46 protein-coding genes and 3 pseudogenes (2 of these 49 running past the window's edge) are annotated in these 57671 nt (G+C 60.3%); 20 read left to right on the top strand and 29 right to left on the bottom strand.

All coding sequences use genetic code 11. From position 1 onward, the window contains the following. From NCT32_RS19105 to NCT32_RS19120, 4 genes are all read right to left on the bottom strand, one after another. Nucleotides 1-1481, bottom strand: the 5' portion of a protein-coding gene (locus NCT32_RS19105; protein WP_061117978.1) for an ATP-dependent DNA helicase RecQ. 325 nt of this gene lie to the left of the window's left edge; 1481 of the gene's 1806 nt are visible here — the first part of the coding sequence; it begins with the start codon at nt 1479-1481; its stop codon lies beyond the left edge, outside the window. Between the two features lie 101 nt (nt 1482-1582). Beyond that, nucleotides 1583-2443 (bottom strand): ammonia-dependent NAD(+) synthetase, encoded by an 861-nt coding sequence (nadE, locus tag NCT32_RS19110; RefSeq protein ID WP_061117977.1) that lies wholly within the window; start codon nt 2441-2443, stop codon nt 1583-1585. 22 nt (nt 2444-2465) lie between these two features. Then, entirely contained in the window at nt 2466-2969 is a 504-nt protein-coding gene (locus tag NCT32_RS19115; protein ID WP_061117976.1) for a CinA family protein, read from the bottom strand. Nucleotides 2970-3135: 166 nt separating this feature from the next. Next, nucleotides 3136-3348, bottom strand: a complete 213-nt coding sequence (locus NCT32_RS19120; protein ID WP_086961023.1) for a DUF2934 domain-containing protein — start codon at nt 3346-3348, stop codon at nt 3136-3138. On the opposite strand from NCT32_RS19120, the gene NCT32_RS19125 reads away from it, so the two are divergent. Together NCT32_RS19125 and NCT32_RS19130 are read left to right on the top strand one after the other, a co-directional pair. Then, the gene (locus tag NCT32_RS19125) at nt 3347-3565 is read left to right on the top strand and encodes a hypothetical protein (protein ID WP_143756325.1); all 219 of its coding nucleotides are present in this window, start codon (nt 3347-3349) and stop codon (nt 3563-3565) included. The genes NCT32_RS19120 and NCT32_RS19125 overlap by 2 nt on opposite strands. Nucleotides 3566-3641: 76 nt before the next feature. Next, the gene (locus NCT32_RS19130; protein ID WP_250477468.1) at nt 3642-6014 is read left to right on the top strand and encodes a bifunctional diguanylate cyclase/phosphodiesterase; all 2373 of its coding nucleotides are present in this window, start codon (nt 3642-3644) and stop codon (nt 6012-6014) included. Nucleotides 6015-6019: 5 nt separating this feature from the next. Here NCT32_RS19130 and NCT32_RS19135 read toward each other — a convergent pair whose 3' ends face one another. From NCT32_RS19135 to NCT32_RS19155, 5 genes are all read right to left on the bottom strand, one after another. Continuing rightward, nucleotides 6020-6529, bottom strand: a complete 510-nt coding sequence (locus NCT32_RS19135) for a low affinity iron permease family protein (protein WP_250477469.1) — start codon at nt 6527-6529, stop codon at nt 6020-6022. A 239-nt stretch (nt 6530-6768) separates the two neighbouring features. Next, a complete protein-coding gene (locus NCT32_RS19140; protein WP_061117973.1) occupies nt 6769-7299 on the bottom strand; it encodes a flavin reductase family protein in 531 nt (176 codons plus the stop codon). Between the two features lie 89 nt (nt 7300-7388). Continuing rightward, nucleotides 7389-7904, bottom strand: coding sequence for a GNAT family N-acetyltransferase (locus tag NCT32_RS19145; RefSeq protein ID WP_061117972.1), 516 nt, complete (start codon nt 7902-7904; stop codon nt 7389-7391). Nucleotides 7905-8073: 169 nt separating this feature from the next. Further along, a complete protein-coding gene (locus NCT32_RS19150) occupies nt 8074-8364 on the bottom strand; it encodes a DUF3253 domain-containing protein (RefSeq protein WP_250477470.1) in 291 nt (96 codons plus the stop codon). Nucleotides 8365-8394: 30 nt separating this feature from the next. Then, nucleotides 8395-8871, bottom strand: a complete 477-nt coding sequence (locus tag NCT32_RS19155; protein WP_061117970.1) for an NUDIX domain-containing protein — start codon at nt 8869-8871, stop codon at nt 8395-8397. Nucleotides 8872-9551: 680 nt separating this feature from the next. Here NCT32_RS19155 and NCT32_RS19160 point away from each other — a divergent pair. Further along, nucleotides 9552-9812, top strand: coding sequence for a hypothetical protein (locus NCT32_RS19160; protein ID WP_250477471.1), 261 nt, complete (start codon nt 9552-9554; stop codon nt 9810-9812). A 134-nt stretch (nt 9813-9946) separates the two neighbouring features. On the opposite strand, the gene NCT32_RS19165 is transcribed toward NCT32_RS19160, so the two are convergent. Next, nucleotides 9947-10228, bottom strand: a complete 282-nt coding sequence (locus NCT32_RS19165) for a hypothetical protein (RefSeq protein WP_086960990.1) — start codon at nt 10226-10228, stop codon at nt 9947-9949. Nucleotides 10229-10618: 390 nt separating this feature from the next. Here NCT32_RS19165 and NCT32_RS19170 point away from each other — a divergent pair, with 390 nt between their 5' ends. The 5 genes from NCT32_RS19170 (at nt 10619) to NCT32_RS19190 (ending at nt 18836) form a co-directional block, all read left to right on the top strand. Beyond that, nucleotides 10619-12283 carry an alpha-amylase family protein gene (locus tag NCT32_RS19170; protein ID WP_061117968.1) on the top strand — a complete coding sequence of 555 codons (1665 nt, stop codon included), beginning with the start codon at nt 10619-10621 and terminating at the stop codon, nt 12281-12283. A gap of 421 nt (nt 12284-12704) precedes the next feature. Beyond that, nucleotides 12705-13700 carry a UDP-glucuronic acid decarboxylase family protein gene (locus NCT32_RS19175; protein WP_061117967.1) on the top strand — a complete coding sequence of 332 codons (996 nt, stop codon included), beginning with the start codon at nt 12705-12707 and terminating at the stop codon, nt 13698-13700. A gap of 2 nt (nt 13701-13702) precedes the next feature. Further along, nucleotides 13703-14689 carry a UDP-glucose 4-epimerase GalE gene (gene galE, locus NCT32_RS19180; RefSeq protein WP_061118132.1) on the top strand — a complete coding sequence of 329 codons (987 nt, stop codon included), beginning with the start codon at nt 13703-13705 and terminating at the stop codon, nt 14687-14689. A gap of 77 nt (nt 14690-14766) precedes the next feature. Next, a complete protein-coding gene (locus tag NCT32_RS19185; RefSeq protein WP_086960988.1) occupies nt 14767-16221 on the top strand; it encodes a UDP-glucose/GDP-mannose dehydrogenase family protein in 1455 nt (484 codons plus the stop codon). Further along, the gene (locus tag NCT32_RS19190) at nt 16218-18836 is read left to right on the top strand and encodes a glycosyltransferase family 2 protein (RefSeq protein WP_250490479.1); all 2619 of its coding nucleotides are present in this window, start codon (nt 16218-16220) and stop codon (nt 18834-18836) included. The genes NCT32_RS19185 and NCT32_RS19190 overlap by 4 nt, the downstream gene beginning before the upstream one ends. Before the next feature lie 285 nt (nt 18837-19121). Here NCT32_RS19190 and NCT32_RS19195 read toward each other — a convergent pair whose 3' ends face one another. Next, nucleotides 19122-19664: a carbonic anhydrase gene (locus NCT32_RS19195; RefSeq protein WP_061117965.1), complete on the bottom strand. Its 543-nt coding sequence runs from the start codon at nt 19662-19664 to the stop codon at nt 19122-19124. Between the two features lie 115 nt (nt 19665-19779). Then, a complete protein-coding gene (locus NCT32_RS19200) occupies nt 19780-20766 on the bottom strand; it encodes a nitrilase-related carbon-nitrogen hydrolase (protein WP_061117964.1) in 987 nt (328 codons plus the stop codon). Between the two features lie 217 nt (nt 20767-20983). Here NCT32_RS19200 and NCT32_RS19205 point away from each other — a divergent pair, with 217 nt between their 5' ends. The 3 genes and pseudogenes from NCT32_RS19205 to NCT32_RS19215 all read left to right on the top strand — a co-directional run bounded on the left by NCT32_RS19205 (nt 20984) and on the right by NCT32_RS19215 (nt 26324). Further along, nucleotides 20984-21940: a GlxA family transcriptional regulator gene (locus tag NCT32_RS19205; RefSeq protein WP_061117963.1), complete on the top strand. Its 957-nt coding sequence runs from the start codon at nt 20984-20986 to the stop codon at nt 21938-21940. 631 nt (nt 21941-22571) lie between these two features. Next, nucleotides 22572-24953 (top strand): PAS domain S-box protein, encoded by a 2382-nt coding sequence (locus tag NCT32_RS19210; protein ID WP_250490480.1) that lies wholly within the window; start codon nt 22572-22574, stop codon nt 24951-24953. A 501-nt stretch (nt 24954-25454) separates the two neighbouring features. Continuing rightward, nucleotides 25455-26324: pseudogene (locus NCT32_RS19215) on the top strand (manganese catalase family protein). A 463-nt stretch (nt 26325-26787) separates the two neighbouring features. On the opposite strand, the gene NCT32_RS19220 reads toward NCT32_RS19215, so the two are convergent. The 5 genes and pseudogenes from NCT32_RS19220 to NCT32_RS19240 form a co-directional block, all read right to left on the bottom strand. Further along, nucleotides 26788-27288 (bottom strand): ferritin-like domain-containing protein, encoded by a 501-nt coding sequence (locus tag NCT32_RS19220; protein WP_250490481.1) that lies wholly within the window; start codon nt 27286-27288, stop codon nt 26788-26790. Nucleotides 27289-27510: 222 nt separating this feature from the next. Further along, complete coding sequence (locus tag NCT32_RS19225; protein ID WP_061117962.1) at nt 27511-28041, bottom strand: DUF4142 domain-containing protein; 531 nt, start codon at nt 28039-28041, stop codon at nt 27511-27513. 716 nt (nt 28042-28757) lie between these two features. Further along, nucleotides 28758-29042 (bottom strand): annotated as a pseudogene (locus tag NCT32_RS19230) (NAD(+) synthase); the annotation flags it as partial. Between the two features lie 402 nt (nt 29043-29444). Then, nucleotides 29445-29780 carry a DUF6723 family protein gene (locus tag NCT32_RS19235; RefSeq protein ID WP_311768193.1) on the bottom strand — a complete coding sequence of 112 codons (336 nt, stop codon included), beginning with the start codon at nt 29778-29780 and terminating at the stop codon, nt 29445-29447. 154 nt (nt 29781-29934) lie between these two features. Beyond that, the gene (locus NCT32_RS19240) at nt 29935-30195 is read right to left on the bottom strand and encodes a hypothetical protein (RefSeq protein ID WP_061117960.1); all 261 of its coding nucleotides are present in this window, start codon (nt 30193-30195) and stop codon (nt 29935-29937) included. Nucleotides 30196-30388: 193 nt separating this feature from the next. On the opposite strand from NCT32_RS19240, the gene NCT32_RS19245 reads away from it, so the two are divergent. After that, nucleotides 30389-31105, top strand: coding sequence for a YrzE family protein (locus NCT32_RS19245; RefSeq protein ID WP_250490482.1), 717 nt, complete (start codon nt 30389-30391; stop codon nt 31103-31105). Nucleotides 31106-31441: 336 nt separating this feature from the next. Here the strand turns inward: NCT32_RS19245 and NCT32_RS19250 are convergent, their stop codons facing one another. From NCT32_RS19250 to NCT32_RS19280, 7 genes are all read right to left on the bottom strand, one after another. Continuing rightward, the gene (locus tag NCT32_RS19250; RefSeq protein ID WP_061117958.1) at nt 31442-32560 is read right to left on the bottom strand and encodes a sensor histidine kinase; all 1119 of its coding nucleotides are present in this window, start codon (nt 32558-32560) and stop codon (nt 31442-31444) included. A 336-nt stretch (nt 32561-32896) separates the two neighbouring features. Continuing rightward, nucleotides 32897-33661 (bottom strand): hypothetical protein, encoded by a 765-nt coding sequence (locus NCT32_RS19255; protein WP_061117957.1) that lies wholly within the window; start codon nt 33659-33661, stop codon nt 32897-32899. Next, nucleotides 33658-34086, bottom strand: a complete 429-nt coding sequence (locus NCT32_RS19260) for a hypothetical protein (RefSeq protein ID WP_061117956.1) — start codon at nt 34084-34086, stop codon at nt 33658-33660. The genes NCT32_RS19255 and NCT32_RS19260 overlap by 4 nt, the downstream gene beginning before the upstream one ends. A 306-nt stretch (nt 34087-34392) precedes the next feature. Then, a complete protein-coding gene (locus NCT32_RS19265) occupies nt 34393-35181 on the bottom strand; it encodes a hypothetical protein (RefSeq protein WP_143756324.1) in 789 nt (262 codons plus the stop codon). A gap of 165 nt (nt 35182-35346) precedes the next feature. Beyond that, complete coding sequence (locus tag NCT32_RS19270; protein WP_284508535.1) at nt 35347-38130, bottom strand: MGH1-like glycoside hydrolase domain-containing protein; 2784 nt, start codon at nt 38128-38130, stop codon at nt 35347-35349. Between the two features lie 58 nt (nt 38131-38188). Next, a complete protein-coding gene (locus NCT32_RS19275) occupies nt 38189-39679 on the bottom strand; it encodes an arylsulfatase (RefSeq protein ID WP_061117953.1) in 1491 nt (496 codons plus the stop codon). Nucleotides 39680-39834: 155 nt separating this feature from the next. Then, nucleotides 39835-41271 carry an anaerobic sulfatase maturase gene (locus NCT32_RS19280; protein WP_061117952.1) on the bottom strand — a complete coding sequence of 479 codons (1437 nt, stop codon included), beginning with the start codon at nt 41269-41271 and terminating at the stop codon, nt 39835-39837. Between the two features lie 410 nt (nt 41272-41681). On the opposite strand from NCT32_RS19280, the gene NCT32_RS19285 reads away from it, so the two are divergent. Together NCT32_RS19285 and NCT32_RS19290 are read left to right on the top strand one after the other, a co-directional pair. Next, nucleotides 41682-42128: a YidH family protein gene (locus NCT32_RS19285; protein WP_086960984.1), complete on the top strand. Its 447-nt coding sequence runs from the start codon at nt 41682-41684 to the stop codon at nt 42126-42128. 89 nt (nt 42129-42217) lie between these two features. Beyond that, nucleotides 42218-43075: a bile acid:sodium symporter family protein gene (locus tag NCT32_RS19290; protein ID WP_061117951.1), complete on the top strand. Its 858-nt coding sequence runs from the start codon at nt 42218-42220 to the stop codon at nt 43073-43075. A gap of 284 nt (nt 43076-43359) precedes the next feature. Here the strand turns inward: NCT32_RS19290 and NCT32_RS19295 are convergent, their stop codons facing one another. From NCT32_RS19295 to NCT32_RS19305, 3 genes are all read right to left on the bottom strand, one after another. Then, complete coding sequence (locus NCT32_RS19295) at nt 43360-43602, bottom strand: hypothetical protein (protein ID WP_061117950.1); 243 nt, start codon at nt 43600-43602, stop codon at nt 43360-43362. A gap of 147 nt (nt 43603-43749) precedes the next feature. Next, nucleotides 43750-45153 carry an alpha,alpha-trehalose-phosphate synthase (UDP-forming) gene (otsA, locus tag NCT32_RS19300; protein WP_061117949.1) on the bottom strand — a complete coding sequence of 468 codons (1404 nt, stop codon included), beginning with the start codon at nt 45151-45153 and terminating at the stop codon, nt 43750-43752. 117 nt (nt 45154-45270) lie between these two features. Next, a complete protein-coding gene (locus NCT32_RS19305) occupies nt 45271-45861 on the bottom strand; it encodes a hypothetical protein (protein WP_061117948.1) in 591 nt (196 codons plus the stop codon). 328 nt (nt 45862-46189) lie between these two features. Here NCT32_RS19305 and NCT32_RS19310 point away from each other — a divergent pair, with 328 nt between their 5' ends. Next, complete coding sequence (locus NCT32_RS19310) at nt 46190-46819, top strand: class I SAM-dependent methyltransferase (RefSeq protein WP_086960980.1); 630 nt, start codon at nt 46190-46192, stop codon at nt 46817-46819. 112 nt (nt 46820-46931) lie between these two features. Here NCT32_RS19310 and NCT32_RS19315 read toward each other — a convergent pair whose 3' ends face one another. After that, the gene (locus tag NCT32_RS19315) at nt 46932-47780 is read right to left on the bottom strand and encodes a formate/nitrite transporter family protein (RefSeq protein ID WP_250477478.1); all 849 of its coding nucleotides are present in this window, start codon (nt 47778-47780) and stop codon (nt 46932-46934) included. Nucleotides 47781-48067: 287 nt separating this feature from the next. After that, nucleotides 48068-49116: pseudogene (locus NCT32_RS19320) on the bottom strand (chemotaxis protein CheB). 474 nt (nt 49117-49590) lie between these two features. On the opposite strand from NCT32_RS19320, the gene NCT32_RS19325 reads away from it, so the two are divergent. From NCT32_RS19325 to NCT32_RS19345, 5 genes are all read left to right on the top strand, one after another. Beyond that, on the top strand, nt 49591-53394 hold the full coding sequence (locus NCT32_RS19325; protein WP_250477480.1) for a chemotaxis protein CheB: 3804 nt from the start codon (nt 49591-49593) through the stop codon (nt 53392-53394). Between the two features lie 368 nt (nt 53395-53762). Then, nucleotides 53763-54833 carry an SDR family oxidoreductase gene (locus NCT32_RS19330; RefSeq protein ID WP_061117943.1) on the top strand — a complete coding sequence of 357 codons (1071 nt, stop codon included), beginning with the start codon at nt 53763-53765 and terminating at the stop codon, nt 54831-54833. Nucleotides 54834-56063: 1230 nt separating this feature from the next. Continuing rightward, nucleotides 56064-56354: a 2Fe-2S iron-sulfur cluster-binding protein gene (locus tag NCT32_RS19335; RefSeq protein WP_086960972.1), complete on the top strand. Its 291-nt coding sequence runs from the start codon at nt 56064-56066 to the stop codon at nt 56352-56354. 37 nt (nt 56355-56391) lie between these two features. Beyond that, on the top strand, nt 56392-57147 hold the full coding sequence (locus NCT32_RS19340) for an iron-containing redox enzyme family protein (protein ID WP_061117942.1): 756 nt from the start codon (nt 56392-56394) through the stop codon (nt 57145-57147). A 78-nt stretch (nt 57148-57225) separates the two neighbouring features. Then, a protein-coding gene (locus NCT32_RS19345) for an acetyl-CoA carboxylase biotin carboxylase subunit family protein (protein WP_250477481.1) crosses the window boundary here: on the top strand, nt 57226-57671 show its 5' portion. It continues 832 nt past the right edge of the window; only the first 446 of its 1278 coding nucleotides appear in the window; its start codon is at nt 57226-57228; its stop codon lies beyond the right edge, outside the window.

Consider the following 57671-nt stretch of genomic DNA (forward strand, 5'->3'; position numbering starts at 1 on the left):
GTTTCGCACGCGCGTGCTTCATCCGTGTCGTGCGCGAAATAATCGAGCAGGATGCGCCATCGACACCGGGCGCTTTGCGCATAGCCGATCATGCTTTCCAGCACCGCGCGGTCGCGCTCCGCTCGCGCCACATAAGCATTCGATGCTTCGTCGAGTCTCGCGGCGGCCTTGCTGCCGTCCTCATCGATCAGCTTCATGCCGCCGTGACGCGTGCGTCGCGTCATGCCGATGTCGTTGAGCAACGTCGCCGCGACGCGGAGCTTGTTCGCGCCCACGTCGGGCAACGCTTCACGCAGGCGCGCAAGCGGCTTCTCGAGCGTCTTGCCGCTGTTCTCGTTGGCGAGCTCACGCACCGTGCGCGCGACGCGTTCGATCGTCTGCGCGCTCGGATAGCGGCCGCTCAGGAAGAACTGCTGCACCTGCTTGTCCTTCAGTTCGAACAGCAGCGTGCAGTTTGCCGGTTTGCCGTCGCGTCCCGCACGGCCTGCTTCCTGATAGTACGCATCGAGACTGCCCGGCATCTGCGCATGGATGACGAAGCGGATATCGGACTTGTCGATGCCCATGCCGAATGCGTTGGTGGCGACCATCACACGCGCCCGGTCTTCCATGAACGCGTCCTGTGACGCGGACCGCGCGTTCGCCGCGAGCTTGCCGTGATACCGCTGCGCCATCACGCCCGCTTCGACCAAAGCCGCATGAAGCGCGTCGCATTCCGCGACTGTCGCGCAATAGATGATGCCGCTGCCCTTCTCGCTGCACGCAAGTTCGACGACGCGCTTGCGCTTGTCCTCGGAGTTCGTCATCTGCTCGACGGCGAAGCGCAGGTTGTCGCGATAGACACCCGTATGAATGATATTGGCCTTGCGCATCGCGAGCTCGCGCACGATATCGACGATGACAGCGGGCGTCGCCGTCGCCGTGAGTGCGAGTACCGGCGGGCGGCCCAGCAGCGCGAGCGCCTGCGTGAGCTCGACATACGCGGGACGAAAGTCGTGTCCCCACTGCGAAATGCAGTGCGCCTCGTCGATCACGACGAGCGCGATCCCGGGGAAGCCCGGCGTCTTGAGTTCGTCGAGGAACTCCGTGCTGACCAGACGCTCCGGCGTGACGAACAGCATGCGCAACGCGTTTTTGGAGAGGGCATCCATTGCGTCGCGCGCTTCGCTCGCGGAGAGTGCGCTGTTCAGGACGGCGGTCGCAATGCCGGCTTGCGTCAACTTCGTCGCCTGATCGCGCATCAGCGAAATCAACGGCGAGACGATGAGCGTCATGCCTTCGAATTGCAGTGCGGGCAACTGGTAACACAGCGACTTCCCCGCGCCGGTGGGCATGACAGCAAGGGTATCGTGCCCGTCCATCACGCTGCGGATGACGTCTTCTTGTCCGGTCCGCAGATGCGGAAAGCCGAATACTCTACGCAGCGCATTTTCCAGTTGTCGGTCGAGCGGCTTGCGCGTGCGTTCTACGGTCGAAGGCATAAGATTCCATCGTTCGGAGCATGCGTTTGATCCGCTCGCGGTTCAACGCTTGCTCCGTTGTCTACAGGGACGTCGGCCGAAGCGGTCGCTTCGGCACTTTGTCAAACGCCCGCCGCGCCGCCTGACGGCACCTCGACGGGAAGCGAACGCTTATGCTCCGTTGCGGTATGGAAGCGCCGAATCGTGAGAAGCACCTCCTCGCTTACTTCCTTTCCCTCGAGAAAATCGTCGATGTCCTCGTAGGTAATGCCGTAGCTCTCCTCATCGGGTCGTTGCGGCGTGAGCGTCTCGAGATCGGCGGTCGGAACCTTCATGACGAGTGAGTCTGCCGCACCCATCGAACGCGCAAGCGCGCGCACGCGACGCTTCGTGAGTCCCGACAGGGGCAGCACGTCCGCGCCGCCATCGCCGTACTTCGTGAAGAAGCCCATGAGGGACTCCGCCGCGTGATCCGTGCCGATGACGACGCCGCGCCGCGCGCCCGCTATCGCGTATTGCGCGATCATCCGCTCGCGTGCCTTTATGTTTCCCAGCACGAAGTCTTCCTGGAAGTCATCGGTGTACTGTGCGCCGCCCTGCTTTAACGATGACAACATTTCGTCCGATGGCCCCTTCACGTTGACGGTCAGCGTCTCGTCGGGACGCACGAACTGAAGCGCGAGCTGCGCGTCTTTCTCGTCGCGCTGCGCGCCATAGGGCAGTCTGACAGCGACGAAGTGAGCCTCATAGCCGCGTGCACGAAGCCGCTCGACGCTCAGTTGCGCAAGACGTCCCGCCGTCGAAGAATCGACGCCGCCGCTGATACCGAGCACGTACGTCTTGAGTCCCTGTGAAAACAGGTAGTCGGCGAGAAAGGAGATGCGACGCTCGCGCTCTGCATCCACATCGAAATCGCCGGCGATGCCGAGTTCGCGGATGACCTGTTGCTGCCATTGTTGCCATTCACTCCTGCTTTCGTGCATGCTCGCCTCCCTGTTCGTTCGCTCAGCCTTGCCGCATCTCGTTGAAATGGTGTTCGATGCGCGATAACGCATACAGCGCGGCAGCTTTTCGGACTTCGTTGCGTTCACCCTCGAAGACCTTGGTCTCACTGAAAGTCTGGATGCGACCGTCGCGCAGCTTGTAAGACCAGGCAAAGCATTGCGTGCCGGCCGGCGGGCCGTCGTTTCCGGGAGGCGCATCGGCGACGCCCGTATTCGACACGGCAACATCCGCACAGCACGCCTCTTGAGCCAGCGCGCCCTCGGCCATTTCTCGCGCGACCGCCTCGCTTGTCAGTCCGTGCTGCTTCATCGTTTCTTCACGTACGCCGAGGAAGCCCGCCTTGCCAGTCGGCGAATAAGTCACGAAGCCAACATCGAGGCAAGCTCCGCTTCCCGGCACCGATGAGATCAGCGAAGCGATAAGGCCCGCAGTGCACGACTCGGCCGTCGCGAGCATCAGGCCGCGAGAGCTGAGAAACGACACGACCTGTCTCGGGATGTCCACTCTGTCTTCTCCGTTCTCGTTGGCGACTACCGGCCGACGCAACGGATCAGCAATCCGTAGACCAAAACGGAACACTGGACCGCCTTGTCGGCGCCGCGTTTTCGAAGCAGCGTGTGCCATAACAAGCGACGCCACGCCTTTTCTTCTGATGAATCAGGAGAGGCGTTTACCGTCCGGTCGCTCGGGCTTGTTCCCCGGCTTCCTGCGCAGCGTCACCGTTCGTGTTCTGGCCGCTCGTAGCGCCTTGCGCATCCTCGGCTTCGATGGATGCTATCGCCTGCTGCCAGAATTCCTCGGCGCGTCCGTCAGGCGAGCCCTCGCGCTCCCAAATCTCATAGGCGCGACGACGAATGCGGTCTTGCTCTTTCTGATCATCCATGACCTTTCTCCTGTTATGCGGCATCGCCGCCGCCGGATTGCGAAGCTTGCACGCTGCTGACGCAACCATCGTGCCGCGGTCATTCGATGCACTACGAGACCGGCAACTCATCGGGCCTCTGCCAATCGGCACGCCGTTGTCGGTAATTGCTTCCCGCTTCGATCGTGACGCTGAACATTTCGCGGCGATCAGCCCGCAAGATTTCCGGCGTTGTTGACGTTAACGCAGATACGTTGAACCGTGCGGTTCGCCCGATCGAACCGACGCACTATTACAGAGACCCCGTCCCACGAATGAACGACGCATTCCGCCCGATGCCGGATGAGAGCGGTGCGAGTGCCACGGACAGAGCCGCGGCGCCGAGCGCTGTCCCGCAGAATCAGCAATTCCTGTCTTTCGTCCTTGCGCGCCACGCCCGGGGCGTGTCGCCGCGCGTTCCCGGTCTCATGCTCATCGCGATGGCGGGCTGCGGCGTCGCGTCGATAATCTTTCAGATGCTCGGCGACCTGTCGCCTGGCGTGCGGCTGTTGCTTGCTGCGGGCGCCGGCGCCGGCGTCCTCGCGCTCGGCTGGCGATACCTGCGAGGTGAAGAGGCGCGTGCGGTCGCCGCGCACGCCCTCGCGAGCGCGCTGCTCGACGCCAATCGCGAGTGCATGAAGCTCCTCGATGTGAACGGCCACATGCTGCGCATTTCGGAGTTCGGCGCCGAGCTGATGCAGGCCCCGTCGCCCGAGGCGCTGGCGGGCGCAAACTGGCTCGGCTTCTGGTCCGGCGAAGACGCCAGCGCCGCCCGTGTTGCGTTCGACGGCGCATTGCGTGGCGCCCGGACCGCGTTCACAGGCGCGTGCGCGACGACGCAGGGACAGCCGAAATGGTGGCATTCGCGCCTCATCCCCATCATGGATGCGCGCAAGCACCGCGTGCTCGCGCTGCTCTGCGCCTCCACCGATGTCACGCTCGAACGGACGCTCAGCATCGACCTGCGCGCCAAGGAGCAGCTGATGTCGGAGATGGAAGCGCACGTCAGCATGGTGTTCTACTCCTATAGCGCGGACTTCACCTACTTTCATCATGTGAGTGCGGGCGCCCGGACCGTGTTCGGCATCGAGCCGGCGGTGCTTCACGCCCATCCCGCCGCCTGGCTCGATCTCGTCCTGCCGGAAGACCTTCCCGCGTTGCAGGCGGAGATGCACCGGATCGTCGCGGAGTCGGCTGAAGGCCGCATCCAGTACCGTATTCGACGCGCGAACGGGCAGGTTCGCTGGATACGCAGCACCGGCTTTCCCATGCGCAGCGAAACGGGTGCCGTGACGCATATCGTCGGCATCAGCGAGGACGTGACCGTCGAGCACGAGCATCTGGCCGAGCTCGACCGTCTCGCCTACTCCGACGCGCTCACGGGCCTCGCGAACCGCTGCGCGCTCGTGCGTCGCATCGAGGCGCTATGCGCTGCCGGGCTGCCGTTCGGGCTGATGTTCATCGACCTGGACCGCTTCAAGGTGCTCAACGATACCCTCGGCCACACCGCTGCAGACCGGCTGCTGCGGGAGGTCGGTCACACCATCAAGGCTGTGCTGCCGCCAGATGCCTATGTCGCCCGTCTGGGAGGCGACGAGTTCGCGGCGCTCGTCGCCGCCCCGGCCGACAAGGACGCTCTGTCGCGCGAGGTAGAGGCCGTGCTGCGGGGAATAGCCGAAAGCGGACAGGCGAGCCGCAGCGGCGCGTGTGTGACGGCATCGATCGGCGTTTCCGTGTTTCCGGACGACGGCGTGGATCACGAAGCGCTGCTGACGAGTGCCGACATCGCCATGTACGCCGCGAAAAAGGCCGGACGCAACGGCTTTTGCTTCGCCGCGAAAGACGCCATGAAGCGCATCGTCGAATTCGAACTCGAACGGGACCTGCCTGCGGCGCTCGCAGAAAACCAGTTCGTCCTTCACTATCAGCCGATTTACGACGCCCGCTCGCTCGGCGTTCATAGCGTCGAGGCGCTCATACGCTGGCGTCACCCGACGCGAGGCCTGATTCCTCCAGGCGCGTTCATCCCGATTCTGGAGGAGAGCGGCTTCATCGTTCCGGTCGGCGATTGGGTCATCGAACAGGCGCTGAGCCAGCTCGCCCGATGGCGGCAAAAGACGGCCACGCCGCTCGGTGTCTCGATCAACGTGTCTGCGCGGCAGTTCGGCGGCCGCCGCATCGTCGATGTCATCCACGACGCGTTGAGCCGTCATGACGTGTCGCCTTCCAGCCTGCACATCGAAATCACCGAAAGCGCGCTAATGGACGATCCCGCGCTCGCGCAGGAGACGCTCAGAGCGCTCAGGCGACTCGGCGTGGGCGTGGCGATCGACGATTTCGGCACCGGTTATTCGAGCCTGCGCTACCTTGCCGACTTCGCGCCCGACATGCTGAAGCTCGACCGGTCGTTTATCGGGCGCATGGCGACCGACGACTCCATCGAGATGATCGTGCGCGGGATGATCGACATATCGCACGGTCTGGGCGTGCGTGTCATCGCCGAGGGCGTCGAGCACGTCACGCAACTCGACGCGTTGCTCGAGGCGCGTTGCGACTTCGTGCAAGGCTATTTTCTGAGTCGGCCGCTCCCGGCAGAGGAGATCCTCGGCGTGAATGCGTTTCCGTCTGCCGTTCTCGAAAGCGAGTGACCGATTCAGGCTGTGCGCCTGCCCGCAGTCTTGTCTTGCGCCCTCGCGAGCCGCCGCGCGATTTCGGCGGCCGCCCCGTCGTCATCCGCGATGTTCAGAGGGCCTCCGTCGCCTTCCGATGCGAGTTTCAGATAGGCGGCGGCGAGCTTGCGCAACTCGTCCTCGGTCGCGTCTTCAATGCCGATCAACTGATTGCTCGCCAGGCGATGGGACGCCAGCAACTCGTTGAGCTTCAGATGAAGCGCGACGCTGTCCTTGTTTGCGCTCTGCTGAATGAGAAAGACCATCAGGAACGTGACGATCGTCGTGCCTGTATTGATGACCAATTGCCAGCCTTCGGAAAAGCGAAACATCGGTCCGGACACGAGCCATATCACGACCGAGATGACGGCGAGCCCGAATGCCACAGGCGAGCCCGCCCATCGCGTGACGGCACTCGCGAACGCGTCGAACGCCCGCGTGATCGGATTGGCTTTCGCGTAGCCCGGACTCGACGTCGTGGGCACGGTGTGCATCGGCTCTGCATCGGGCAGTGGGTTTTGTCGACTCATATTCGGGGCCGCAGAAGTAGTTCGAGCCAGAAATTTATCAACCGGACCTTTCGAAGGACATACGGGCGCCGTTTTTCTCGCTTCTGCCCGCGCCAATGCCGCTCACGGAGACCGGCTCATCGGGCGCTATATTAGGCCAACGCGCCAGCAGTTTCAGCGGGACATGCAACGCTCGCCATGAATCTTTCACCGGACTCGGCCTTTCAAGGCCGGCATCGAACCTGTTCCAGTCCGCGGAAATCCGTCGGGTACAGATCGGCACTCCCGTCCAGGTTTCCAGTCGCTGCGTAGAGCAACGGCTGCCCATCCGGATCGAGCACCGCGCCGTCGACGACCTGGCCCACCACCAGGCGATGATCGCCGGCCTCGATGTCGGTGACCGTCTGACAGTCGAAATAAGCAAGCGCGTCGGGCAATAGCGGCGCCCCCGTACGACCTGCACGCCACTGCACCGACGATAGTTTGTCGACCGCGCGGCCCGATTGCGTTCCGAAGTGCTCGGCCGATGCCTGCTGGTCCGCTCGCAGCACATTGATCGAGAAGACCCGCCCGCTCTTCAGAATCGCATAGGACGCGTGTTCCGGATTGATGCTGAGCGCGACGAGCAGCGGGCGATAGGAGACCATTGAGACCGAACTCGCAGTGAACGCATTTCGCAGATTGCCGTGCGCGACGCCGATTACATGGACGCCTGTGGTCAGGCGCCGGAAGAGGTCCGCCATGCCGTTGGCCATCACACCACCTTTGGTGTCGTTAGCCCTGCGATTCTGTTGATTCGATCATCGCGAAAGCTGTTCGCGCTTCATTCAAGGTTCGTTGCAATTCAGCGGGATGACAGTCCTGTTGCGGCGGGCGTGATAGCGGTATCGAAGTCGCCCAGTGCTTTTTCGAACCACACAGACCTGTCCGCCGAACGATTGCCGGGCTCGACCGACATGCGACGGTACCCACGAGCTTCGCAGGCCCGCGATGCACCCCGCTCGGCCGGCGTAACGCAGAGCCGCAGCACGTGATAGCCCAGCAAGCGTGCTTGTCCTTCGAGATGTGACAGCAAGGTCGCTTCGAGACCGCGATATTGCAGACGAACATATAAAAGCCTCACTTCGGCGACGTTGTAGCTTTGCCGTCGGATCGCTCCGCATCCCATCGCTTCGCCCATCGAGTTTCTCGCCAGCACGAAACGGGCGCGGATGCTCCGCAGGTCGCCATATGCAATGCTCTGCTGTGCGCTCTTCCCCGTCATCGCCGCGAGGTAGGCCGAGCGTTCATCGCATAACATGCGTGCGTCGAGCGAATCCGGCTCTTCGCTGCCGATATAGATGGTTTCGAAGTCGGTCATGCTTGCCTCTGCTTAAACGGAACCGGAAGGTAATGTCCGTTGTCTTGCCTAGCAATGTGCGTTCCGTCTGGTCGGGATTGCCATATCTGGCAGGAATGAGACGAATTAGACCGTGCGTGCCGAATATTTCCGTTGGACGGTTAATCGCCGCGTCGGGCGACGCGTAACGCTATTCCGATGCGGCGAATGTCGGTCCACGCCGCAAACGAATCGGACCACGAATAGTCAGTTCGGGGTTCAGCGTCGCCCGGCCTTGTGCGATGACGATTCTTCCGTCACAAGCCAGATGTGCAGCCACTTTCCGTACCGAGGGCATGAGTGCGCGCCATTCCTCTTCATCGCAAAGAAGCGTGCGCGCAACGTCCGATGGACAAATCGAGCTTGTTTCAGCGCGCCGGCCGAGCAGATCCAGCACGCAACGTTCGATGTCGAGATCCGTTATGGTCATTGCTGATTGCAAGCCTCACGCGTTTGCCGATCTTTCGAATTCTCATGCGAAGCAATATGCAGCGGCCGCCTCCGTCAGAGCGATGCCGCGTAGTTCCTCGGGCGATGCGAAATGCACATCGATGATCTCACGGTTATCGAGCCGTAGTTCGGGCATGGAATCGAGGTGCAGTTCGAAGAAATGCACGGTGTCTCTTCGTCCATCCCAGACACCGCAGGCGCTGCCCGCCGGAATCAGCGCGTGTGACGAGAAGCCGATCTCCTCGTCCAGTTCGCGCAATGCTGCCTCATAAGGCGTCTCACCAGCGCTCACACTGCCGCCGGGCAAATTCCATTCGGGCCTATACGATGACTTCACGAGCAAGAGCGTTCGTCCGACGTAGATCGCCACGAGCGCGCCTTCATGGTGAGGCCGTCGAAGGTGCCACCACACGCGAGCGAGCTGATATCCCGTGCGAAGCAGCATGCGCCATACAGAGTCGATAAGCGTGGCCGGTCGCGCTCGTTCAACGCTCGGCATCGGTGCTCTCCTTTTTCCTTTCAAATATCAGAAGGGGTGGCCAGAGTTCTGTGCGGCTTCGGCAAGACGCGCCCCGCGTATTGGTCGAAGTGATCGATATTGGCTGCGGTATCGCCGATCACACCGGAGCTGGGGTATTCGATTGTCGCACGTGCGCGAAGGTGCACCCGACGAAGACATGGAAGTTCGCCTGCAGCATCATCATGGTGCGTTGGCGCACGTCAAAAAAGCGCGTCGATGATTCGCCGGTTTCGATTCTCCTCGGGCTAGCCGGAGCATTTGGTCGAGAAGCGTTATGGGGAAGCGGTCAAGGCCGGTCCTGCCAAGCTTCTCGACGCTCGGACACGGAAGCCTGGCAACGCGAACCCGGGGCGCAGACAGAGGTTTTGCATCGGACCTTGGAGCCACGGGGCGGTGTTAGCCGACCTACAGACTGCTCTTGGACGCGCGGATCATCCGTGTCGGAAATACGCGTAAACCCCCATCAAGTCCCGTTGAGCGGATGCCGTTATCCCCAACAAGCTACAAGTGGTAACAGCACGCGGAGAAGCTAACGTTTGCGCAAGACTGGACTTTGAGGCCCGCCGTGAACGGCATGTCTGAACGTCACACTCCGCGACGTGTGATCGCAGAAGCAAGTCCGCATCGATGCGCGGGGTGCCCGGCAGAAGGAGATGAGTGTGAATCTTGAAAGCGACATTAAGCAGCTTGAACGGTCGATCAATACGTTGATTTGTCGACCGACGCTGATCCGCCGTGAATACTGGGCAGCCCAGACAGAAAAACTTCTCGTGCTTCCAGGACTATCGGCCCGCGATCGTCATCGCTTGACCGTCCTGCTTGATCTTCTTGGCACAACGACCCGCGAACAGGCGCCTCCGTCAGGCTCGCCAGCCACGATGCTCGGCCTTCCCAAGGGAAACGAATTGCAATGTGCCTAGCACGGATCGCATCCTCACCTTGACCTGCCCCGGGTTCTATTCCGAACTGCGGCTCGAGTCGCCTGTTCTACGCGACTCATAGTGGAGCAACGACCGCGAAGTCCCACCGGCTTGCGGACCGCTTCGGGCGTGCGTCACCCGCAGATGCTCCAGGCGCGAGGCGTACGCGTCGAGCGACCACGCATCCATTCGAAGGCACGACAGTCGTCGACGTGCCATCCTCCCCATCGCTCTTGCCCAGGCGTGACTTCCCGCTCATGCAGGAAGGTAATGCGCCTCATGAAATCTTTTCGATTGTCGTCGCGACGCAGCCGCGTCGAGAATGATTTCGCCCCCGCCGCCGGCGCCGATTCGCGGTCGCCGGACAACTCATCCGCATCGACATCGACGCACACCAGGTCATGCGCGACGTTCATCCGGACGTGGCTATCGTCGGCGACGCGCGCGAGGCGTTGAGCGCCCTGTCGACGCGACTGCATCATCGCGGGCGATTCGACGAGCCCGGTCCATGCGGGCAACTTCCTCTACGACGCGTTGCGCATCAACCGAAGGTCAAGCTCTTCAGCGACTGGATCGTGCGCGATCGGGATACCGTTTCGGCTGTCGGATAGTTCGAGATCGCGTCAGAACAAGAAGGCCGCGGACCATCGCGAGCCGTTATCCCGGCGCCGCCCATGCACACGTGAATGCCGAGGGTTGTATCGAGTTGCCGGGTCTGAACGATGGCCATTACACTCGGACATGCCCTGCCGCGCGAGTCGCCAGCGCGAGCCATCCGACCACGAACCGGACCTCCTGCAAAGCATATGGTCAACGACCTCTGGTACAAGAACGCGATCATCTACTGCTTGTCGGTCGGTACGTTCATGGACGCGAACGCGGATGGCGTCGGCGACTTCCAGGGCCTGCTGCGGCGGCTCGACTATCTGCAGGGGCTCGGCATCACCACCATCTGGCTGATGCCGTTCCAGCCATCGCCGGGTCGCGACAATGGCTATGACATCACCGACTACTACAACGTCGATCCGCGCTACGGCTCGCTTGGCGACTTCACAGAGTTCACACACGCATGCCGTCAACGCGGCCTGCGTGTAATGATCGATCTCGTCGTGAATCACACGTCGGACCAGCATCCGTGGTTCAGGGACGCACGGCGCGACCCGGAGTCGAAGTATCGCGACTGGTATGTCTGGTCGAAGAAGCGGCCGGCGCACGCGAAAGACGGCGTGGTCTTTCCCGGCGTGCAAAGGTCGACGTGGACCTATGACAAGGAAGCGGCCATGTGGTATTTCCATCGCTTCTACGAGTTCCAGCCCGATCTCAACACCGCCAACCCCTATGTGCAGGCGGAGTTGCTCAAGATCATGGGGTTCTGGATCCAGCTCGGCGTCTCGGGGTTTCGCATGGACGCCGTGCCATTCGTCATCGCCACGAAGGGAGCGCAGGTGAAGAGGCCCGTCGAACAGTACGACATGCTGCGTACGTTTCGCGAGTTTCTGCAATGGCGCCAAGGCGACGCGATCATTCTCGCGGAGGCGAACGTGCTGCCCGACACGGACATGCAGTACTTCGGCGACGCCGGCGAGCGGCTGCAAATGATGTTCAACTTCCAGGTGAATCAGAACACGTTCTATGCGCTCGCGACCGCGGATACCGGCCCTCTGAAGAATGCGCTCGAGTCGACGAAATCGCGCGCGGCAGCGGCTCAGTGGGGCGTGTTTCTGCGAAACCATGACGAGCTCGATCTCGGCCGGCTGTCACGTCAGGAGGGTGAAGCCGTTTTCGCTGCGTTCGGCCCCGATCCGGCCATGCAGCTCTACGAACGCGGCATTCGTCGGCGTCTCGCGCCCATGCTCGATGGCGACCGGCGCCGGCTAGAGCTCGCGTACAGCCTGATGTTGACGTTGCCGGGAACGCCCGTCGTGCGTTACGGCGATGAAATCGGCATGGGCGACGATCTGCGTCTTCCCGATCGCGAAAGCGTGCGCACGCCGATGCAATGGTCGAGCGAGCCGCACGCCGGCTTCACGAAGCATCCGCGCCCGGTCTGTCCGGTCATCTCGGACGGACCGTACGGGTATGAACGCGTGAATGTCGCGAGCCAACGTCGGGATCCGAACTCGCTGTTGAACTGGACCGAACGCATGCTTCGCATGCGCAAGGAAGTGCCTGAAATCAGTTGGGGCGATTTCGCGATTCTGCCGGCCTCGCGTGAAGATGTGCTCGCGCTGCGGTACGACTGGCGCAACAACTCAGTGGTCTGCTTGCACAACTTCAGCCCGGCCGCGTGCACGGTGAAGTTCCGGGTCGGCTCAGGAGCCGGCGAGAACGCCATGCTCGTCAACTTGCTCTCGGACGATCACAGCCAGGGCAATTCGAAAGGACATCACACCGTCGTGCTGGAACCGTACGGGTACCGATGGTACCGGGCTGGCGGTCTGGATTACCTCCTGAAGCGCAGTGAAGTGTGACGCGTGGCGTGGTCAACGCATGCGTCCGGACGGTAGCGCCCTGGGGACGCACGGCCTGCGTTATCGACGTGCTCGTGCGCCGGTTCCCTCATCGTCGTGCCGACGCCCATTCCGGGAAATCTCGTAGCGGATTGCCTTCGACAGAATCCAGTTGCAACTGATCCGGCTGCCAGGTCGGGGCAGCGCGTTTTAGATCGCATTTCCCGGGCGGAAACGCAAACGTTTGCCAAGAATTTTTTTCCGCCAAACGTTTTCGTCATTCAAACAGCGGCAATTTGTGCGTGGCACAACAGAGGCCCCACATTTGTACGTCGAATATTCGTCTGCGGCATGAGCAAACCGAAGACAGGGAAAGCGGTCGATGGTCATCGTTTAGATGGACCGAATACCTGAACAAGAAATCAAAAATCAAAAGACCACAATGACTAATACATTAATTAGTAAAACGAACGACCGGCCATTTGTAATGGTAACGGGGGGCGCGGGATTCCTGGGCAGTCACGTGTGCGACCGCCTCGTGCGGGAAGGAAAGCAGGTGGTCTGTGTCGATAATTTCATGACGGGCCGACGCGCCAATGTGGCGCACTTGCGAGCATCGCCCCACTTCACGTTGATCGAAGCCGATATCTCCGTGTCGTTGCCGCAGATCGACGTGTCGGAGATCTGGAACCTGGCCTGCCCCGCCTCGCCGCCGACCTATCAGGTCGATCCCGTCCACACGATGCTCACCAACGTGATGGGCATGAAGAACTGCCTCGATCTCGCCTACGATACCGGCGCACGCGTCTTTCAGGCATCGACGAGCGAAGTGTATGGCGACCCGGAAGTGCATCCGCAAGTGGAGTCGTATCGCGGGAAGGTGAATCCGGTCGGTCCGCGCGCATGCTATGACGAAGGCAAGCGCGCCGCCGAAACGCTGTGCTTCGACTATCGCCGCATGTACGGCACCGACGTGCGTGTCGCGCGCATCTTCAATACCTACGGTCCGCGCATGGACCCTCAGGACGGACGCGTCGTCTCGAACTTCGTCGTGCAGGCACTGCGCGGCGATCCGCTCGAGATCTATGGCGACGGTTCGCAAACGCGTTCGTTCTGTTTCGTCGACGACCTCGTCGAAGGATTCTTCCGCATCATGCGCGCACCCGAAGCGCCGCAAGGTCCGGTCAATCTCGGCAATCCCGGCGAATTCACGATGCGCGAACTGGCGGAGCTGGTGATCGGCATCACGGGCACTTCGTCGACGCTCACGAACAAACCGCTTCCTGTGGACGATCCGAAGCAACGCCGTCCCGATATCGGCATCGCGCAATCGCTGCTCGGCTGGAAGCCGCAGATTCCGCTGCGCGAAGGACTCTCGTCGACGATTGCCTACTTCAGCGCCGAGCTCTGGCTCACGCCGCTCGCGGAGGAATGCTGATCATGAAAGCACTCGTTACCGGCGGCGCCGGGTATATCGGCAGCCATACGTGCAAGATGCTGGCGCGTGCAGGTCATACGCCCATCGTTTTCGACAATCTCTCGACAGGTCACGCGGACGCGGTCAAGTGGGGCCCGCTGTGTATCGGCGATCTGCTCGATGCCGATGCGCTCGACGCCGCATTCGAGACGCATCACCCGGACATCGTGATTCACTTCGCCGCGCTCGCCTATGTGGGCGTGTCGATGCAGCACCCGGCGAGCTATTACCGCGTGAATGTCGGCGGCACGCAATCGCTGCTCGACGCGATGCGCCGTCACGATGTATCGCGCATCGTGCTGTCGTCGAGTTGCGCGACCTACGGCATTCCCGCCGTGTTGCCCATCACCGAGGACACGCCGCAACAACCGGTGAACCCGTATGGCTTCACGAAGCTCATCACGGAACGCATGGCCGCCGACTATGAACACGCATACGGCCTGCGCTGGATCGCACTGCGCTACTTCAACGCGGCGGGCGCCGATCCCGAAGGCGAGCTCGGCGAGCGTCACGATCCGGAAACGCACGCGATTCCGCTCGCGATCGGCGCCGCGCTCGGCACGGCTCCCGCCTTCAAGGTGATGGGCACCGACTACCCGACGCCCGATGGCTCCGCCGTGCGCGACTACGTGCACGTCAACGATCTCGCGGATGCCCATCTGCGCGCGATGGCTCACCTGCTCAAAGGCGGCGACAGCGGCGCATTCAACCTTGCGACGGGACGCGGCACATCGGTGCTCGAATTGCTCGACGCGGTGCACGCCGCAACCGGCAAGCCCGTGAACGCGATGCACGCGCCGCGCCGTGCGGGCGACCCGCCCGCGCTCTGGGCGCAGGCGGACAAAGCGCAGCGCGTGCTCGGATGGAAGCCGCAGTACACGGACATCGGACCGATGGTCGAAACAGCGGCGAAATGGTTCATCGAAACAGATAGCCCGGTCGCCGCCTGAACGCGCGACGCACAACGGGCAGAAGAAGACCAACACAGACCAGAAGCAATCGATCAATCGAACCGGGGAGCAACAAAATGAGCGTACGTATTGCAATCGTGGGGACCGGCTACGTCGGACTTGTGAGTGGCGCGTGCCTGGCCGAACTGGGACATGACGTGATCTGCATCGACAACGATCCGTCCAAGATCGATGCATTGAACAACGGCCGCATTCCGATCTACGAACCGGGCCTCGACGAACTCGTCGGCCGCAACGCCGAGCGCGGCAACCTTCGCTTCAGCCTCGACCTAGCGGCGAGCGTGAAGGGGCGCGAAGCGGTGTTCATCGCGGTCGGCACGCCCTCGCATCCGGGCACGGACCGCGCGGACCTGAGCTATGTGATGGCGGTGGCCGAGCAAGTCGCGCCGAACATCGACCAGTTCACGGTGCTCGTGACCAAGTCGACGGTGCCCGTCGGCACGAATCGCGAAGTGCAGCGCGTGGCCGAGCGCTGCCTCGCGCCGGGACAATCGTTCGCGGTCGCGTCCAACCCCGAGTTCCTGCGTGAAGGCTCGGCGATCGAGGACTTCATGCATCCGGATCGCGTCGTGTTCGGCACCGACAGCGAAGCCGCCGCCGCCATCATGCGCCGCATCTACGCGCCGCTCGCGCAGAACGGCTATGAAGTGCTCGCCACCGAAATCGAAACAGCCGAGGTCATCAAATACGCGGCCAACGCGTTCCTCGCCGTGAAGATCAGCTACATCAACGAGATCGCGGATCTGTGCGAGGTCGTCGGCGCGGACGTCGATCGCGTCGCGGCGGGCATCGGTCTGGACCGGCGTATCGGCGCGGCGTTTCTGAAGGCCGGTCCGGGCTGGGGCGGCTCGTGCTTCCCGAAGGACACGCGCGCGCTCAAGGCGACAGCGTCCGAACATATCGTGCCGATGCGCATCGTCGAGGCAGCGATCGAAGCGAACTCGCGCCGCAAGACGGTCATGTTCGACAAGATCGAAGCGGCGTGCGGCGGTTCGGTCGCGGGCAAGCGGCTCGCCGTGTTCGGCCTCACCTTCAAGGGCCAGACGGACGACATGCGCGAAAGCCCGAGCGTTGGCCTCATCCAGATGCTCGAAGAGCGCGGCGCGAAGGTTCGTGCGTACGATCCGTCCCGCCCGGTCGAAGCCGCGCGCATGCTGCCGAACATCGGCGTGGCGGCGACGCCGGTCGGCGCGGCGCGCAGCGCGGACGCGCTCGTGATCCTGACGGACTGGAAAGACTTCACCGAGTGCGATCTGGGCGAGCTGGCCGACTATATGGCCGACCCGGTGATGGTCGACCTGCGCAATCTGTTCGATGAAGACGCCGTGCGCGAGAGCGGCTTTCGTCAGTACGTGCGCATCGGGCGCAAGTCCGTGAGCAGGCGACGCGCGCCCGCCACCGAACGGCGCGCCCGGCGCACGCCTGCTCCGTTCGTCGTGCCGGCAAAACCTGCGCATCACGAAGCGCGCGGGGACGTTCTTGTCGCTGTCGAAGCAAGCGAGGCCGTATGAGCACGCCGGTCACCCGTCCCGAGCAACTGGAGGCGGAGCGTGGCCGCCCGGCGAGCGAGGCGGACACGCCGAATCTCGCCGCGCCCTACCTCGTGCCCTTGCTGTCCGGAAGGCAACGCATCTCTTTCACCGTGCTGGCGGCATGCTGGCTGCTGAGCCTCCTCGGGTTCTGGGCGTGGTGGCTGCAGCCGCAACACAACGTCGATGCATTTCGCTACCCGGTGAACTGCGCGGTGCTCTTCTGGACCACGGTCATCCCAGGCTACTTCGTGCTGGTGTTCTCGCGCGCCCGCGTGCCGAATCGCGCGCGGGCGGTTCCCGCAGGTCTTCGTGTGGCGATGGTGGTGACGAAGGCGCCGTCGGAACCCTTCGCGATCGTGCAGACGACGCTGCTCGCCATGCTTGCGCAGTCCTATCCGCACGACACCTGGCTCGCCGATGAAGATCCCTCCGACGAGACGATCGACTGGTGCGCGCGCCACGGCGTGCATCTCTCGACGCGCAAGGACGTGGCCGATTACCACAATGCGTCGTGGCCCCGGCGCACGCGCTGCAAGGAGGGCAATCTCGCCTACTTCTACGACCACTTCGGCTATGCGAACTATGATTTCGTCGCGCAGCTCGACGCGGACCACGTGCCGCAGCCGGGCTACCTCGAAGCGATGCTGCGTCCGTTCTCCGATCCGAACGTCGGTTATGTGTCGGCGCCGAGCATCTGCGACAGCAACGCGCCCGAAAGCTGGGCGGCGCGCGGCCGGCTGCACGCGGAAGCGGCGCTGCACGGCGCACTGCAGGCGGGGCATAACGGCGGGCTGGCGCCGCTTTGCATCGGCTCGCACTATGCCGTGCGCACGCGCGCGCTGCGGGATATCGGCGGTCTCGGCCCGGAACTCGCGGAGGACCACTCGACCACGCTGATGATGAACGCTCACGGCTGGAACGGCGTGCACGCACTCGACGCAATCGCGAGCGGCGACGGTCCCCGCACGTTCGCGGACATGGTCACGCAGGAGTTCCAGTGGTCGAAGAGCCTCGCGGTACTTCTGTTCCGCTATACGTCGAGGTACTTCGGCCGCCTGCCGCTGCGCTTGAAGGGGCAGTTTCTGTTCGCGCAGCTCTGGTATCCGCTCTTTTCGCTGACGATGGCGGCGAGTGTCGCGATGCCGGTCATCGCGCTCCTCACGCATCGCGTCTGGGCGGACGTGCCCTACACGGATTACCTGCTGCACGCGGTTCCGGTGACGGCGAGTATTCTGTTGCTGATGGCCTGGGTGAAAACCACGGGCTGTCTGCGCCCGCACAGCGCGAAGGTCGTGTCGTGGGAAGGGCTTGCGTTTCTATTCGCGCGCTGGCCCTGGTCGCTGCTCGGCGTCGTGTCGGCGGCGCTCGACTGCGTGCGAGGACGCGAGTTCGCGTTTCGCGTGACGCCGAAGACCGCGGCCGCCGATCCGGTCGCGCCCATGCGCGTCGTTGCGCCCTATCTCTGGCTCGTGCTGATCTGCGCGCTGCCGGTCCTGCTCGTCGATGATGCCGACAACGCTCGCGGCTTTTACGTGATGTCGATACTCAACGCCTTCGTGTACCTTGGCATCGCGATCGTGATCGTGGTGGCGCATGCGCGCGAAAGCGGGCATCGCAGATCGACGCTCGGACTGCTCTTCGCCGAAGGTCCGCTGGCGCGGCGCGGCCTGTTCATCACGGCAGCGCTCGTATTGCTCGCGGGCGGCTATCTGCGGCTCGGTCAGGGCGTCGAAGCGCTGATGTGGCGCAGCGAAGCGATCACGCCCGCGGTAGCCGCAAAGCCGCCGAAGATCGGCGCTTACGATCCGGACCACGCCTATGCACTCGCCGATACGCTCGACGTCGAGCATATCTTCGTGTCCTGGTCCGACCCCGGCGCGCCCGCTGCGATCCGCGAAGCCGGCAACTACGCGAGCCTGCGCAAGCGCAGCCTGATGGTGACGGTCGAACCGTGGACGGCCCCATCGCGCAATTCGCATACGCTTCTGCGCGACGTGACGCTCGGCGCCTACGACGCGGAGATCGACGGCGTGTGCAGCGCGCTGCGCTCGCTCGAATCGCACGTGCAGGTGCGCTGGGCACAGGAAATGGAAACCGCGACCGGCCGCTATCCGTGGGCCGCGAACGATCCAGCGGGTTATATCGCCGCTTACCGGCATTTCGTCGACCGCTGCCGCGCTGGCTCGAAGCTCCTGAGTTTCGTCTGGTCGCCGCGCGGCGATACGTCGTTGCCCGCGTATTTTCCGGGACGCGGCTATGCCGACGAAGTGGGCCTGTCGGTCTTCGATTGCCCGACGTGCGCGCTGGGTGCGAAGGAAGGCGCACCATCGGCGCGGGCGATCCTGCAAGAGAAGTACGCGCGCGTTCAGAAGTACGGCTTGCCGGTGATCGTCGCGGAACTGGGCGTGGAAGGCACGCCCGAGCGCCAGCATGCGGTACTGACGGCCTTGCGCGACGTGCTGCCGCACATGCCGGCGCTCACGGCCATCGTCTACTTCAACTCGCCGGATTCGCCGGGTGCATGGCCGCTCTTGCACACGCCGGACTGGCGACTGGAACCGACGATGCTCGGCTTGCTCGAGCCGGCGAATTAACGCGTCGTCGGAAAGAGGTGGTGCGAAGCTCGCGGATCATGCGGGCTTCGCAAGGCCCGCTGCCGCCATGCGGACTTGTAGGCAGCGTCCCGAGCGCAACAAGCATGACGCGACCTTGCGTTTCCGCAGTCTTGATGAGCGACGTCTGAGCCAGCTGAAATTCATTCGCGCTTGCGCCGCTGTCCAAACGTTTTTCGAAGCGGACCGCGGCTCTCCGTCATGTGCGACAGCGGCAGTCATTCAGGAAAGACCCGACACGCTGCCGGTCCTTTCCGCCAGCCGGTCTCAGCCTGCAGCTTCCCGTAAAGGCGCGGGAGGAACGACGGTCTCGACGAGGCCCGTTCTGACGTCGTAAACCAGTCCCGACACGATCAGGTCATCGGGAAGGTTGTTGTTCGCCCGGAGTGCTGCGACGTCGAGCGCCACTGCCTCGTATGGTTCGGTGATGGCGAGTTCATCAAGCGTGTCCGTGTCGACACCAAGATGCCTCGCGAGCAACGCGGGTGCATGCTTGTGGCAGCCGATGATCCCGCAATCCGTGTGCTGAAGCAGGACGAGATTGCGCGCACCATCGGGGCGTCCTGCTGCTTTCGCTACGACGCTCAGCACCGCCAGCGTTTCCAGCAACGGCTTGTTGATCCGGCCACCGACGTTGCGAATGACGGCCGCCTCACCCTGCTTCAGGCCGAGCACGCTAGCGGGATCGACGCGAGGATCGACGCAGCCGACGACGACCGTCCCCGTCGACGGCATCATCTTCAGTTCAGGGGCGAACGCGGTGTTTGCGAAGTCGGCATTGCGTTCCAGCATGACATCGTTGAAGTCCATTTTGCTTGCTCGTTCGGAATCGGCTCGAAGCAGCCTGGTTGAATTTCATGCGTTTGTCGCATCGCACTCGCGCGATGCGCACTCGACGACGGTATCGCTGATTACACACGCAGGCTCAGGCGAGCTCTTCGAGATCGCTCGCGGGCTCTTCAACCGGTGCGCGCACCGACCGCTCGATGACGTGCAGCTTCGGCGTGCGGTCGATCACAAGCCCGAGCACATCGGGACGGCTGTAATGACCACGCGAGTCCATCATGCGTTTGCGCTTGTCGATCTGCCAGAAATCCAGATCGGCGATGATCTCGCCCTCCCCTTCACGCAGCGGCGCGCCACCCATGTACTCGCCTTCCGGCGACACGATCGCGGTGAAACAGCCGCTGGAAATCGGGCCGAGCTGGGTTGTGTTGGTATCCCGCAGAATCTGCTGTTGCTGCTCGGGAGTCAGCCAGGCGGTCGCATTGACCACGAAGGCGCCCGCCTCCAGCGCGTGCTGGCGGATGTTCACGGAGATCTGCTCGGAGAAAAGATCACCGGCGAACGAACCCGGGTACATGGCCGAATGGATTTCTTCACCATCTGCCATCAGCGCGTACCGTGCGAGCGGGTTGTAGTGCTCCCAGCAGGCCAGTTGCCCGACCCGTCCCACGGCAGTATCGACCGCGCGCAAGCCGGAACCATCGCCCATTCCCCAGACCATTCGCTCGTGGTAAGTCGGCGAGAGCTTCCGGCGCCGCTGCACGAGCGTGCCATCGGCATCGAATAGCAGTTGCGTGTTGTAGATCGTCCCGCCGTCGCGTTCATTGACGCCGATCGACACCACCATTCCGGCCTGTCGTGCCGCTTCGCCGATTGCCCGAGTCGTGTCCGACGGTACTGTCACCGCCTGCTCGAGCAGTTTGTAGTGCTCGGCGCCCATCGCGAACGGCGATTCGATGAACGAGAAGTACGGATAGTAGGGAACGACGGTCTCGGGGAACGTCGCGAACTGGACGCCTTGCTTGCCGAGCGCCAGAATCTTTCTGACGACTTTATCGACAGTGCCTTCCCGGCTATAGAGAACAGGCGCGATCTGAACGGCTGCGGCCCGGATGATTTTCGACATGATGGTGTTCCTTTCGTTGCTGCGAAGCGGTGAGAGAAGTGCTTGTACCTTAACGTCGCGAGCCATTACGATCCATGTCGTTGTTGCCACCATTCATGACACTCCTCGCTCGAGCGCGGACTGCGCGCTGTCTCGGATCAAGAGGCTTCATTCCGGGACTGCAGCCCGGGCAGCGCACATTCACATCACGTTCCCTTTGCGAACGGCAGGATCAGATATGCACCGGATTGGCTTCATAGTGCCGAGAAGATTTCAGATGATGAGCCTCGCCGCCCTGACGGTGTTCGAGATTGCGAACCTGCCCGATGGACGCAAGAGCTACGACGTTCATGTGTTGTCTGAACACGGTGGTCCCGTCGAGTCTTCGGGCGGCATGAAGCTGGAGACCGAGGCATTTGGCGATCCCGCATTCGACACGGTCATCGTAGGCTCGATCACGGAAATGAAGATCCCGTCGCCCGACGCTGCCGTGGTGGCTTTCGTGAAAGAGGCAGCCAGGGTATCGAGACGGATTACGTCGATATGCAGCGGTGCATTCGTTCTGGCCGAGGCCGGGCTGCTGGAGGGAAGGCGCGCGACCATGCATTGGGCGCATGCGTCGGAATTCAGGGCGCGCTTCCCGAACGTCATCACGGAGGAAGACCGGATCTTCGTCAACGACGGCCCAATCTGGACTTCGGCCGGAATGACGGCCGGTATCGACCTTGCGCTGGCACTGCTCGACAACGACCTGGGCGCCGACGCCGCGAAAATGGTCGCGCGGCTCCTCGTCATGAATCAGCGTCGTCTCGGTGGGCAGATGCAACACTCCGCGCTGCTCGATATGACGCCCAAGTCCGACCGGATCGAATCGGTCCTCACGCACATTCGCCGCAACCTTCGCAATCCGCTCACCATCGAGGAGCTTGCTGAAGTGGCGAACCTCAGTCCTCGTCAGTTCAGCCGTGCCTTTCTGGCCGAAACCGGCCAGTCGCCCGCCAAGGCTGTGGAACAGCTTCGCCTGGAAGCAGCCAGATTCATGATTGAGCAAGGCCGCCACACGATCAACGTGGTGGCCCAGGAAACGGGTTTCGCGGACCGGGAACGTATGCGCCGCGCGTTCCTCCGAACATTCGGCGTGCCCGCCGATGTCCTGCGCAGAAGCGCCCGGCGGGAACCGGCCAGAGGCAACTGAGGCCGCTCTGTGGAACGGGCACGGGCAAAGCACGGCGTCTAAGTGATAGCGCCCATGCGAGGCAGAAGCGCTGATCCGCGCCATTGATGGAAAAACGACGAGGTTGGCGCGAGTGCGCTCGTGATAGGCGCGAAGCGAATCTAATGAGATGGTCACAACAAGCGCTCGTACGGAAGTCCGCCGATGGCAACATCGCTGTGGAACGTGGATTGCTACAGGTTTTATCCTGCGTGTTGGGGTTAGTCCACCCGTTGCAGGCGTTCCGCATGCCCCAACTTCCTAACCACCGCCCGAGGGTGGTCTTTTTTCCGGCGAGAAAGGCATTTCGTCCATCCTTGGCTTGCGCGAAGAGGAACTATGCCCGTAGACCTCTTACCGCCACACCATCAGGGGAGGATCTACGAAGATCTGTCGATGTCGTTCGGTGGATGAGGTGGTTCGAGGGTCCCGGAAGACTCTGCTTCCATTGGTGTCGAATTTCCCTTTTTTCAAAACATGCAGCGAGCACCTCTCCTCCTGGTATGCGGAGCGCGCGTGCTGGATCAGGTAAATTCAGACGACGCAAACGGCCGCGGACTCGAGCGTCCGAGTGTCGGCGCACACGAAGCAACAAAGCAAGGCAGTGACACACATGGAAAGTAGTGAAGAGCGCGTCGAACTATCGGAGTGGGTGCAACTTTGGACGCAGTCCACAATCGACCTTGCCCTGTTTGCGTTGACCCCGCAGGGGTTCGTCGCCTCGTGGAATCCTGGCGCCGCATCGATCTACGGCTACGACGCATCTGAGATCGTCGGGCGGCACTACTCCGTCCTGTTCGCCTCCGATGCGCGCTCGGCCGAGACTTACGAAGCCGAACTACGCGACGCCCGCGAGCACGGCAGCCACACGACCGAAGGGTGGCGAAGGCGAAAGGACGGTTCGGTGTTCTGGGCAAGCGTGGTCACCACTGCCCTCATAAAGCCGGATGGGCATGTTCGCGGGTTCGTGAAGGTCGTCCGCGACGAGAGCGAGAAACGTCGCGCCCATGACGCCGTCATCGAGAGCGAGCGGCGCTTCAGGCTGCTCGTGCAGGGTGTGACCGATTATGCGATTTTCATGCTCTCGCCCGACGGACACGTGACTAACTGGAATCAGGGCGCGCAACGTATCAAGGAGTATGCGACGGAAGAGATCGTTGGGTCGCACTTTTCCCGCTTCTACACATCTGAAGACATCGAGGCTGGCGTGCCCCACCGGGCGCTCACCACGGCCGCCAGAGAAGGGCGTTTCGAAGCCGAGGGATGGCGTGTCCGCCGCGACGGTACCCGTTTTCGGGCACACGTGGTCATAGACGCGATACGGGATGAGTCGGGCACCTTGATCGGCTTTGCAAAGATCACGCGTGACGTCACCGAGAAATACGAGGCCCAACAAACGCTCGAGCAGACTCAGGCGGCGCTTTTCCAGGCGCAGAAGATGGAAGCAATCGGCAAGCTCACCGGGGGCGTGGCCCACGACTTCAACAACGTATTGCAAGTGCTGCGCGGCAATCTCGACCTGCTACTGAGCCGCGCCTCGTGTGACGAATGGTCAATCGCGCGTTTCGCCAACGCGCTCGATGCGGTCGAGCGCGGTGCCAAGCTCGCCTCGCAGCTGTTGGCCTTTGGCCGCCGTCAGGCGCTTCGGCCGGTCTCGGTGAATCTCGCCACCATGATCCGCGGCATGGACGATTTGCTGCGCCGCGCGATCGGGGAAACCATCGAGGTGGAAACGGTCGTGGCCGGTGGCCTGTGGAACGCAATGGTGGACTGGCATCAACTGGAAAACGTCGTCCTGAACCTGGCGATCAATGCCCGTGACGCGATGCCGGACGGCGGGAAATTGACGCTCGAGCTTGCCAATGCCATGCTCGACGATCGATATGTTCGCTCGCTTTCCGATGTGCCAGCCGGTCACTACGTGATGTTGGCCGTCACCGATACTGGCAATGGGATGACGCAGGAAATCCTTGAACGCGCCTTCGATCCGTTCTTTACGACAAAGCCTGAAGGAGAAGGCAGCGGGCTGGGCTTGAGTATGGCCTATGGATTCGTCAAGCAGAGCGGCGGCCATATCCGCATTTACAGCGAACCGGGACACGGCACGACAATCCGCATCTATCTCCCCAGGTCGACGGCGCAGGCTTACGAGCCGGTGCGCCGTACGACCGGCCCGACACCCGGTGGAAACGAGATCGTCCTCGTCGTGGAAGACGACCACAAGGTTCAGGCGACGGTCATCGAGATGCTGAAGGAACTCGGTTATGGTGTGCTGAAAGCGGACAACGCAGAGCAGGCCCTCGCTGTCGTGAGCAGTGGCATGCATGTCGATCTTCTTTTCACTGATGTGGTTATGCCAGGAACGCTCAAGAGCCCCGAGATGGCTCGGCAGGCAAGGCGGCTACAGCCTGACTTACGCGTGCTCTTCACATCGGGCTACACGCAAAACGCCATCGTCCACGCGGGGCGTCTCGATGAAGGCGTAGAGCTTCTGAGCAAGCCCTATAGTCGCGAAGACTTGGCGTTCAAGATTCGACACGTGCTCGGTTCTCCCGGTGAGACGCTCGCGAAGGACAATGCCAGGGCGAGCGAACTGCAGGCCGCACAAACGCCGGCTCAGAACATCCTGGTGGTCGAGGACGACCCTTTGGCCTGCGAAGCCGTGTGCGAGCTGATCGAACTGCTGGGCCATCGGGTGTCTGCCACGGCGCACGCTTCGGGAGCGCTGACAGCGCTGGACCAGCGCCGGTTCGATGTGCTGCTCACCGATATCAACTTGCCCGACATGTCGGGCCTGGAGTTAGCGAAGCAAGCGAAAGCGATGTGTCCAGGCCTTGGAGTGATCTTTGCCTCAGGGAGCACCATCCCGCCGCAAATGCAACCCAGCTTCGCATGGTCCGAGCTTCCGAAGCCTTTCACTCTTGGTCAATTGGAGGCCGCGATACGAGCCGCGATCGCACCGCATCCGACATCTGTGCCAAAAGGCTCTATCTAGGTCCGACGGTAACAGATCCGGCCGGTCGTTCGAACATCTCTGTTCCGTGTTTGGCACTGTCAGAGAGCGGCTCAAGTGGATCGACACACCTCGTTCGTCGAAGCAGTAATTCGCAACGACGGCCAATCGAACATCTTGTTTCGATCCACAAGACACAGACCTGAATCGACCGGTTTAAGCGGTTAACGAGCGCAGATCAGCGGGTCACTTATCGACGTTCCGCGATTACCGTCGAGGGGACGGTCAGTCAAGAGGATGGCATAAGGATTGCGCGACTACGGTGGGCCGTGAATGCGTTTCGAAGCGCGAAGCGGCCCCGTTCGTCACGCGGCAGGTGCCGCAACACGCCCAGTGCACATTCGATGCGCTGAGACTTTGAGGCGAAGGACAACAGTGACGCTTAGTCGCTCCGCTCGGTCGCTCCAAGGTGACTTCTCATAATCATTGTGTACGCGGTGCCGGGACGGGCTGCGTATGTGCCCACTGAAAGGAGCCGTTGATATGTTCGTCCATAACAAACGCTTGCAATACACCGTCCGCGTTGCGACGCCGAACCCCGGTCTGGCTAATCTACTACTGGAGCAATTCGGCGGGCCGCAAGGCGAACTAGCCGCTGCGTGCCGCTACTTCACCTAGGCGGTCGGTGAAGACGATCCTGGCCGGAAGGATCTGTTGTTCGACATTGCTACTGAGGAACTCAGCCACCTCGAAGTCATCGGTTCGATTGTGGCAATGCTCAACAAAGGGGCGAAAGGTCAACTGGCCGAGGGCGTCGAGCAGGAGGCGGAGCTTTACAGGTCGCTCACCGGCGCCGGCAATGACTCGCATATCACCTCGATTCTGTACGGCGGCGGCCCGTCGCTGACCAACTCGGCAGGCGTACCTTGGACTGCAGCGTACATCGACACGATCGGTGAGCCCACTGCCGACTTGCGTTCGAATATCGCCGCCGAAGCCCGCGCGAAGATCATCTATGAACGGCTTATCAACGTCACTGAAGACCCTGGCATCAAGGACGCACTGGGCTTTCTGATGACGCGTGAGATCGCGCACCAGAAGTCGTTCGAAAAAGCGCTGCATTCCATTCAGCCGAACTTCCCGCAAGGCAAGTTGCCAGGTAACCCGGAATTCACAAGCGTGTACTTCAACATGTCCAAAGGGGGCGACGCTCGCGGTCCGTGGAACGAAGGCGGCGACTGGGAATTTGTGGAGGACCCACAGCCGGCTGTCGACGGTGGCGACGGAACGGCAACCGTTACGGTGTCTGAAGAAGACGTGCAGGTGCTTCAGTCGATGGCCTCGCGCACCGCATCCGATCCAACCACCGACCCGACCACCGGCGCGGACCTTGGCTCGGGTAAAGCTGTCTGAGTGCAGCAGAGAGCGTCTGACGCATGGACCGCGCTTGGGCGCGGTCTGACCCATAATCGACTTTATATGCCCACTGTTACATCAGAACGGACTTGCCAGTTCATCGGGAGCCGATTGATTAGATCGCAACGGCAGTAGTACCTTCGGCGCTCAGTTGGGGCCGCGTCGAACGACAGCGCAGACCTCGCCCTGTTGCACCCTCGGGCGGCGATGGCCGCGTTCGGTGCCGTTTGTCGTGCGTCGTCACAGTCTGCCGTCGAATCGCTGTGCACGAGGGACACGGAACGGCGTCAGGAGCACCGATGCGCGCATCATCTTGCCGCGTTTCGCCACCCTCAGCTACAACGTCGTCCGCGCTCTCCGGCAATTTCATTCCGCGGCGGGCGCAGCTATCGGGCGCGCCGCGGCCCATAGCTGCGCCGCGGCAGGTGTCGTTAATTCACGCTTCGCTTTCCAGCTTGCTTCACGGCCGGCGTTCCAGCCTCTTCTTCGGACACTTGTTGCTCGGCCACAACGTCAGTTTTTCGTCCGTTGCCTTTTCTTCTTTTAGCGTTTCAAGCAGCAGATTCATCGCGTCGGTGTAGCCTAGCTTTTTTGCGAGCGCCGCTAACGTCCCATAGGTCGCGATTTCGTAGTGCTCGACTTTCTGCGCAGCTGCAATCAAGGCCGCGTCGAGAATGGGCCCCTGCTCGATTTCTTCAATCTGCTCCTGCCCCTCCTCAACGAGCCCCTCCATTGCAACGCACTTTACGCGCTTGAGCTTGATGTCCGTGTTTTCGACCACCTGGTCAATTCGCTCGATCTGCCCCTGTGTTTCTTCAAGATGGGTCTTGAAGGCGGCGGCAAGCTCAGGATTGGTCGCAGCTCGGGCGAGCTTGGGAAGCGCCTTAGTCAGCTGTTTCTCGGCACTATAGACGTCCGACAGCGCATGCACGAACAAGTCGTTTAAGGTTTTTGCAGCCATGAATTTCTCCGGTTGGTTTGTAGCGGCCCGCTTTTCAGCGGACGCACCCATGCATCAAAGGACCCTTTATTCCTCTCGCCGAAAGCACCGGACTACGTCTCCCGCGCCTAGACATGGTCCGGTGTAACCGCGGTATTGGAAGCAGTGCTTGTTCAGCAATGGATATGCCGCGTCCCAGAGCGCGCGATAGCGTAAGTCGGGTATACACCCATCACGCGGTCGTTACTTCACCCCCTTCTTTGCCGCCAGCGCTTGCGCCATCTCGAGATGATGCTGGATAGTCGGCAGCGCCTTTGCGGCAGCTTTTTTCAGATCTGCATTCTGTCCCTCTTGAGCTTCTTTCTGAAAGGCTGCGACCGCCTTTTGGTGTCCTTCGACACCAACGGTCTTGATATAGGCAGCGTCGAACGCCTTCCCTTTCAACGGTTTGAGCGCGTCGAGCACTGCGGGATCCGAATTATCTTTGGGAACTACGACGCCGTGCGGCGCCGCCATCTTGAGCTGAACCGTCAGCTTGGTGTGGTCAATCATCATCTGATGGGCGAAGTCTTTAACGTCCTTGTCCTGGGACTGCTTCGTGGCGAGCTTTGCCGTGTCGATCTCGGTCGAACTTGATTCGGATGCGGCCTGCACGAACGCTTTGTCGACTGGAGAGAGGTCGTTGGCTTGTGTCGTACTCGCAGCTTGTGTTTGAGCGAAGGCTGGCGAGAAAGCGCCAAGTAGCGCGACGATTGTCGTTGCGCGGATAGCCATATTTGTTTTCACGGGATGCTCCCTGGATTGAAATGTCGGGCTTAAGAATGAGCAACTGCTGTGCCGAGGCCTCGGCCTTCTTGTCCGCCGAGTGCGTGCGTTGCCAGGTCGCGGCTGAGGCATGGTCGATGCTGAAGGTAGTTGCAGGAAATGCGAATGGGAAGTTTCCTTCTTATCGGCGACTAAAACCAGACAGGCCTGCTAATGAACAACGCCGAATCCAACCTCACTCAGTCGCAACCGAGGGATATTCAGGCGAAGACGCCTCCTGAGACGCCTGCGACCGAGACCGACCGGGCCGATCTAGAAGTCATGGTGAGAGGTTACGTCGGCGCGGACGCGCCACCGTTGTCGTACGACGGACCCAGCGGGACCAAAATCCGCTGCCATCGGTCGGTAGCGACGTATGGATCATAAATTCAGGTTCGCGGCAACGAATTGCAGGACCGACAGACCGGAGGCGACATGCGTGCGACCATAACACTCCTTGGATGCGGCGCCCCGCCGATCGACCCATCCCGTGTGCTCGCACTCATGGCTGACGAGGGGCTTGTTTGCAGTCACCAGCTGGGTCAGCGGCGTCTCGAATTTAACTGCTATGGCGAAGCCTCGGCGTTTCGCCGATTCGCGTCGCGGGCAATGATGCTGCCCGGCGTTACTTCCGTCACGTTGCAGCGTACCGACTGTGTCGAGCAACGCAGCCCGAGTGCATCGTATTAGTTTCCATCGGGCAGTATTGCCACCGGCAGCGAGCGTTTTTGCCACGTCGCCTCGTAAAAGCATTTGATGTTAGAGGTGATTTCGGCAGTGACTTCCTTGCCTTCGAGAAAGTCGTCGATATTTTTGTAGCTGATACCGTAGCTATCTTCGTCGGGACGCTGAAGGGTCAGCAATTCCAGATCCGCGGTGGGCACTTTCATGACCAAACGATCCTCGGCGCCCAGCGACCGGGCCAGCGCACGGACGCGACGCTTCGTCAGGCCAGAAAGCGGCAGTACGTCGTACGGGCGCTCGTCCAGCTTCACGATGGGCAATTGACGGCGGCAAGCGAAGGCCCAGGAAAAGCGTAGAAATTCACTGTATTGCCCCGCATATAGGCATGGATTGAGCGTGCCGTCGCAAGCGACCATCCCAGCCGGATAAGGTCGTTGGCGGGATTCCAGATGACCGCCCGGCCTGCTAACGGCTCCCGGATCATCCAAATTCTATGTCGGGCACAAGGCTGTCCAGGACAATCCCAAAAGGAGGTAAAACGGGCCAAGCGTCGCCACATTGAGTTGATTTGACGTAACGGAGCTCACCTTGCAATCTGGCCCGCCCTTTGCCGGCGCCTCGCCACGTTTGATGTTCGTCGCGCGATGAACTCAGCGGCTCAGCGGGCTGGGCGATGGGTTGTGTTCATTCTAAAGCTCCGGCCGCGCGAGATCCCCGTCGACAATCGCAATGCCGCGCTGCTGCGCCGCCGCTACGGCGCCCGTACTCGTACTAAACGGGCCGATGTCTGGGGCGCCATCAAACGGATAAAGCAGTCGGCCGTCAGTCTTGCGCACCACCTTCAAGGTTCCGTAGAACCCACTCGAAAGCGATCCGCGATAAGAGGCATATATTTGGAAGTCGCTTTGAGAGTGACCAGGCATCGCAGGCACAGATTTCGACTGGAAGAGAACGATTTTAGGGCGTCTACCGGTTGCACCCATCATGGCTCCTCGCGCTTCAGGCTGTTCAACCGTGTCCAGCAAATGCCGGTCCTTAACACCGCACGGGCTCATGTTCAGCCTGGAGCTGCCGGAAAGCGCCGCATCCGGCGATGCCTCGATAAGGCTTTGCGGCGATAGCGATCATTTCTTCCTCTCCGATAGAGTCTGCGCGGCGATAAATGCATTGAACTCGAGCTCATGCATCTTCATGCGTCTTTCTGGTTGTCTTTAGTTCGCGCTCCCATTGCGCCCATAGACTACTGCTCTCGCCGTTCTTGTCGTTGAGATAAACGGCGAGTGCCGCGCCAAGGAGCAACAGAACCACCGTCGTCGTTAACATTTCCGCCACCTTCCAGAACGGGTTCACCACATTGCGTCGCCACATGCGCGCCGATGAAACGCGCGCGGTGGAGGGCAGGAAGAGCCACTTCCGGGTCCTTCCCGCGGCCGCGATCATCGTTTCATAGTATGACGAAGGACTTGCTCGCGTCGACGTGAATTTCAATTAGGAATGGCGAATGTCTGTAGATCGGCACCCAAGCGTGCGTCCAGCGCCACCGACGACATTTGATGGGCACGACGCTTGCGCTGCTTGAAAGGCCGCGGCTGAAAGCGGGCTTTACGCGTTCACTTACTATTTGGATGATCCCATGAAACTTCTAACCACTCGAGATGGACTGCCCCGGCTGTCATGGGCCTCAATAATCGCTGGCGTCATCCTTTCGATGGTCGTCTACCTCATCATGAGCGTTCTCGGTACGGCCATTGGGGCATCGCTGCTGTCGCCAATGTCGAAGTCCGATCCGTTGCACGGGTTTGGCTTTGGGTCCGGGGTTTGGGTCATCGTCACCACGGTACTGGCAGTCTTTGTTGGCTCCTACTACGCAGGCCGCTGCGCACCGGTGCTGGGGTGGCTGCACGGCCTATTGTCCTGGGCGGTGATGACGCTGCTTATTGTGTACGGCATGACGTCGCTGATCACCGGCGCGGTCAGTACTGCCGGCAGTGTCGCCGCAACGACGGCGCAGGTAGGCGCGACTGCCGGAAACCAGGCGGGCACCAACACGTCGATGGTTGATACCGCGAAACAGCAAGTACAAGCGGCAGTCGCCTCGGCAGCATCGGCCGCGTCAGGTCCGCAGGCCGAGCAAACGGCGCGTGAGACGGCCGATACAGCTGCTCGGGGCGTGGCGCGTGCGAGCTGGTTCTCCTTTGCCGCGCTTGTCGTGGGCGCGATCATCGCAATCGTCTCTGGCGGCGCCGGCTTTCGCCACCAGCCGCCGTTTGAAGAAAGCGCCGGCACAGCAACTGGCGTTGATCCGTCACCGGGGCGCAACCGTGCAGTGCCAAGAGACGGTCGTGCATGAGGGAACGGTGCTGTGGCTTGCGACCCGGATCCGGGAGACGTGCTGATGAGAAGGAGTTATGCGTGAAGAAGAACCTTCCGCTGCGGTACCAGCGCCTGATCCTTCCGACGCAGTGCTAGCAGTGCGGTTGGGCAGAGACCACGTGCATAGACCTGTTGGTCCTTTGACATGTTCTGGATAACTTGAAATGGCACAAACGACAACCGGGGTATTAGTTCGTTTTCGGCGGCATTGATGAACCTAAGGAAGTCGGCCGCTAGCACGAAAGGGCCTCCAGGTTCGTAAGTGTCGGTCGCCTTTCATTGGATCTAGTTACTCATGACCGCTCCCATCCCATTAGGCCGGTGAACGTGGCATGTGCACGATGAATCGAGTCCCGCGTTCCGTCGATTCGACGCTTATCCTGCCCTGGTGCGCGAGGGCAATGCAGCGGCAGATGTAAAGGCCCAGGCCCACACCGGCTGCGGTCCCACTGTGGTTAGGAGAAACCGCCCTTGTCAGCGGATCGAAAAGCGTAGGAAGCGCGGCCTCCGGTATCGGATCGCCTGCGTTCGAAACGATCACGGTCACCTGTTCGTCTTGACCCTTAGCTTCGACGACAATCGGACCCGAGCCATATCGCACGGCATTGGTCAGCAAATTGACCATCAACTGTCCGAGCCGGCTCGCATCCCATCGGCCTTGCAGTGTGCCCCCAAGACGCAGGTCGATGTGCGCATTTGGGTATGACGCGCGCACTTCGTCCGCCGCGTCGGCACAGATACGCCCCATATCCTGCGACGTAAAGCTGACCGGCATTGCGTCACCCAGACGGGTGCGTGTGAAGATGAGCAAGTCGTCGATCATCTGTTTCATGCGCATTGCTCCGCGCTGTACGAATGCGACCGCTCTCACACTGGCTGAAGACAGGCTTTCGTCGTGCAGAAGCACTTCGCTCGAGTTAAGTATCGCGCCAAGCGGGGAGCGCAGGTCGTGTGCAAGCACGCCGGCAAACAGGTCCCGGATGCGCGCCGTCCGATACGCGTAGTGTCGTACCGATTCCGCGAGCACTTGATCGATTGCCTCATTGAAACGAATCATTTCCTGAAACGCTATAGCACCGTCTGGTGAGGTCTTCTGCCAGCGTCGCAACACCGTGGCCCGCAGCGCACGAAACTCTGCCACGACATCGTTGATACCGAAACCATGCGAGAGACGAGCCTCTGCGTGCTGCTGCGCGACGCGATCGAAGCTCGTTTCCCGTTCCTGCTGTTCGCCCCGCGACTTGCTCTGCTGCTGCGCTGGGCTCTGGGTGTCGCGCATGTCGGCGGCAATCGCGCTCAATATCTCGGCGGCCGAATCACGCAGTTGCGTTTCAGAGAGCTGGCTGCCCTCTTGGCTGAGTGCAAGGGCGTAGCCGGTCCAGTCGTCAATCAGCCCGGAAAGATCGGCTTCAATGAAGTTGGCGAGGCTCATTGATTCTCCAAATCAGAAGTGCGATGCCGTGTCGCGGTTGCCGTCATGCCGACGGAGCAAACTGGGCCGAGGGCGCCCGGGCCGCGGTCGGATTATTCCTCTCCGGTCCGGCCAAGTCGCCAACGTCGTTTGCGCTATCGTAGCCTATCGCAAGCCACCCAAATCCTGCCCGTCTGAATTCAGCCGACCGCGCCGCCCGCAGGCCCCCGCGCCGCGCCCAACACGAAAGAGCGCCCAAGTTCCAGAACTTCCAGGGTCCGGTGCCACCTCAAGGCAGCGCCAGATCGCGTCTTGCGTTTGCGGAGTTGTGTGCAGCGTCTCCAGGTCGGAAGCGAGTTACTGCTCGAGCGACTGCATCAGGCGCGCGAGATCCCGCGGCTCGACGTGGATGAGTCCGCCTTTCGGGCTGTCAATGTCCGCGATGAGCGCGAGCGACAGCGCGACCGTCACCGGAAGAATCGTAATGAGCAGCCCTTTGCGCAGGTTGCCCTTCGCGCCATAACCTTGCACCACGCAACCGAGCAGCGCGATGATGATCATCAGATACCACGCGCCCAGGGGAATGTGATTGATGCGCGCGGCCTCGGCGTAGTCCTGCGAGTTCAGGACGTCGTTCATGCCAGCAACGACAAGCGCGCCGATCGGTGTCGGCTGCTCTTTCGCAACTTGTGTCACGAGCTGCCACAGTTCCGTTTCGACATTTGCCGTATCGCGGACGTTTTTCGCGAGCTCCTCGGGCGAGCGCGTCCGGTAGTTTGCCAGTCTCAGCTTCGTGTAATGGAGCAGTGCCGACTTGATCTTCGCGCCGGCGGCCGCTCCGGCAAGATCCGCGCGCGAATATTCTGTGCCAATGGCATTGGCTTCGCTTTCCTCCAGCGTCTTGCGCAGGTCGTAGCGATTCACCGCCATTGAAAGGCTGAACCCGACCAGCAGCGCGAGCAGCGTCAAAGTGGATGTCTGGATGAGGTTTAAGTCTTCGCGATCTTCCGCTGGCAGCACGGCGATGCGCCGCAGCGCGTACGCACCGAAGGCCACCGCGCCGATGAACAGCACGAGAAGCACGACGAACAACACCTCCGGGTGATCGACGAACGCAGTCATTCGCTGCCCCTGTGACGCAGGTTAAGTGGAAGCGGCCTTATTCGAGCCGCGCGGGCAAGGGGCCAAGGAAAATTGCCTTGATTTTTCCGCGGCAGAATACTCGCGACAGCTCGGCGATGACGCATGAAGATCAACATCACTAGAAGGATCTGCACGGCCAGGAAGCGGCTAGTTGGCAACGGCCCGGTCTGCTGACTGGCTGCGTGCGGGCCGGGCGCCTCCTTCCAGACTTCATAGACCCGTTCGACATAACGGACGATAAGCGCGAGGAGTGCGTATATCAGCGCCTTCCATGCGAGCGGTTTGTCGGCAAAGCGATTGTTGAACGCAAGCATGTCTGCGACCCGAACGGACTTCCCAAGGATGAGCGATGCGATCAGCACCCGTGTCGACGTCGGCAGTGAGACGCCTGTGCCTCTGATCATCAACCCGCGCACGTTTCGACTGCGCCTTGCTTTCTCCTGGTCAGCGCTCCGGGCATCGACTCCGTGAGCGATGAAGCGTCATACGGCTACGAGTGCTTAATGCGAACGTGAAGCATCAAGTCCTTGAAGGGATAATGCTAAAACACTGATTCGATAGTTTTTTAAATCTATCAATGCGCTCTTTCAATCAGGGAAGTCTATTGGTCGAGCGTCTGACGCGCGTACCGCATGAGTCTTACCGTATTTGCGCCTTGTGCCTGGCTGTCTCTTTTGGCAATCGATACGGTGCATTGTCGATGGCAGGCCTTAGAACCGAATGCGCGCGCCTATAAATGGACCGGCAGTCCGTACGTTGTAGTAAAAGGAAGACGTGTTGTAATCCTGTGCGAGTATGCGGAAACCACCACTCGCGCTGACCGTTTTTGTTGCATCCCAGAGAATCGTTGCAATGAGTTGCCAGGAGTAGTTGCTGCCTCCCGCGCCGACGTCGGCGGAGCCCCATACAGACCATCTGTCCGATAACTGGTAGGCGGCCCGCACACCGAACAGCCCATCGACCCAATCGACATTCGTGCCTCGCGCGGCGCCCGCCGGCAACAGGCGACTCGTTGAAAAGGTCAGGTCCGCGTTGAGATTCGTGTATCGGAGGCCAGCGTATAGATCTACCGGCATCGTTTCGCTTTGCAAGATGCGGTATCCGCCGGCAAGCTGTACGACACTGTTTTCGAGTTTCAGCCTTGCCGTGCCCAGCGCGCCACCCAGAATCGGATCCGAATCCCTGCCCATGCTGATGTAGAACCCGTCGAAAATAATCGACCAGCGTTGCTTGCGTGCTTCGAAGGTGCCCATCACGCCAAAATCCAGATTGCTCAGGACGTTGGAGAAGTGAACATTCACGTTCTGCGCCGGGATGACATTCCCCACACGAATCGTGCCGCTTTGTCCCGCCATCCAAAGATAGGGCGTAACCGAAAACTGCCAACCGTCGTGTTCCTGAGGCGCGGATCGCTGCTGTGCGTTGCACGTTATTCCAAAGGAAAGCATTAACACGCCGGAGATCCACATCGCGTTCACGTTCGACGATTCGCAATGCATGTGACCACCTCATCGTGGAGTTGTGAGCATCGAGTGCAGATTGAACCGCGGGGCATGCGGGCGATATCGTTCTAGTAGTTCTTCAACCTCGTCGCAGTCGCTAGCCGCCCTCGTCAGGGCTTGCGCAACGGCCTCGGCACTCATGCCCCATAGCCGCTCGCATGCTCAACTGCTCGTTCGAACGTCTGCGGTGTTTGCGCCCGTCACCGGTACTTCGACGAAAGCCGCGGCTCTTCCCGCCTGCAGAAACTGGTCCGGCGTCGTAGTTTCGAACAGATGCATCGCCCGGCTGATGATGCCCGTCCAGCCCGTCTGGTGGCTGGCGCCGAGCCCGGCTCCGTTGTCACCGTGGAAGTACTCATAGAACAGCAGGCAATCACGCCAGTGCGGATCCTCCTGAAACTTCCGAGTGCCGCCATGAACCGGCCGGCGGCCGTCGCTGCCGCGCAGGAAGATGCTCGCCAGCCTTCGGGTGATCTCCTCGGCGACTTCGTAGAGCGTCATGTGACGCCCGGAGCCGGTCGGGCATTCCACTTTGAAATCGTTGCCGTAGTAGCTGAAATACTGCAGCAGCGCGCGGATAATGAGCCCGTTCACCGGCATCCAGATAGGACCGCGCCAGTTGGAATTGCCGCCGAACATGCCGGTGTCGGATTCTGCCGCCAAGTATGAAACCCGGTATTCCTGCTCACCCGTGCGGTAGACGTAGGGATGCTCCGCGTGGTATCGGGACAGCGAACGGATGCCGTACGGACTCAGAAATTCGTTCTCGTCCAGCATCTTCGACAGGACGCGTCGCAGGTTCGCTTCGTTGAGAATCGAAGCCATGCGGCGGTCGGCGACTCCCTTAGCCGTCAGGTCGTGGATCGAAGCCATGATCTCAGGACGCGCCGCGAGAAACCGCTTGAGATTCTCGAAAGCATGGGGATATTTCTCCACCAGCGCTCCATCGAACGAGGTGACGGCGCATAGCGGCAGCAGCCCCACCATGGAGCGCACTGTCAGCCGCTCGGAGCGGCCATCGGGCAACCGCAGCACATCGTAGAAGAACCCGTGTTCTTCATCCCACATGCCGCCGCTCTCTCCGGTGCGCAGCATCGACGATGCAATCCACAGGAAGTGAGATACGAACTTCACGCACATGTCGACGTAAGCAGGGTTGTTCAAGGCAAGCTGCACCGCGATCTCGAGCATGTTCTGGCAGAAGAGCGCCATCCATGCGGTGCCGTCCGCCTGTTCCAGATATCCGCCCGTAGGCAGCGGTGCGCTTCGGTCGAAGACACCGATGTTGTCGAGGCCGAGAAAGCCGCCTTCGAACACATTGTTGCCCGTACGATCCTTGCGGTTCACCCACCACGTGAAGTTCATCAGCAGTTTGTGGAACGACCGCTCGAGCCAAAGAAGATCTCCGCGCCCATAGCGGTATTGCTCGAGGCGATAGGCAAAGATCGTCGCCCAGGCGTGCACCGGTGGATTGACGTCGCCGAAGTTCCACTCGTACGCCGGAAGCTGCCCGCTCGGATGCAGATAACGCTCTCGCAGCATCAGGTCGAGTTGCTGCTTGCCGAAATCTTCGTCCACGAGAGTCAGCGCGAGAACGTGGAAAGCGAGATCCCACGCTGCATACCACGGGTATTCCCATTTGTCGGGCATCGAGACGATGTCCGCGTTGTACATGTGATGCCAGTGATCGTTGCGTGGCGCCCGCCGCTTGGGATCGAACGGGTCCGAGCCGCGTTCGGTCAGCCATTTGTCGACGTCGTAGTAATAGAACTGCTTTGACCACATCATGCCGGCAAGCGCCTGGCGCATCACATTCGTGGCGTCCGCATCCAGCGAGGCGGGAATGACCTTCGCGTAGAACTCGTCGGCTTCGCGGTGGCGCGCTTTCATCACTTCGTCGTAAGCGCTACCGAACGCCTTGCTGAAGCCGTCATCTGCCGGAGTCTGGTGCTCTGGCGTATCGCGGACAAGGCGCATACGGACGGCGAGCGACTCGCCCGAGCCGACCGTCATCGAATAGTGTGCGGCGGCCTTCGTCCCGCGCTTCTCCGGATTCACCGCCGCTTCTTGTCCGTGAACGACGTAGCGGTCGATGCCATCCTTGACGTACGGCGTCCGGTTTGCAGTGCCATAAAGGCGCTCGGTATTGGTTTCGTTTTCCGTGAAGAGAAGCGAAGCGGCGCCTTCGCAATAGAGCCGCCAGGCGCCGAGATCGGGGTGAGAGACAGCGATGACGCTATCCGTGTTGCTTGCCCACGCCTGGCGAAGCGATGGCCGAGCCACGTTTTCGGCCCATGACCAGATGTCTCGGAACCAGAGTGTCGGCAGGACATGTAGTGCGGCCGCGTCCGGACCCCGATTGATCGCGGTGATCCGAATCAGAATGTCTTCCGCTGAGGCCTTGGCGTACTCGACAAAGACATCGAAATAGCGGTCTTCGTCGAATACGCCCGTATCGATCAGTTCGTACTCGAGTTCCTGCCGGCTTCGCTGACGATTCGTCTTCACGAGGTCGTCATAGGGATACGCGGCCTGCGGATACTTGTACAGATACTTCATGTAGGAATGAGTCGGCGTCGAGTCGAGGTAAAAGTAATACTCCTTGACATCCTCTCCGCGGTTTCCTTCGCCATTTGTCAGGCCGAACATCCTTTCTTTCAATATCGGATCGTGACCGTTCCATAGGCTCACGGCGAAGCACAGAAGCTGCTCATCGTCGGAGATGCCGGCCAGTCCGTCTTCACCCCATCGGTACGCCCGCGAGCGCGCCTGATCGTGATTGAAATAGTTCCAGGCGTCGCCGGATTCGCTATAGTCCTCGCGCACCGTGCCCCACTGTCGTTCAGACAGATAGGGTCCCCATTTCTTCCACGGTGTGACGCCGCTTCGGGCTTCAACGAGCCGGTCATGCTCTGCAGTCACTTGACACCTCCTTCCACTGCGCAACGCCCGGCTGTTTCAGCCGGGGCCGGGATGGATGCCATCGGGCGACGCTTATGCCCGCTCAGTGATGAGCGCCCCCACCCGCATCGTCGAGTTGGCGCAGCACCGCGTCGAGGTTGAATGACGCAGGCTTCTGACGCGGAGGAAACGCCTTGAAGTTTTCGATCTGCGAGGCGACGACCGCCTGCATCGCATACACCAGATAGGCGTGGGAGATCATCCAGTCGTAGTACGTGTTCGAACTCTCATCCGCACGCTCGAATGGATCGCGCCGAAGATTGAACATCTTCGGAATCCGCAGCCGGACGAAAGGTTCCGCCCAGCATGCCAACTGTTTGGCGCGCTGCTCCAGCAGCACCATTTTCCAGTCACGCACGCGGATGGCCATTACGTCGCCGTCGTCGCTGATATAGAAGAACGAATCGCGCGGGCTTTCCTTCACTTCGCCCATCAGATAAGGAAGCATGTTGAAACCGTCCAGATGGACCTTGTACGTTTTCTCGCCGACGTTGTATCCCTGAAGCAGCTTTTCTTTTACCTCCGGCTCGCCAGCCGCCGCGAGCAAGGTCGTCATCCAGTCCTGGTGCGTGACTATGCCGTTGAGAACCGTGCCGGCAGGGATTTTCCCCGGCCATCGAACGAACGCCGGAACACGCCAGCCGCCTTCCCAGTTGGTATTCTTTTCGGACCGGAAGGGCGTGATGCCCGCGTCCGGCCAGCTATTGAAGTGAGGGCCATTATCGGTCGAGTACATCACGATGGTATCGTCGGCAATGCCCAACTCGTCGAGCTTCGCAAGCATCTTGCCGATGTTCTCGTCGTGCGCAACCATGACGTCGTTATAGTCGCCCTGTCCGCTCTTGCCCTTGTGCTTCTCCGCACAGTGAGTGCGGAAATGCATGGCCGTCGTGTTGTACCAGACGAAGAATGGTTTGCCTTCGTTGTGCGCCTTGTCGATGAATGCGCACGCGAGTGTCGTCGTTTCTTCGTCGATCGTCTCCATGCGCTTTTTGGTCAGCGCACCGGTGTCCTCGATTCTCTGACCGCCCTTTCCATCAGCGTGGCAGTGGAGCACACCTCTCGGACCGAAGCGTTTCCTGAACGCAGGATCCTTTGGATAATCCGGATCTTCGGGCTCCTCTTCCGCATTCAGGTGATAGAGATTGCCGAAGAACTCGTCGAATCCATGCATGGTGGGCAGAAATTCATCCTTGTCGCCCAGATGATTCTTGCCGAACTGCCCGGTGACGTAACCCAGCGGCTTGAGCATCTGCGCAATGGTCGGGTCCTCCGCTGACAAACCGACATCCGCACCCGGCATGCCGACCTTGGTCAGTCCCGTGCGGATCGGATTCTGTCCGGTAATGAATGCTGCGCGGCCAGCCGTGCAACTTTGCTGAGCGTAGTAGTCTGTAAATGCCACGCCCTCATTGGCAATGCGATCGATATTGGGCGTGCGATAACCCATCTGCCCGCGGCTGTTGAAGCTGATATTCCACCATCCGATATCATCGCCCCAAAGAATCAGAATATTCGGCTGCTTTGTCGCCATGATTACTTCCACTCCTTTTCAGATAGCGCCCGCTGAGCTTTGCGCAGCCGGGCGAAGGATGCATCAATCACCGAACCGAGCCAGAATGCCGCTCGCCGGCCCCTGCTCTGTGAGCTCGTAACGGCCACCGACGTCATTGGGCACCACCTGACCCATCATGAGGTGCGCCGCTCTTCACTGCTCCCTGAGTTGAACGAACGACGCGGCGCGTTGTCGCCGTGGCAGAATTTGAACTTCCTGCCACTGCCGCATGGACAAGGCGCATAAGGTCCGCGCCGTTTATCTTCGATGGCGGTTATCGCCATCACATCGGACGGCGGCCGGCCATCGTGCAGGAGTTTCGCCATCGTCTCCATTGCATGGCGCGACTGCGTAAAGAACAACTCGAGACCGGGGCACAAATAGTTATGCCCTGCTTCACCGTCCCGTGAAAGCGCGAAACGGTCCTTCGGACATCCGCCGTTGCACAACGTCCTCACCGCGCAGCTTCTGCACTGGGCCGTGAGCGAACTGCGTTTGTCCAATCCAAACCTGCGTTGTTCGGCCGACGCAATGAGTTCGAGCATATGCGTTTCGTGGATATTGCCCAACCGATATCCGGGCTCGACGAAGTGATCGCAGGAATACAGATCTCCGTTGTATTCGAGCGCAGGGCCGAGGCCGCAAGTCGGAGCGTGAATGCACAGCAAATGACGGCCGAAGAAGGCCTCGAGCGTCACATCGAACAATTGCACGAAGACGCGTCCGACGTCCCGGCGTACCCACTCTTCGAATACATCCATGAGGAAGAGCCCGTACTGTTTCGCGCCGACCGAACGATCGGTGACGAGATTGCCGGTCTGCGTGTACAGCACGCGCTTGTGGCCCGCCCGCTCGCTCCAGCCGCGGTTCGCGAGTTGAATCGTCTGTTCAGTTGCGCGCTCGATGATAGGGATGAATTGAATCCACTTTGCGCCGAGTTCATCGCGAAAGAAGCGATAAACCGAGCGGCCATGCCGTTCATTGGCGGAATGGACCGTGCACAGGATGTTGAACTCGACGCCGTGCCTGCGCAGTTGGTTCCAACCCTTCATGACCAGTTCGAAAGTGCCCTGCGCGCGGCGATCGACACGAAACGTGTCATGGATTTCACGCGGACCATCGACACTCAGGCCCACGAGAAAGTGATGCTCTTTGAAGAATTCGCACCATTCGTCATCAAGAAGAATGCCGTTGGTCTGAAAAGTATGATTAACCACCTGTCCAGGCTTGCGGTACTTTTCGACGTATTCGACCGCGTGCCGGAAGAACTCGACCCTCATGAGTGTCGGTTCGCCGCCTTGCCAGGCCACGGTGACCTCTGGCGTGCGATGCGATTCCAGCAATTGGCGAATATAGGTTTCGAGCGTCGCCTGAGACATCCGATGCTTTTCATTCGGATACAGCGCCTCTTTCGACAAGAAAAAGCAGTATTTGCAATCGATGTTGCAGGTCGAGCCGCTCGGCTTGGCCAGCAAATGAAAACGCGGCGGCGCATCCGGCGGCCGGCTCTCAGCCAGTTGGGGATTTGCAATGCTCGATGACGAAGCGCGTGACTGCAACGTGGCCTCCATTCGCCGTACACTCCTCAGCTGTCAAAGTGCCGATGATTGCCCGAGACCGCGGACCGGGCGCCTCAAGATTCGGCGGGGTTGGAATTGAAGCAGAAAGTCCTGGCAAAGACGTGATACGTATTTAAGACAGCTTGCAAGGCGAAAGCAAATTCAATTTCACGGTTTGCGAATAAAACGTATTGGCGAGAACGACCGTCTCGCGCGAGGGTCACTCGTACGTCACTCGAGGCACGCAATGCCCCGAGGAGTTGTTGGTGCCGTGCCGCAACCAGCGATATGGGAGTAGATACATGAGAAACCCCTGCCATTCGCCGCGTCTTTGAAGTGGACGCTTCTCGCAATCGCGCGTCCCATGAACTAGATTTACGTTGACGCTCGGGAGCGGCTTTAACGGTTCGTGACAGAAATGAATGCGTCGCCGCAACTCGGTCCTACAAATTCTTGCGGAGGCTGGTGTGGTTAACGTGCAAGCGCGCTCGGCGAATCAACTCGCCGAAGAACGAACCGACCTCGCAACGACGCGCACGCTGATGGCAGCCGATCGCACGTTGATGGCATGGACGCGTACTGCGCTCTCGATGATCAGCTTCGGCTTTACGATCTATAAGCTGCTCGAAGGATTCAGGGAAGCGGGCGTTCATCTGGCGCATCCGCACAGCCCGAGAACCATCGGCCTCTTTCTCACGGGAATGGGCACCGTGTCGATGGTGCTCGGAACGATTGAGTACTGGCGATTGATCGTCAGTTTGCGCGAATATCATGCCGTCAGTATTTGCCGGCCGACATTTTTTGTCGCGTTAGTCATGGCCTTTTCGGGTAGTTTCCTCTTTATGAGCATCATCATAAGGTTGCTCTAGGCGCACGCGAGGCGCGGCATGCGGCAGCCTTTTCGCCGACCTCGTTCGGGATCGAATGGTCGCTGTACCTATTCAAAGGTGGCAGTGTCGTGACTGAAACCCTGATAGTCGTGCTCAAGCTCTCTATCGGCGTGTTGATCGCCTGTGTCGGTGCTGGAACTTCGTTTTCCGAACTGACCTACGTATGGCGACGTCCCGGTCTATTGCTCCGCTCTCTTGCAGCGATGTACCTTCTCGTCCCTCTGGTCGCCTTCGGCCTTGTGCTGATTATGCCGATCGAGCGAGGGGTCAAGGCGGCGATGCTCGCGCTCGCTGTGTCTGCGGGCGCCCCGCTGCTTCCAAAAAGATTAAAGACACTGCATAGCGCGCAATACATCTTTAGCCTGCTGATCACATCCTCGCTCGTCGCAATTGCCGCCGTACCTGTGTGGACCGCGTTACTGAGCGCCTACTTCGACGTGGAAGTAACGCTGACCGTACGTACTGTCGTGACGGACATTGCCAAAACTATTCTTCTGCCGATCCTGGTCGGCATGGGGCTTCGCCTGATTTTTCCAGTCTTATCGGAACGGCTGTCGAACCGGGTCATGACGGTCGCCTGGGTTGTCCTCGCCGTCTCGGGCATTATTCTGCTGTTTGTCCATAGGGAACACCTGGCGGGTCTCACCTGGCAAGGCGTGTTCTCACTCGTAGGACTCATGGTTGGGGCACTGTTCATCGGCCAGATTCTTGGAGGGCCAGACGCCGATGAACGAACGGCGCTGGCGATCGCGTGCGCAATGCGGCACGTGGGTATAGCGTTGGTGGTCGCGTCGGAGTTCGTCGGGGTGAAAACATTGGTACTTGTCGTGGCGTACTTCGTCACCGCCTTCATTGTGTCGAGCATCTATTTGAGATGGCGACGACGGCGATTCCTGAGCGTTGATGGCGAGGGACTCTTTCGATAACCCGTGCTACCGCGGTCGAGTTATGCCGTGCGATTGACCTATACGCAGGTTCGCTGGCGGCCGTGGCTTAGTCACGGTCGTTGACTCATTCATTTCGCTAAAGCCACCCCGCCCATGCGAGAGGGCACCAAGACGTCCCACTCGAGCCTGCGCCCGCGACACACCGCCTAAAGCCCATAACCTCAGGAAACGAATGACGCACTTCCGATGCGTCTTGTGGATTGCAGATCCGCCGGATGGTTTGACTATCGATACGGGAAAACGCGCGGTGTAATGTCAGACCTTTAAATCTCCGAGCCGTCCGCTTTGCCATCAATGACGTCTTTAGCCAGCCGCGTGAGTCGGCTGAGAGCTTCCGCTTCCGAGAATACGGCGGTCCGCCAGGCAGGCGTGAACTGCCTGTCATCATCAGCGTCACCCACCTCACGCGTGATAACAAACGTGCCCGAGTACGCGCCGCTATCGTCAGGACCGGTCACATCCACACTGATATTGCATTCCTTGTATGTCGAGTTTTGGGCTGTCATTACCCCTCCTTCGCAATAGTCGAGGATTCCAACATGACAAACGAACTCACCAGTCAAGTGGGAGCTTCGTTGTTGTCGCGAAGCGCCGTACGCACCTCATCCGATAACACAGGATAGCCTCTCCGACTGTGGCGTGAAGCGACTCGTTCAACTCTTCCCTGAAGCCGTCTCTGTCTCGGCGAGCGCCTTCAGGAACGTCTCGGACCACCAGCGAACGTCCTGCTCTCGGACTCGGTTCGAAAGCGCCGCATGTCGATTGATGCGTTCATCGAGCGGCATGACCAATGCCCGTTGAATGGCGTCTGCCGTGCCCTGCGTATCATAGGGGTTGACGAGCAGCGCCTCGGTTAGCTGCTCGGCCGCACCGGCGAAACGCGAAAGCACCAACATGCCCGGGTCAGCCGGATCCTGAGCAGCGATGAACTCCTTCGCCACCAGGTTCATGCCGTCGCGCAACGGCGTCACCAGCGCAACACGACTCGCGCGATAGAGTCCCGGCAGTCGTTTGCGAGCCACATTGCGATGAATGTACCTGACCGGCATCCAGTCCAGTTCTCCAAAGTCACCGTTGATTGCGCCGCACAGGCTGTCCATTTCACGGCGAAGATCGTCGTACGCCCCGACATCTTCGCGGCTCGGCGACGCGATCTGGATCAACGTAGCGCTGTCACGATTTTCCGGATAGCGCTCCAGTAGTTGTCGGAAAGCGTGAATCCTTTGCGGTAGTCCCTTCGAGTAATCGAGTCTATCGACGCCGAGAAGCAAGCGCCGCCGCGAGTATTCCTCACGCATGCGTGCAAACATCTCGCGCCCTTCCCTGGCCCGGGCGAGGCGCGCAAAGTCCTCGACGTCTATGCCAATCGGGTAGGCCCCGACCTGTAGCGTGCGATCGAACGCACGGAGGTGGTTTGGACCCAGGCGAACGGCCCGAGCCTCTGATTCGACATAGTGCGAAAAGTGCGTGACATCGGACTGCGCCTGGAAGCCGACGAGATCGTACGCGAAGAGCGAACGCATGAGCCATTCGTGCTCGGGGATCGCCGCCATGATCAGTGGAGGCGGCATCGGAATGTGCAAGAAAAAGCCGATGCGATGTTTGCAGCCGGCCGAACGTAATTCGGCGGCCAGCGGGATCAGATGATAGTCATGCACCCATACGATGTCATCTGGCTTCAACAATGTCAGCAGCTTGCGGCCGAACAACTGATTCACGCGCCGATAACCTTGCGCGAAGCGCGTGTCGAACTTCGCGAGATCCAGACGGTAGTGACATACTGGCCAAAGCACACCGTTGGAGTATCCCAAGTAGTAGCTGTCGTGATCCGCACGGGTCAGGTCGAGCGTCGCCAGTGTCACATTGCCGCTCGTATGAACATCGAGCTCGTGCTGTTCGTTAGCGTCACCTTCCACAGTGTCGCTGAGTTTGCCGCTCCAGCCGAACCAGAGTCCCCCTGTTTGTTCGAGGCTTTCCCGCAGGGCGACCGCGAGGCCTCCTGCCGCAGCTTTGCGAGGATCGGCGGTACGGTTTGATACGACCACCAGACGGCTCATATCGGGCTCGGGTTGGCATTTGAATCGAATATCGCGGAAGACCTTTAAGCGCCGGGTTTCAGTCTATAGTTCCGTTTCCGCAGCGGCGCCCCGCATCCGCATCGGGCGCCGATGCCTCTAACGCGACTTCACGTCCGCCTCGCCGTTTATCCATGGGCGCAGAGCCTCGGGCGTGCGCATATCGGCCGGCACCTCGAAGTCGCGCGCCGCACCGCGCATCTCCTCGGCCGACCGCGGGAATCCGGTGCGCATACTGTATAGCGTCACATAGCGCTCGGTGTCCGCCTCTGCGGCATCAGCTGATCTGTCGGCGGACAGTGTGACGCCCGTATATACATCGAGCGCTGTCACGGCCAGGAGATTCGTGACCGCGCCGATGGCGCGCCCCCGGCCCTCCGACGCAACGCCATCGGACTGCGAGGCGACTGTGGCGAGATCAAGGACGTCGCCACCGACGCGCGCCCACACATACGGCGCAGGATTGCGCGACATCAAAATGCCGATTCCGCAAGCGATCTCACGAAGTCCATAGAGACGCACGAGCGCCCGGCTGCTGCCTTCGAGTCCCGCCGCGCGCGCAACCGTTCTCGGCGCAAGCAGTTCGGCGGCGCCTAACGCCAGGCTGTACCACCCGAGCCCGCGTGCGAGCGAGCGCGTCTCGGATGCGGAAAGAAGTGCACTTCGTGCGGGATCGCTACGAGGGTTCATGGATTCACCTGACCTTGATTGTCAACACTGCATGACTTTCGGTTTGAGGACGACCCTGACACACCGTCCTTCTTGTCGCCCAACGTCTTGGACATGGCGGCACCGTCGGAAGAGGCAACGTATGCGTTATCACGCGTCGTTCCATCGGATGACGTAGGTCTGCCCATGCGCCATTTTCTTCGCGCGCAATCGCTATTCCCGCGACGCTGCCCGATGGTCGGACGCACCGAACGCAAGCAGAAACCCTCAGGCACCTCATATGCTCGCGTTAAACAAACATCACATACGCACGTCAAAGGGGCTCGACCAATCATAGCGGCGTCAAAGAATGAGAAATTTTGCCTTTTCAAACTGGACTTTTCTGCGCCGCCACCTGGTTTTTTTCAGGGAGGCCTTACTGCACCCTTGGTCAGCTGGCGCGATCTTTCCAAGTTCACGACGTCTCGCGGAAGCAATGGCACGGCCGGTGCCGCTTGCCGGCACCGGCCCTGTCGTGGAACTAGGCGCCGGCACGGGCGCAGTGACCCAGGCCTTGCTCGATCGCGGTGTCCGCCCAGAACGCCTGCTTGTCGTCGAGCGCGCGCCGGCCCTTGCCGCCCATTTACGGGCACGATTCCCGCAGCTTCGAATCATCGAAGGCGATGCACGAAACCTCTCGAGCTTTTTGACGGACCCTGGTCGGATCGACGCCGTCGTGTCCAGCGTGCCACTTCGTTCGTTGCCTTACGCCGAATCGCGTTCAATGGTCGCGCACTGGTGCAGCGTACTTCCGACCGGGACGCTGTTGATTCAGTTCACTTATGCGCTGTACGGTCCACCAAGACATCTCAGCCATGAATTCGTCGAGTTGTCGTCCGAGGTCACGTGGCTGAATCTCCCTCCGGCCAGGATACTCACACTCGCGCTTCGAACACCGCCTTCCACGCGCGCAAGTATTGCGCCGGCAGTACAGGGCTGAGAGCAATGGGCCGTCGCAAGGTCGGCCGCTTGCGTGCGCTGACGTTGAATCGCTCTTGCCTTTTTTAGCAGAACACTTGCGTCGGCACACATGGCGCGGAGGTTTGCCCAGCCTAGGTTGCATCACCGCCCGTAATTTCCGGCGCGATCGCTGCGTGGTTGATGAGCGCAACGAGCGATATGCCTCCAATTACATTACCGATCAAAGTCGGAATGAGGAAGACAAAGAAGTAGTCGCCGAGGCCGACAGCGCCGCTGAAGACGGCATAGAGGCCCTCCACCGATCCGGCAATTACATGGGACAAATTGCAGGCGGCAACCACATAGGTGATCAACAAGACGGTCAAAAGCCGCGCTGAGCGCGCGCTGGGTAATAGCCATACCATGAGCGCGATCAGCCAGCCCGCCAGCACTGCCCGCACGACGGTCACGCCGAAGCTGCCAGAGAACGGCGCTTCGGCGACGCGATCGAGTGATGCTTGAACGTCCGTGGAAAATACACCAGGCAACTGGAGCATCGCCGCGAAGCAGGCTGTTCCAATCAGGTTCCACGTTAGTACGATCCCCCAGAGGCGAAGCGCCTTCACGACTGTTTTCAGATCACGGCGCGTCAGCACTGGAAGCACAACGCTGAGCGTGCTCTCCGTAAACAGCTGTTGCCGACCGAGAATGACGATCACAAAACCGATGGTGTAACCGAAGCTCGAAACAAGCGGCCGCCACTCACTGTCGGGCAGTTCACCATCAAGGACCGCCTGCATCAGGAATGAAAAACCCATCGACAGACCCGCCGCGAGCGCCGACCATGTAAGCGCGGAAACCGTGCGTTCCATGGCTGCCTCGCCCTCTTCCCGCACTATTTCGTGGATGACGAGCGCGGCAGGCGTCGAGTGGTCGGCAGCCTGTTCTTGCTCACCTTTATTAAGGTGAGGCGAATTGGAACCCGCTTCTGTGTCAGACATGGAACCTCCAGTTTGAGTGGATCGATTTCGATAAGTAGCCATCCTTCATGGAGGGTCGAAAGACCTCCGCTCCAGTGTCGGCATTGCTGTGGAGAGAATCAGAAAGTCCGCCAGGTGCACGGGTATCGTCTGCGATTGAACTCAACACCGCAGTGTGGATGGCCGTGATACATCGGAGGGAGTGGGATTGGTGCAGGGCGTCAGTGCTGCCTTCCGAGCGGCGCAATATGTTCAGGGGCATCCACTCCTTATTTAGAGCCGTCGTCTACTGAGGATAACTTTTTAACTTAAGAACCGATGCATGGACTCGATCTGTCGGTGAAACGTTGATCACACACGCCATGTACGGTGTCGCGCAGCAAGCCGTACGCGGCCTCTTCGGCCACAACGAGGCTCTCGATTCGCGCGCTGATCGCTTCCTGCTCTGAAGCATCGTCGAGATTGACCAACTGCTGCTTCGCGAGCGTCAAGCGCTCCTGCAGGCCCCGAACGACAGACCACAGCGCATTCTCGGTCTGTTGCCGCTGGACCTCTTCGAGCGAGCGCCCTGAAAAGGCGTGGCCGGTGTGACACCTGTAGCGAAGCGGTGCGCTGTCACCAATGCGCCACACGACGCCACCGCATTCGGGGCAAGTCAACGGACTGCGGGAACCGATCGATTCGATGATGTCAACGCTCGACCTGCCCGTCGACGCGATTTGAGTTTCGATAGCGGCGATCCGCTGAATGTTCGATGCTTCGGGCTTCTCGACGACAGGTTGGTCCAGCAATGTCATGACGAACAAGGAGAGTTCCGCGACGGAAGCAACGACATCGGGTTTGACCGCGCGCAGTGCGTTTAACGGCATGCCTGGCGCCGGAGACTCTGCCGGGTCCTGTACTGCAACGAAGCCGCCGCACGCATCCACCGCCTTGAGGCCCGCCGCGCCGTCATCCAGATGAGCCGTGAGGATGATCCCGATGACGCGTGCACCATAGTTGACCGCAGCCGATCGAAACAACGGGTCGGCTGCTGGACGAGCGAAATTTTCCTTTGGACCGGCGATAAGAAGCGTTTTCCGTCCTGAACGATCAAGTGGCGGTCCGGCGGGGCGACGTACACGACGGAATCTTGGAACTCCTGTTCGTTCTCCGCGTGTTGAACGCGTAGAGCGCAGGATCTTTGCAGTATCTCCGGGAGGATGCTGGGCTGAGCGCCGACGTGCATCACCACGAATACGGACGCCGGAAGATCGGCTGGCCATGCCGATACAAGCGTGTTAAGCGCGGCACGCCCACCAGTCGAAGTCGCCACGACGATAATGTCACGCTTTTTCACGGGCCCTCCGCCCGTCATATACGTAGAGCAATAAAGGCGCCTGACGTCGGCACTGGGCGCGGCGGCCGTCGCGGTGTGTCGATACAGCCGGCAACGCTAATTAATCGCTTCGATTAGACTAACCTTGCAGTTGTAACGATAAGCGCTGCGGCGATGCGGTATCGACTTTGCTGAACCTTACGGACCGTGAAAACGTGGACCGCAGCGGCGATATGACCGAATCGACCACCGGGTGCTTACGCCGCGCCCATTGCTGCTAGCGCAAAACGTCGAGCGACTTGCCGACTGTCGGAATCGTTCGAGAGTGCCGGGCAAGATCGATGAACGGGGCGGAGCAGACCGCGGGACGGGTGCAGCGGCATGCGTCAGGCGCTATCGGTTAGCCGCAAGGACCCCTCCTTGAGGTGCGACTAGAAAGCGCGCATGTGGGGCCTACTGGTGCGTCGAGACGCAGGTGACCGACCGGCGGTTTTTTGCCATACGGGAGATGATGTGACCGACCCCGCAACGATGAGGACCGAGCCGGCATCGCCGGGTTTTCCAGTAGTCGGTATTGGCGCTTCTGCTGGCGGTCTCGAGGCAATTTCCGAGTTGATGTCGGAAATTCCGGCTGTGAGCGGCATGGCATTTCTCGTAGTGCAGCATCTCGATCCGTCCCGCCAGAGCCTGCTCGCGGAAATTCTTGCCAAGCGCATGGCCACGCGGGTGCAGGAAGCCGCCGACGACATGATTATCGAGGCAGACCATCTGTACACGATCCCCGCGAACAAACGAATGCTCGTGGTCGATCGCCGCATCCGGCTTCAACCCCGCGACGAGTCGCTCGGACCACCGATGCCGGTGGACGACCTGCTCGAATCGCTCGCCAAGGACCAGGGCGCCAACGCCATTGGCGTGATTCTCTCCGGGAGCGGCTCGGATGGTGCGCTGGGTCTTCAGGCGGTTCAAGTTCAGGGAGGTTTCACGTTCGCTCAGGACGCGTCGGCACTTTTTAACAGTATGCCGCATGCGGCAATCGGGCTCGGATGCGTCGATCGGGTGCTCGCACCGCATGAAATCGCAAAGGAAATAATCCGCATAGCGCGACATCCTCACCTGGGGTCAGTGGCAGGCGCGAAACCCGATGCGATTGAATCGGCTGAAACCAGTTTCCAAGCTATTTTCCGTCTGCTCCAGAACGCCTGCAATATCGACTTTACGCACTACAAACCCGGTACGATCCAGCGCCGGCTGTCGCGTCGCATGGCATTGCGGCAACTGACCTCCACAGCACAATACGTCAACGTGCTCGAATCGGAGCCTGCGGAAACCCTCGCATTGGGACGCGACCTGCTGGTCCAGGTTACCGAATTCTTCCGCGATCCCGAGACGTTCGAGGTGTTGACCCAGACTGTTTTCCCCCGCCTCATGGGTGATGACGCAGGCAAGACACTGCGGATCTGGGTGCCAGGGTGCGCGACCGGCGAGGAAGTCTATTCCATTGCCATTTGTCTACTTGAATACCTTAGTCAGCGCGCGCAGGTTCCGTCAGTCCAAATCTTCGGCACCGACATCAGCCCTGGACCGCTGGACACGGCGCGCGCCGGCCGGTACATCGAGAACATCGCGCGAAATGTGTCGCCCGAACGCCTGGAGCGGTTCTTTGTACGCGATGGCAAATACTACTGCGTTGACAAAGCTGTCAGAGATCTCTGCACGTTCGCACGCCACGACGTGGTGAGCGACCCGCCGTTTTCGCGGATGAACCTGATCAGCTGCCGAAATTTGTTGATCTACCTGAGTGCGCCCGCCCAACGCAGTGTAATGCCGCTCTTTCACTACGCGCTAAAACCGGATGGTGTACTGATGCTGGGCCCATCCGAGACGGTCGGCGCCTTCTCCGAACTCTTTGGCGTCGTCGAGAACAAGCGCAGCAAGGTGTATAGCAAGAAGCCCCGCATGAGTTCGCCTGCCGAGATGCGCCTTGCGCCGCGACTGGTTCCTTCGACCGCCGTCCGTTCTCCTAACGTCTCCAGCGATGAGTCGGAACCCGTCGACGCATCATTACTTCGCGCCGAAGTCGATCGTCTCTCGCTCGCCCGCTATGTCCCGCCGTCCGTACTATGTGACGATGATCTGAACGTCATCGAGTTTCGAGGGGACACCTCCGCCTATCTGACCAACCCGAGCGGTCCGCCGATCACCAATCTTCAGCGACTGGCGAAGCCCGAAATCTTTCCTGCTCTCAACGACGCGATCAGGCAGGCGCGGCAGGAGGGTGTTGTCGTTCGTAAGGCCGATCTGAAAACCGCGCGTACTAGCGGGTTGGTGACCGCCAGCCTCGAGGTTCATCCGGTCCAGACCGCCGAAGCGGCGGGCCGCTGGTTTTTGACGTTTTTTGAAGGCAGCCTGAAGAGTTCGGATACCCTGTCGACGCAAAAGGATGAGCCGTTGAAGTCCCTGATGTTGCAGACGTTGCGCCAACGTCTGGGGCGCAAGGTCGTCTCACAGGGCGCGGATCCGAAAGACGAAGAGATCGTCCGACTGAACGCCGAGGTCGGCGCCATGCGAACGCAGCTTCGAACCATGCTCGCGGAACACGAAAGCGCACGCGAAGAGCTCAAGTCAAGCGAAGAAGAACTGCTATCAAGTAACGAAGAATTCCAGAGCACCAATGAAGAGCTCGAAGCGGCGAAAGAGGAGTTGCAGTCACTGAACGAAGAACTCTCGACGACCAACGATGAGCTGCGCTATCGCAATCAGGAACTCAAGACGACTCACGACGATGTGGTGCGAGCACGTGACTATGCCGACGCGATCATCGACACGATGTCCGACCCGCTGCTGGTGCTGGAGCCAGACCTGCGCGTTACGCGGGCTAATCGCGCGTTCTACGAAACCTTCCGGACGACGTCCGATACCACGATCGGTGCGATGCTCTATTTGTTGGGAAATGGACAGTGGGATATCCCGGGCCTACGCGAGTTGCTCGAAAATATTCTCCCGCGAAAAGCCATCGTTCGCGACTTCGTGATTACGCATGTATTTGAGGAAATTGGGTCGCGCACGATGCGGCTCAATGCTGCCCGCGTGGTCGGACGAGTGCATGAACTGATCGTGCTCACCATTGAAGACATTACGCAACATCAGCGGTTGGTTGACCGACTGGAAGCGGCCGACCATCAGAAAGACGAATTCCTTGCGATGCTGGCGCACGAACTGCGCAACCCCCTCGCGGCGATCAGCAACGGGCTTGCGATATGGGAGCGGATGGACGTCGACGCCGACACTGAGCAACGCGCCCGCGATTCTGCAAAGCGGCAGTTGAAGCACGAAATCGGCTTGGTCGACGACCTTCTGGACGTATCGCGCATTACACGCGGCATCATCAAGCTCAAAGTCGAGCCCGTCGATCTGGTGCAGATCGTGCGCCACGGCGTGGCCACCATCCGCACAGAAAGCGACGCACGCCGGCACCGGCTGTCACTTGCCTTACCGGCTGAATCACTGATGGTCGAAGGGGACTCGATGCGGCTCGAACAGATTGTCGTCAACCTGCTTGGCAATGCGATCAAATACACCTTGCCTGGCGGAGAAATTGCTGTGTCCCTTACGCGCGACGACGGTCAGGCAACGCTGACAGTCCAAGACAACGGTATCGGCATGGCGGCGGACTTTTTGCCAACGATCTTCACTGTCTTTGTCCAGGCGGAACGCTCGCTTGACCGTAAGTCTGCCGGGCTGGGTCTCGGCCTTGCCCTCGTGCAGCGACTCGTTCATCTGCATCACGGAACCGTACGCGCCTCGAGCGAAGGGCTGGGACGCGGCAGCCAGTTCGTTGTTCGACTTCCAGCGCTTCCCGCAGAAGACATCGAGGTGGAGCATTCCCCTGCAGTCGCCCTGCCGATTCGCGCACAACCGACGCGCCCTCGACGGATCCTTATTGTGGATGACAATGCAGACGCAGCCGAAAGCACCGCCATGCTGCTCAAGCTGGACGGGCACGAAGTCCAGGTCGTGCAGGACGGCCCAACTGCCTTGCTGCGCGCGAAGGACTTTCGTCCTGACATCGTCCTACTCGATATCGGGTTGCCGGACATGGACGGCTACGAAGTGGCTCGCCGGCTGCGCGCGACGCCCGATTTTGCAGACACCATGCTGATCGCGCATAGTGGATACGCGGGGGAGGAGCATTTCGAGCGCGCGAGACAGGCGGGCTTCGATCATCACCTGGTCAAGCCCGCCAGCATCACTCAGTTAAACGAACTGATCGTCGAATCGGGCAATACACGAAACCGGCTAGGCAGCGTTTCGTAGGGGGACGCTCGATGCAGCGCGCGATCTCGGCGCGCCATTGCCCTGCGACACCGCTTCAGCGCATTTGTCGCGAGCCGCCCGCGCTTGCCTCGCAGGGGGCGCTACCGAGATCCTTCTGGACCGACATCGAGGTCGTCGGTCGATCTACAACCGTCTTCAGATGTTTTGCGGGCGCTTTGGACTGGAAGCTCCGATCACACCTGCACGTATGGCCGGCGCCGCTCCCATCCCCACGGCCGCTAAAAGAACCGCTCGACCGTCTTTTTTTCCGCGCACCTCGGTGCAAGCAGACTTTTCGGCCAAGCCTCACACTTACATGAGCAGTCCACGCGGACGGCCTCGATTAATTCAAAACACAGTGAGATGCAATGGACAAGCGAGCACTAATCATCGGCGGCACCGGCATCGTCGGACGCAATCTTGCCGAGCACCTTCAGTCGCGCGGTGACTGGGCGATTGCCGGGCTGTCACGCGGTCGCACGGCCCCGCCTGCCGGCGTGGAATCGATCACCGCCGACCTCACATCGACGACATCGGTCGCGGACGCTCTGAAGGGGCGGCAGTTCAGCCATGTCTTCTTCACTGCATGGTCGCGCCAGGCGACCGAAGCCGAAAACATCCGCGTCAACGGAGCAATGGTCGCGAATGTGCTCGCGGCGCTGGGCCCCACTGGCGCTCTGTCGCACGCAGCCCTCGTTACCGGCTTGAAGCACTATCTCGGTCCTTTCGAGGCCTATGCCCAAGGCAGCGTTCCGACAACCCCGTTTCGCGAGGAACAGGGCCGGCAACCGGTCGACAATTTTTACTACGAGCAGGAAGATCGGCTTTTCGATGCCGCGCGCCAGTACGGATTCAGCTGGAGCGTACACCGTCCGCACACCATCATCGGCTATGCAGTGGGCAACGCCATGAACATGGGCGTCACGCTGGCCGTCTATGCGACGCTATGCAAGGAGACTGGCGAACCCTTCCTGTTTCCGGGCTCGGCTGCGCAATGGAACGGCCTGACCGACATGACCGACGCCCGTCTGCTCGCGCGGCACCTCGAATGGGCTGCCACGTCTGCCTCGGCCCGCAATGAGGCGTTCAATGTCGTCAACGGGGACGTGTTCCGATGGAAATGGATGTGGGCGCGCATCGCGGAGTATTTCGGCGTGGAGCCGGCACCCTTCGACGGACACATTCGACCGCTTGAAAGCCGCATGCATCGCGCTCGCCAGACCTGGGCGGACATCGCGGCACGCTACGCGCTCGCCGAGCACGATATCGATAACCTCGTCTCGTGGTGGCATACGGACGCCGACCTCGGCCGCCCGATGGAAGTGCTGACGGACATGTCGAAGAGCCGCAAGCTCGGATTTCTCGATTACCAGAGCACGCCCGATGCGTTCTTCAATCTGTTCGACCGGCTGAAGCGCGAGCACATCATTCCTTCCTGAGCCGCCGATGCCATGGGCAACGCACGCCCTCGAACGTTGTCATGCAACGCCCTCTCTGAAAGCGCTGTGCGTGCGCAAGTTATAAAAGCATTCCTCCATCGTCGCAATGACGATCGACGCGACAGTGGCCGGACTCGCTTGCTGGAGCCAGGTGCTCGCGCGTCGACAGTCCTACCAAATTACACGCCGTTGGCCGCGAGTGACGCCGCTCGCGCTGCGCGTCAATAACGCTGAGCGTTGGCCGGGTTCGCCTACCGCGGCTCACGTGCGTGAGCATCGCGAGCTTGCGCCAACTTTTCCATGGAACGTCGGGAACCACCGCGCGTCCGTCTCGTCTTGTCGTGAAATACGGCATGGTCCGCCGGCAGCGGCCTATCGCTTGTCGAATTTCGTCGTGCATGCAGCAGCAGTCACATCCCGCCGATCAGACGCAACGAACGATACGGAGCAGCGCTCGACCTGTCAGGTGTAGAACGGCGCCGTGAATGCCAGATCCTCGACTATCTCGGACTTCTCTAAGTTTCGCTCGATTAGGTATCCTGTTGTTATCTCATTTCAACCTTGCAACTTCGGCAACGAGCGATAAGCGCAAACGCCTCCGATCATCGCGTAACGCTTGGCATCATCAGGCGCGATCATGTGAATGACCGTTATGGCGACACAGCCGTGCCGTTCTCTTGCATACGTAGACCACGTCGGCCGCCTGCTCCACGAGCGACACGGTCTCTCTGAGCGCTCGGCCTCTACCTTGGCATACACACTTCTGTGGGGATGTGGAAGCGATGTCGTCGTGGGATAACTGCACCCATGGAGCTGCGCATCGAATAAGCGTCGACGTTCGGCGATATAAGGCCTAGCGGTCGAAGTCTTGAATTACTCGCACCAAACAATATTGGTGAACAGTCACTTCCGGGAATACTTTCTGAATCCGAGGACCTGGTTTTATGTGGGCGCGCAACGCGCGTCCGTTTTCTGTTCCACTGGGACGCGTTTCATAATAGGAGTAGTCGTGCCACGCTCGCCTCTATTTTCACTCGACCTGCTAACTGATCCTGACGACAGGTGCGCGAAACCACGCGAATGGGATCGTCAAAGTTATCAAGAAGCCATCATCCCGTTTATTGATCCGGCTGGATCAAGTAGCGATGCAAATCCACTTTTGGATTCGGGCTTATTTTAATTAAACACGACAGGGAGACTTTTGGAATCCATCTAATCCAACTAACTCGTATGGCACTTTTACATATTTTTCCGCTTAACGTGACGGTTCATCTAGCCGAGTCGGCTCGTCTGAGTGATCTGGAGTTTGAACTGAGGGATAGTGACGTCATACCTGCTGGTTGCCGAGCAGGAGCTTGCGGTGCTTGCGTCATCGAAGTGCTCAATGGATTTGGCTGTCTCAGCGAGCCAACCGAACGGGAACTCAAGCTTCTAACCTTCCTCGGTTACGACGACGGAAGATTCAGACTGGCCTGCCAATGCAAAATTAATGGCACCGCCACCATCAACACCGAAATCTAGAATCCTATTTTTAAATTAGACGAACAGAGAAAATATCATGTCAAATCGAGTCCACAATGTCGGCTTTCCTAATTCCGTGCCTTTTATCAACACAAGCGAATCGTCGATGTTGAGAAAGGAAATAGACAAGATTATCGACCAGCAAGTCGAACTCTGGTATCAAACGGTTCCCTATGCCGCTCACCTTGAAGGTGAAGTAGTCGATCCGGATTACTATCGCCGCCATTTGATCGAGACCGCTTGGAGAATTCGTCTTTTGCGCGTCGTTGAGTCGAAGGCCCTTGCCGAAATCGCCAAGCGTAGTCCGAGGGCCGCGCAGATATGGGCCAATTACGAGCGGGAAGAAATGCTTCACGACCAGCTTTTTATCCAGGACCTGGCCAAAGCTGGGGTCAGCCGTGAGCAATTTCTGGCGACCGAGCCATATTTGTCCACCAAATTGCTTTCTGGATTTTTCTCCTATTTGCTCGATCATGAAGATCCTCTCGGGGTGGTGGCGTATTCGTACCTGGTGGAATACGTCAATGTAAAGCTCGAGCCCAGAAAGATCGATGCTCTCAAGCAATCCGTGGGCGAAGACAACATATCGGGCCAGGTCGCGCATTCTCACACGGATATCAATGACGACCATCCAGGTGAAGTCTGGGACGTGATTCGTCATCTGCTCAGAAACGACGAAGACATCGAGCACTTGAAGCGATACCTTGGCGAGCATCAGAAAGTGCTGGGACTCTATTTCACCGAGTTGTACGAAGACGTGATGGAACCCAAGCTTCGGAAGGCAGCGGCATAAGAGGAGAAGGTGATGACCAAAGAAAGGAATGGCGTTCTACTGCTAAGCCATTGCGGATTTTCCTTTATGGAGGATCTCTTGGAATCGGTCAAGGCCCGAGGCTTCCGCGGCATCGTTCTGTCGTCACGGCCACTGCCCGAAGTCGAGGCGACGCGCCTTGTGGAACTTGAACAGAAAGCGGACCGGCTGATTACAACGCAATCCCATGCCTTGACTGCCGAGGATGTCGAAGCCACGCTCAAAACTTTGCAAGCTGATGGCGAGACCCTGCTCTGCTGCATTTGCGTGTGGGAAGGCTACCGGGATCTCATGGCGCTGGCGAACCAGAACCTGGGTGTACCGGATCTTACGCCCGCCCAGGTCGGCATGCTGCGCAATAAGCGCGAATTGCGCAACACGCTGGAGACTTTGGGCCTCACGCGTGCTCGCGCTCACCGGTTGACCCCGGAAACGCTTGATGAACTTAAAGCGAGCGGTCGAAAACTGTTCGTCAAGCCAGTGTGTGGAATCGCCTCTTACGGCGC

The organism is Caballeronia sp. INML2, from assembly GCF_023631365.1.
Lineage (GTDB): Bacteria > Pseudomonadota > Gammaproteobacteria > Burkholderiales > Burkholderiaceae > Caballeronia > Caballeronia turbans.

Bases quoted from the DNA above. Each gene is read 5' to 3' on its own strand.
- NCT32_RS19175 (WP_061117967.1), top strand. From the start codon at position 12,705: ATGACTAATACATTAATTAGTAAAACGAACGACCGGCCATTTGTAATG.
- otsA (WP_061117949.1), bottom strand. From the start codon at position 45,153: ATGAGCCGTCTGGTGGTCGTATCAAACCGTACCGCCGATCCTCGCAAA.
- NCT32_RS19330 (WP_061117943.1), top strand. From the start codon at position 53,763: ATGGACAAGCGAGCACTAATCATCGGCGGCACCGGCATCGTCGGACGC.
- NCT32_RS19245 (WP_250490482.1), top strand. From the start codon at position 30,389: ATGAAACTTCTAACCACTCGAGATGGACTGCCCCGGCTGTCATGGGCC.
- NCT32_RS19250 (WP_061117958.1), bottom strand. From the start codon at position 32,560: ATGAGCCTCGCCAACTTCATTGAAGCCGATCTTTCCGGGCTGATTGAC.
- NCT32_RS19140 (WP_061117973.1), bottom strand. From the start codon at position 7,299: ATGGCCAACGGCATGGCGGACCTCTTCCGGCGCCTGACCACAGGCGTC.
- NCT32_RS19195 (WP_061117965.1), bottom strand. From the start codon at position 19,664: ATGGACTTCAACGATGTCATGCTGGAACGCAATGCCGACTTCGCAAAC.
- NCT32_RS19255 (WP_061117957.1), bottom strand. From the start codon at position 33,661: ATGACTGCGTTCGTCGATCACCCGGAGGTGTTGTTCGTCGTGCTTCTC.
- NCT32_RS19315 (WP_250477478.1), bottom strand. From the start codon at position 47,780: ATGTCTGACACAGAAGCGGGTTCCAATTCGCCTCACCTTAATAAAGGT.
- NCT32_RS19200 (WP_061117964.1), bottom strand. From the start codon at position 20,766: ATGTCGAAAATCATCCGGGCCGCAGCCGTTCAGATCGCGCCTGTTCTC.
- NCT32_RS19265 (WP_143756324.1), bottom strand. From the start codon at position 35,181: ATGCATTGCGAATCGTCGAACGTGAACGCGATGTGGATCTCCGGCGTG.
- NCT32_RS19185 (WP_086960988.1), top strand. From the start codon at position 14,767: ATGAGCGTACGTATTGCAATCGTGGGGACCGGCTACGTCGGACTTGTG.
- NCT32_RS19190 (WP_250490479.1), top strand. From the start codon at position 16,218: ATGAGCACGCCGGTCACCCGTCCCGAGCAACTGGAGGCGGAGCGTGGC.
- NCT32_RS19165 (WP_086960990.1), bottom strand. From the start codon at position 10,228: ATGAACGTCGCGCATGACCTGGTGTGCGTCGATGTCGATGCGGATGAG.
- NCT32_RS19120 (WP_086961023.1), bottom strand. From the start codon at position 3,348: ATGGATGATCAGAAAGAGCAAGACCGCATTCGTCGTCGCGCCTATGAG.
- nadE (WP_061117977.1), bottom strand. From the start codon at position 2,443: ATGCACGAAAGCAGGAGTGAATGGCAACAATGGCAGCAACAGGTCATC.
- NCT32_RS19145 (WP_061117972.1), bottom strand. From the start codon at position 7,904: ATGACCGACTTCGAAACCATCTATATCGGCAGCGAAGAGCCGGATTCG.
- NCT32_RS19335 (WP_086960972.1), top strand. From the start codon at position 56,064: ATGGCACTTTTACATATTTTTCCGCTTAACGTGACGGTTCATCTAGCC.
- NCT32_RS19240 (WP_061117960.1), bottom strand. From the start codon at position 30,195: ATGATCGCGGCCGCGGGAAGGACCCGGAAGTGGCTCTTCCTGCCCTCC.
- NCT32_RS19305 (WP_061117948.1), bottom strand. From the start codon at position 45,861: ATGAACCCTCGTAGCGATCCCGCACGAAGTGCACTTCTTTCCGCATCC.
- galE (WP_061118132.1), top strand. From the start codon at position 13,703: ATGAAAGCACTCGTTACCGGCGGCGCCGGGTATATCGGCAGCCATACG.
- NCT32_RS19340 (WP_061117942.1), top strand. From the start codon at position 56,392: ATGTCAAATCGAGTCCACAATGTCGGCTTTCCTAATTCCGTGCCTTTT.
- NCT32_RS19295 (WP_061117950.1), bottom strand. From the start codon at position 43,602: ATGACAGCCCAAAACTCGACATACAAGGAATGCAATATCAGTGTGGAT.
- NCT32_RS19310 (WP_086960980.1), top strand. From the start codon at position 46,190: ATGAGAAATTTTGCCTTTTCAAACTGGACTTTTCTGCGCCGCCACCTG.
- NCT32_RS19280 (WP_061117952.1), bottom strand. From the start codon at position 41,271: ATGGAGGCCACGTTGCAGTCACGCGCTTCGTCATCGAGCATTGCAAAT.
- NCT32_RS19220 (WP_250490481.1), bottom strand. From the start codon at position 27,288: ATGGCTGCAAAAACCTTAAACGACTTGTTCGTGCATGCGCTGTCGGAC.
- NCT32_RS19135 (WP_250477469.1), bottom strand. From the start codon at position 6,529: ATGCACACCGTGCCCACGACGTCGAGTCCGGGCTACGCGAAAGCCAAT.
- NCT32_RS19205 (WP_061117963.1), top strand. From the start codon at position 20,984: ATGCACCGGATTGGCTTCATAGTGCCGAGAAGATTTCAGATGATGAGC.
- NCT32_RS19225 (WP_061117962.1), bottom strand. From the start codon at position 28,041: ATGGCTATCCGCGCAACGACAATCGTCGCGCTACTTGGCGCTTTCTCG.
- NCT32_RS19155 (WP_061117970.1), bottom strand. From the start codon at position 8,871: ATGCCGAGCGTTGAACGAGCGCGACCGGCCACGCTTATCGACTCTGTA.
- NCT32_RS19285 (WP_086960984.1), top strand. From the start codon at position 41,682: ATGCGTCGCCGCAACTCGGTCCTACAAATTCTTGCGGAGGCTGGTGTG.
- NCT32_RS19170 (WP_061117968.1), top strand. From the start codon at position 10,619: ATGGTCAACGACCTCTGGTACAAGAACGCGATCATCTACTGCTTGTCG.
- NCT32_RS19275 (WP_061117953.1), bottom strand. From the start codon at position 39,679: ATGGCGACAAAGCAGCCGAATATTCTGATTCTTTGGGGCGATGATATC.
- NCT32_RS19130 (WP_250477468.1), top strand. From the start codon at position 3,642: ATGAACGACGCATTCCGCCCGATGCCGGATGAGAGCGGTGCGAGTGCC.
- NCT32_RS19125 (WP_143756325.1), top strand. From the start codon at position 3,347: ATGACCTTTCTCCTGTTATGCGGCATCGCCGCCGCCGGATTGCGAAGC.
- NCT32_RS19210 (WP_250490480.1), top strand. From the start codon at position 22,572: ATGGAAAGTAGTGAAGAGCGCGTCGAACTATCGGAGTGGGTGCAACTT.
- NCT32_RS19260 (WP_061117956.1), bottom strand. From the start codon at position 34,086: ATGATCAGAGGCACAGGCGTCTCACTGCCGACGTCGACACGGGTGCTG.